We start from the raw sequence: 56,594 nt of genomic DNA on the forward strand, positions 1-56,594 counted from the left end.
GCCGGAGGATCGTGTCGGGCGCGGTTGCCGGGAGTGTCGGTGTCGGCGCGCCCTCGGCGGCGGCATCGTCGTTGGCCTGCGCGAAGGAGCCCGCGAAATCGCCTTTCGCCCGCACGTTCGGCCCGGCAGTCGACCGCGTCAAGGTCGGCAGAAGGGCAGCAAGGGACGCGGTCGGGATCATGCAGGATACTCGTTCGGGGCGTCGGCGCACGGCCGCTCCGCTACCGCTCAGCAAGGATCGTGCCGAACCTTTCGAAAGGCGGGAGATTCTTCCATTGCGCGGATTGCCTTCAGCACCGCGTCGGCATCGGCGCGCGCGAGCAGCTTCTCGACCGCGGTTTGATCGCGCTTGGCGGCGCGGGTCGCTTCGGCGGCGCGACCGACATGATGTTCGGCCGCCTGCATCCGTTCGACCGCGGCATCGGCGGATTTCTGTAGGCGCTCGCGGTAATGTGCCGCGGCACCCAGCGACACCGCGACCTGAGTCTCGTGGACCGGTGCGACCGCCTCGACGAGCAGCGCGATCCTGCCCGACAAGGTCTGCTCGCTGGTGAACTTGTCGTGCGCACGCGCTTCGTCGGCGCGGGTCAGCCCGAGCTGCAGCGTGCGGACGCGGTGGATGCGGGCGAGAGTCTTGCCGCGCTTTTCCATCTCAGCCGCCGAACACGCCGGTCAGTTCGGCCACGGCATCGGCGAGCGAGACGGTCTCGTCGGCGTCCTGGCGGATATATTCCATGACGGCCGGATGGCACGCGATCGCCGCGTCGATCGCCGGGTCGGCACCGTGGCGGTACGCGCCCATCAGCACGAGATCGCGGTTTTCCTCATAGGTGGCGAGGTGGCGGCGGAGCGTCCGCGCGGCCGTTGCGTGCGGGGCGCCGACGATATCGGTCATCACGCGGCTGACCGAGGGGCCGATGTCGATCGCCGGGTACACGCCGCGTTCGGCGAGCTGGCGGTTGAGGACGATGTGGCCGTCGAGGATCGAGCGCGCCGAATCGACCACCGGGTCATTGCCGTCGTCGCCGTCCGCCAGCACCGTGTAGATTGCGGTGATCGAGCCGCCGGTGTGGACGTCGACGCCGGCGCGCTCGATCAGGTTCGGCAGCATCGCGATGGCGGACGGCGGGTAGCCGCGCGCGGAGGCGGGTTCTCCAAGTGCCAGGCCGATCTCGCGACCGGCGTGTGCGACGCGGGTTAGCGAATCCATGATGAGAAGGACCTTCTTGCCCTCGTCACGGAAGGATTCTGCGATCGCATGTGCCCGGAGCGCGCCGCGGATGCGCAGGACCGGCGAATGGTTGGCAGGGACGGCGACGACCACCGAACGCTTCCGAGCGGCGCCGGCGACCTTGGTCTCGAGAAAGTCTGCGACCTCGCGCGAACGCTCGCCGATCAGGCCGATGACGATCACGTCGGCCTGCGCGGCGCGGACGATCATGCCGAGCAGCACCGACTTGCCGACGCCCGAGCCCGCCATGATGCCAACCCGCTGGCCCTGGCCGATCGTGAGCAGCCCGTTGATCGCGCGCACGCCGACATCGAGCGGTTCGCGCACCCGGCCACGATCGAGCGGCGACTGGAGTTTGCCCGCCAGCGGCCAGCGCCCAGCGCCGCGGATCGGACCGAGCCCATCGATCGGCTTGCCGGCACCGTCGACGACGCGGCCGAGCAGCGCCGCACCGACTTCCGCCTCGCCCGGCGCCCCGATCGGCTTGACCGGCGCGCGCGGAAGGAGCGCGGCGGCGCCGCCGAGGTTCATCATCAACGTGCGGCCGTTGCGGAAGCCAATGACCTCGGCCTCGACGCTCGCTGCGCCCTCACCGACCTGGCAGACCGTACCGACGGGCAAGGTCAGCCCGACCGCTTCCATGAGCAGGCCGTCGAACGAGGCGAGACGGCCGGAGACCTTTGGCTTGGCGACGAAATCGGCGTTGGAGAGGGTTTCGAGATAATCGGCGGTGAAGCGGTTCAGCATTTGGGCACCGGCACCTGGTCGATCGCGTGCGCCAACTGGTCGAGCCAGAGTTCGGGGCCGTCCTCGACGATCGTCGAGGCACTTTCGAGCACGAAGCTGCCGCGCGCGATGCCCGGATCGCCTGCCGCGAAGATCGATTTCGGCAGGCGGCCTTCGAGCAGCGCGACGTCGTCGGGATGGACGCGGAGCAACGCGGATTCGGCGGCGTCGGCGAGCAGTTCGGCGGCGCTTTCGACCCGGCCGGCGAGCACGTCGGGCGCGATGCCGACTTCGCCGACCAGCTTCGAGACGAGGAACAGCACGGTCTGTCGGAGCTGTCCGGCGATCCGCTCGCGGTCGACCCGGTCGGCGCCGAGCGCGGTGGCGAGATCGCCGAGCAACGCGGTGTCGCGCTCTGCGGCTTCCCGCGCGGCATTCGCGGCGGCGGCGAGCCCTTCCTCATAGCCCGCGGCATGCGCGGCGGCGAGCGGATCGATGAACGCCGATTCGCTGACCGGATCGAGCGGATCCCAGCCCGCGGTCGGGTTCACGTCCTTGTCGGCAGGGCTGAAATGGCGCGGGGCGTTGGTATCGCCCGAGATGTCGCGCATGGGTTCCGCGGTGAAACCCTGCCCGAAATCATTCGCAGGCCGAATGGTCGCACGCTCGCGGATATCCGCCGCGGCGAAACCCGTCGGCGGCGCGAACGCACTGGCGAGAACGTTGGCGGTGGTCGTGTGGCGCGATGCGAAGCCCGCGGTGAACCCGTTAGACATAATCGTCCTCGCTTCCGCCCATCTGGATCGTGCCGTCCTTGGCGAGGCCGCGCGCGATCGCGATCATCGCCTTTTGCGCTTCGAGCACTTCGGCGAGCTTCATCGGCCCGCGTGCCTCCATCTCGTCGCGGATGCCGTCGGCGGCGCGCGCCGACATGCAGCCGAGGAAGCGGTTGCGGATCGTCTCGTCGACGCCCTTCAACGACTTGGTCAGGATCTCGCTGTCGACGTTGCGGATCAGCGTACCCAGATTCTTGTCGTCGAGGTCGAGGAGGTTGTCGAAGATGAACATCGCCTCTTCGATCGCCTTGGCGACGTCGCGGTCGATCTTGAACAGCTTGGGCATGACGCGCTGCTCAGTCGCTTTGCGCGCGCCGGACAGGATCTTGGCGGCTTCGCGCGTACCGCCGAGCGTGACGCCCGCACCGGCCGAGCTGGTGCTGGTCCGGTTGGCGAGCACGGTCTTCAACGTCTCGACCGCCTCGGGCGTGATCGGCCCGAGCCGGGCGATGCGGTGGAGGATGTCTGGCTGGATGGCGTCGGGCAGCAGTTCGAGGACCTGGCCACCGATCGATGCGTCGAGATTGGCGATCAGCACCGCGGCGATCTGCGGATGCTCCTTCTCGATCATCGCGGCGATCTCGGGCGCGTCGAGCCAGTCGAGCAGTTCGAGTTCGCACACCGCCTCGGCCGGGGTGATCCGCGCGAGCACGCTTTCCGCCTTCTCGCGGCCGAGCGCGCGGTTCATCACCGCCTCGATCTTCGGACGCGGATCGAAACCGATCGCGGTCCGCTCGCGGGCGCGGCCGACGAAATCGTCGAGCACGTCCTCGACCTCCTGCTCGGAAACGTCGGCGACCTTGAACATCGCCGCGCCGAGCTGGCGGACTTCCTCGGGTTCGAGCTTCTGGAGGATGGCGGCGGCCTCCTCCTCGCCGACCAGCATCATCAGGACCGCGGCGCGTTCGACGCCGGTATAGGTGCGCAGGACGGCGTCGGTCACTTCGCGTCCGCCTTGATCATGTCACGCACGGCCAGAGCTGCGCGCGTCGGGTTGTCGCGGGTGAAGCCGCGCACCGCGCCGATCCGGTCGTCATAGCCGCGCGTGTTCTCGAGCTGGTCGAGGCTCACCGGGGCAGCGACTTCCATGCCGTCGGGATTGGTCCCGCCGATCGGCTGGCCCAGCGCAGGCCGCGAGGTCGCTTCGTCGCGCTTCTTCATCAGCGCCTTGGCGATCGGGCGGACGCCGAGCAGCAGCACCAGCAGCGCGATCACGATCGCGGTGCCGTTGCGTGCGAGTACCGGCAGCCAGGCATTGTCGTACCAGGCAGGGCCAGCGGCGGCATCGCTGACGCCAGCGAACTTGCGGCTGATGACGGTGACGTTGTCGTTGCGCGCCGGGTCGAAGCCGACCGCGCTCTTCACGAGATCGCTGATCTGGTTGATCTCCATCGCGGTGCGACGGCCCTTTTCGGGATCGCGCAGGAGAACGGCGACCGAGAGGCGCTTGACCCCACCCGGCGTGGCGCGCGTCACCGACACTTCGCGGCCGAGGTCGTAGGCACGCTGATACTGGTCCGACTGCTTCATCGCGTCGGGCGCGGCGCCACCGGCGACAGGCTGTGCCGGGCTGCCCGATGCACCATTGGCGGCCTGCGGCGTCGACAGCGTGCTGGCGGCGGGCGGGGTGTTGCTCAGCGCACCGGGGATGCCACCTGGAGCACTGCCGGCCCCGTCCTTCTGGTTGCCGGTCCAGTTGCCCGCCTCGGCGCGCAGCACGCCCTGTTTTTCATAGCTCTCGCGGGTCGCCTGGCTTTCGTCGAGATTGACGTCGGCCTGCACCTCGGCGGTGAAATTACCGGCGCCGACCAGCGGCGTGAGCAGCGCGATCAGCTGGGTACGATATTTGTCCTCGATCCGACGCTGGATATCGATCCGCGCGTCGCTCGCTGCGCCGGCACCGTCATTGCCGCCGGCCTTGGTGAGCAAAGCGCCCATCTGGTCGACGATCGTCACGGCTTCGGGCTTCATCCCCGGCACCGACGAGGCGACGAGATTGATGATCGAGCTGACCTGTGCATCGCTCAGCGATCGACCGCCCTGCAACTTCAGGATCACCGAAGCCGATGGCGCCGCGTTGTCGCGGACGAACACCGACGCTTCGGGCATCGCGAGATGCACGCGCGCTTCGGCGACCGCGTCGATCTCCTCGATCGACTTCGCCATTTCGGATTCGCGCGCCTGACGCAAGCGTTCGCCTTCGACCGCCCGCGAAACGCCCATCGGCAGCTGGTCCAGGATCGCATAGCCACCGGGCGCTGCCTTCGGCAGGCCCTGGCCCGCGAGCAGCATCTTCGCGCGGCTGTAGTCGTCCTCGCCGACGGTCAGCGCGCCGGTGCCCTCGTCGATATGGCTCTTGATGTTCGCCGTCGTCAGCGCGGACGTGACCGCGGCCTTGTCCGAATCGGGCAGGCCGCTGAACAGCGTCTTCTGCGTCGGCGTCGACAGGCTCATCCACGCAAGCGCGGCGGCGGCGATAAGACCGACCATCAGCGCCATCGGCAGCGATCGGCGTACCGCCGGCTGCGCCATGACGCTCTTGATCTGTTGAAGGGGGTTGGCGAACCGTTCGGCGCCCGATGAACCGGGGCCGGGCGAAGCGGGGATGAGTGCGGTGCTCATGTCAGACCGGCATGCTCATGATATCCTTGTAGGCGGACAGCAGCTTGTTGCGGACCTGCAACGTCGCCTCGAACCCGACCGACGCCTGCTGGCGGGCAAGCATCACCTTGGCGATGTCGACCGTCTCGCCGCGCTCATAGCTTTCGCTGAGCTTGGCGGCCTGGGTCTGGCCGTCGTTGACGCTCTTCAGCGCGGTTTCCATCGTGTCGGCAAAGCTGGTCGGCTTGGCCGTCTCGGTCGGTGTAACATTCCCCGTAGCGCCAGCGCGCGAGAGCGCCTGATTGCGTTCGAGGATCTGCGAGCGCAGCGCCATGACGCGGTCGACGCTCATCGCGCCGCCGCCGATTCCACTGACGCCGCTCATGCCGAGGCCGCCCAGTTATGGACGCTGCCCCAGTTCTGAGCATTGCCGATGTCGTCACCCTGCTCGCGTGCCTTGGCAAGGCGATAGCGAAGCGTGCGTTCGGAGATGCCGAGGCGTTTCGCGGTCTCGATCCGGCTGCCGTTGCAAGCCTTGAGCGTCTCGCGGATCGCGGCGAACTCGCTCATCTGGACGATGTTGCCCAAGGTCTCGGGGGGCGTTTCCGGCCCGGACGGCGCTGCAGCCGCGATCTGCGTGACGGGTGCGCTACGCTGGAACGTCATCGACACGGGGCGATCGAACACGACGTGGCTCGCCTCGATCGTGTCGCCGCCGCAGAACAGCAGCGCGCGCTGGATCACGTTCTCCAGCTCGCGGACGTTGCCCGGCCAGCCGTGCAGCATGAGCTGTTCGATCGCAGCGTGGCTCGGCCACGGTATGACGTTGCGGTTGCCGGCATGCCGCAGGATCAGCGTCGCGGCGAGCGCGGGAATGTCCTGCGGGCGTTCGGCGAGCGACTTGGTCGCGAGCGGGAACACGGCGAGGCGGTAATAGAGATCGGCGCGGAACCGGCCGGCGGCGACTTCGGCGTGAAGATCGCGGTTGGCACACGCGATCACGCGGACGTCGATCGACTGCGGCACCGAGGCGCCGAGCGGCACGACCTCGCGCTCCTGCAAGACGCGGAGCAGTTTCGCCTGCAACTGGAGCGGCATCTCGGCGATTTCGTCGAGCAAGATCGTGCCGCCGTTTGCTGCGCGGAAGAACCCGTCGCCGCCCGACGACGCGCCGGTGAACGCACCCTTCTGGTGACCGAACAGCAGCGCTTCGAGCATCGATTCGGGGAGGGCCGCGCAATTGATCGCGATGAACGGCTTGTCCTTGCGGGCAGAGCCGTTGTGGATGGCGCGCGCGAGGACTTCCTTGCCGGTGCCGGTCGGTCCGTTGATCAGCACGGTGATGTCGGCGGCGGCGACGCGCTCCGCGAGCGCGAGCAGCGCGAGCGATTCCGGGTCGGCGGCGGTCGGCATCTCCGGGCCACCGATCAGCGCGCGGGCGAAGCCGTTGCCGACCGCGGTATCCTCTGCGGCGAAGCTGATCCGCGCCGGCGCACCGTCACGCGACGGGGTCACTTCGCGACCTTCGCAGCCGATCACGACGGTGCGGGCGGGGGCGGTGATGCCCTCGCCGTCCGCGACCAGGAACAGGTCGTTCGCACCCGGTTGTGCGGTCTCGAACGAGCCTACGCCGAACCCCTGCGCACGAAGCGACGAGACGAGCGCATATTTCCGCGAAGTGACTGCGGCTGACGGAAAAATCGAACGCATGGTGTTCCCCCTGGACGATTCGAGAAGTGCACCCAGGTTGGTAAACTTGTGGTTAAACGCTGCCGTTCGCCGGCAAATTTTGTCCGGGCGCGTCCGCGCGGACACACGCGGTGCGCTTGCCCGTGCACGACCGCGCGTACGCCCCTGTGCGAGCCAGCGTGCGAGCCAGCGTGCGAGCCAGCGTGCGAGCCAGCGTGCGAGCCCGGGCCCGAGGGGCAATTTTTTCTCTTAAGTCGTCGGGAAGGCGGCCGTTACTCATCTCGACGGCACGGGGTTTTCGCCATGGGGGCGGCGCGGATCGTCGGAACATATACGGAGATTTCGCAATGACTGTCATCGGTACCAACATCTCGGCGCTGCGCGCGCAGAACGCATCGACCTCGGCCTCGAACATGCTCGCCACCTCGATGGAGCGCCTGTCGACCGGCAAGAGCATCAACTCGGCCAAGGACAACGCTGCCGGCCTCGCCATCTCCGCATCGATGACGTCGCAGATCAAGGGCATGAACCAGGGCATCCGCAACGCCAACGACGGCATCTCGATGGCGCAGACCGCCGAGGGCGCGCTCGACGAGGTCACCAACAACCTGCAGCGCATGCGTGAACTCGAAGTTCAGAAGGGCAACGGCACCTATTCGGCCAGTGACCAGCTCAACATCAAGGCAGAGCAGGACGCGCTCGCCAAGCAGATCACGAACGTCCTGACGAACACCAAGTTCAATGGCGTGGAACTGTTCAAGGGCAGCGCAGGCACGAACGGCGTCGTGACGATCCAGGCCGGGGCGAACAAGAGCGACGCGATCGATCTTGATCTCGGTGGCGACCTGTCTGCGGTCAGCACCGAAACGGCTGGCGTGCCCGCAGGCGGCCTTGGCAGCATCGTTCTGAGCGACAAGGCAGCCGACGCCAGCGCAACCGGCTACACTGCGGTCAGCGCAAACGGCATCCTTGGCGATTACGACAACGCGATCTCGCTGGTCTCGAACCGTCGTGCCTCGCTCGGCGCGTCGCAGAACCAGCTCCAGTCGGCGGTCAACAACCTGACCTCGAACTCGACCAACCTGTCGGACGCCAAGAGCCGTATCGAAGACACCGATTTCTCGGCCGAGACTACCGCACTCGCCAAGGCCCAGATACTGAGCCAGGCATCGACTGCGATGCTGAGCCAGGCCAACCAGAGCCAGCAGAGCGTCCTCAAGCTGCTCCAGTAATCCGGACCGGCACCGGCACCGCCCCCCCCCAAAGGGTGTCGGTGCCGATCGGATCCGCCTTGCTTCGACGAAGCTGGGGGCGGAGAAAACCTCGGTGGCGAAAGCTACCGGGGTTTTCGCGTGTCTGGCCGGCTGCTCTGTACTTTCTGCCAATATGGTTCGGGTCCGATCATATCGAGGCGACGAGCATATGAATATCCACTTCGCGACCCCGGTAGGGGACGGAGTACTTCCCGCCGCATCTTCAGTTACATCGCTCTAGTGCATGAAAACGGGTCGCCAGGAGCGGCTAAAAGGAGAACGACGTCAAGACAAGTATCCCGGTTTGAAGAGTCTCGCGATACCGGACTTCGATTTCACCGATTGGTAGGGGCTGGTTCTCGATGATACCGTCGCCGAGCACCCGGGTATTGGGATCGAACACGATTCCTATGCCCAAGTTGAAGCTCTGCGCGCTCTGCTCTCGCCGTGCGCCGACCATTATGCCCATGCCGATTGCATCGATGATGTTGTCCGACCCCGGTTGCACGGCGATGAACGGCCCCAGACCCCAGCGAGCCTCTTTGGGATCTGCAACCTGCCATCCGTCTTTGGCTTTGCAGGGATTTTTCAACCCAAGAAAATTCCATGTGCACGGCGTGAAGAAATAGTGCGACTCAAGCATGATCCTTGCGCGGCCATTATCCTGATCGTCGGATCGTACGATTCCGTTCACAGCCGATGCTCGACTGATCCGGTTCAGCTTGCCCAGATCCAAGGTGAAAGAGAGACCTGCCCCCAGGTCCAATCCCCCAAACGTCTGCTTGGGTGGCGCTAATGCCGCCGTCAGCGCTGAGGCGACTACGGGGTCTAGGGCGACCGGAGCTGCGGCTACCTGAACGGAACCGGTAGCGGGTATGGCTTTCCCCCAAGGCAATGCAGCAGGTCCCTCAGTGGTTAAGTCCGTTGCGACAGGGACTGGCAAGACGCGTTTGCCGGATTGGGGCTGAAAAACCTCAGTACCAGTGCTCGTCGCAGTTTGGCTGGAGCCATTAGGCGCTGACACCAAGGCAACCAAAGTGGTCGTGTCTGTCTCGTTCGAAACGGTATCAGATTGAGCCGTTGCAGCGATGCTGTCGGGAGTAGAGTCCCAATCCAGCGCTTTCAGTTCCGAGGAGAGCAAGGCTTCACGCTTGGACAGCTCGGCCCGTGCCTGTTCGCGTTGCTCGAGGAGTTCGGTACGACGGGCGTCGCGCCACTGGTCGGCGAGCTGCTTGGAGGTCCGCATTTGCGCGGTCGCTCGTTCGGGCGATAACGCGGTCATCAGCGTCAGTGCGGTTGCTGCGATGAATTTGATCGTCATCATGGTCGCCCCCCGGATAGCTCGGAGAGCAAGATGTTCCGCGGAGAGTGCCTGGTCTACAGAAGCTGCCTCCGTATTGGAGGCATCACTTCAGTCGCGGACAGGCTTTCGGTCAGATCTGTCGCGCCAGGGCCTTCTTCAACTTGGCATGCGCCGACGCTTTTATCTGGCAGACCCGCGCGGACCCTACGCCGAAGACTTCGCCGATCTCCTCCAGGTTCAATTCCTCGACATAATAAAGCTGGATCACCTGCGCTTCGCGTTCCGGTAGCGCGGTGATCGCGGCGATCAGGGCTTCGCGCATGTCGCTGTCAGCGAGCTGCTCGAACGCGTCGGGCGTGTCGTCGGCGAACCACGGCAGGTCGTCCGCGTACATCTCGTCGATCGAGTCGAAGCGGAGCGCGTCGGCGGTGACGTAGTCGGTGCGGAGTTTTTCGATCGTCACGCCGATATGCTCTGCGATCATGTCTTCCCCTGGGGCTTTCCCCGTGCGGGCGGTGAGCGTCGAGATCGCCTCGGCGTACTGGCGGCGGCGACGCATCGCGCCGCGCGTGCTCGTGGCCTGGCGGCGGAGTTCGTCGATCATGCTGCCGCGCAAACGCGTGATCAGGTAGGTCTTGAACGGAAGCCCGCGTTCGTCGAAATTCGCCGCGGCCTCGACCAGCGCGACCAGGCCGACCTGGATCAGATCCTCGACCTCGACGCTGCTGCTCATGCTGCCATGGACGTGCCACGCGATCCGGCGGACGAGCGGGAGGTGCTGTTTGACGAGCTGGTCCGCGTCGCCGCCGGGGCGTTGATGCGGGCGATAGGTGAGGGGCTGGCCTGTAAAAGGCTGGGCATCGGCGAAGGCGCCGCGCATCGGGAGCGCGCTCATGCCGCGAGCGCCTGTTGCGACGCGCCGATGACCGCGACGACCTCGACGGCCTTCTCCTCGGGCACTTCGAAGAACGAGAGCACCGGCGTGTCGGGCAGGCAGGTCTTCACCAGCTTGCGGATCGCGATGCGGATGGTCGGCTGGACGACCAGCGCGAACGGTTTCGCCTCGGCGATCAGCGGCTCGGCGGCGCGTTGCAGCGCCTCGACGATGCGGCGGCCGAGATCGGGTTCGATGACGTGGCGGCGCGATTGATCGGCGCGCATCGCCTGGCCGAGCAGACCTTCCAATTGACCCTCCAACGTCATGACGCGCAGCGGTTCGCGCACGCCGCACAGTTTCTGGATGATGAGCGCGCCGAGCTCGGGGCGGATCGTCTCGATGATCTCCTCGGCATCCTGCGTGCGCTGCGCCGCGACCGCGATCGCGCCGGCGATGCGACGGAATTCCTTGAGCGGGACGTTCTCCGCGAGCAGGCCTTTCAGGACCTGCGTCAGCGTCGTGATCGGCAGCGGTGCGAGTGCTGCCACCAGCTGTGCGGCGCGCTCCTTCAAGCCGTCGAGCAGCGCCTGCACTTCGTCCTGCCCGAGCAGCTCGGACGCGTTCTGGCCGAGCAGGTGGTTCAGATGCGTCGCCATCACCGTGCCGGGATCGACCACGAGATACCCAGCACCGGTCGCGGCATCCGCGTCGCTCGCATCGACCCAGGTCGCGTCGAGCCCGAAGGTCGGGTCCTTCACCTTCTTGCCGTACAGATCGCCAAACGCCTGGCCGGTGTCGAGCGCGAGCATCTCGTCGGGCGACACCGTGTCCTCGCCGACAACCACGCCGTTGACGAGGATGCGGTAGACGTACGGCGCCAAATTGATGTCGTCGCGGACGCGGACCTGCGGCACGACGAAGCCCAGCTCCTTCGACAACTGACGCCGCACGCCGGTGATGCGGCCCATCAGCGGCGAGCCGCGACGCTCGTCGGCGAGCGGTACCAGGCCGTAGCCGATATCGAGATTGACCTGCATGCCGTCGGTGACCTCGTCCCAGCCGATCCGCGACTGGTCGATCGTCTCGACGGGGACGACCACGGCGGGGGCAGGGCGGCGCTCGATCTGGCGCAGCTTCCACGCGGCGAACCCGGCAATGGCGGCGGCGGGCAGGATCACCATGTGCGGCATGCCGGGCAGGATGCCGAGCAGCGCGAGGATGACCGCGACCGGCGTCCAGGTGCGCGGGGATCCGAACTGGCCGCCGATCTGGCCGGCGAGATCCTTGTCCGAGGTGACGCGCGTGACGATCGAGGCGGCGGCGATCGACAGCATCAGCGATGGCAGCTGCGCGACGAGCGCGTCGCCGATCGCGAGCAGGATGTAATTGTGCGCGGCATCGGCGATCGACATGCCATGGCTGACCGGCCCGAGGATCAGGCCGCCGATGATGTTGGCGGCGAGGATCAGCATGGCGGCGACCGCGTCGCCCTTCACGAACTTCGACGAGCCGTCCATCGAGCCGTAGAAATCGGCCTCGGTCGAGACTTCGACGCGGCGCGCCTTGGCCTCGTCGGGGGTGATGAGCCCCGCGTTGAGATCGGCGTCGATCGCCATCTGCTTGCCGGGGAGCGCATCGAGCGTGAAGCGCGCGCTGACTTCGGAGACGCGCCCAGCACCCTTGGTGACGACGATCATGTTGATGATCATCAGGATCGCGAAGACGAAGATGCCGACGACGTAATCGCCACCGATCAGGAACGTGCCGAACGCCTCGATGACATGGCCCGCGGCGGCCTCGCCCTCGTGGCCGTGGACGAGCACGATGCGCGTCGAGGCAACGTTGAGGCCGAGGCGGAACAGCGTGGCGAACAGCAGCACGGTCGGGAAGGCGGAGAAATCGAGCGGCTTCTGCGCGTTCAGCGCGACCATCAGCACGGCCAAGCTGATCGCGATGTTGGCGACGAAGAAGATGTCCAGCATGAACGCGGGGATCGGCACGACCATGACGAGCACGAGCATCAGGATCGCGAGCGGCAGCACGGACGCGCGAGCGTTGGAGAGCAGGCGGTTCATCGCTTAGCCGCCGAGCCGTGCGAGCATCATGTAGGCGAGCCGCGCGGTATCGGGCGTCGGGCGCAGGACGTTGACCGCCGTCTGCGTCGTCCTGCCGGTGAACTTGTTCATCGCGGTGGTGGCCCAGGCGAGCGCGTCGTCGGCGCTTTCGTTGGCGCCGGTGATGACCGTGCTGCCGTCCATGTCGAGCGCCTGCGCGGCGTAATTGGTGGCGCTCGCGGTCGAACTCGCGCCCGCTGCCGCGCCGCCGAGCTTGTCGGCGAACCGGTCGTAGATCGCCGACAGCGTGCGCGGCTGGTTGTTCGAATCGTAGAAGACATTGTGGTTTGCGCGCGCGGCGGCGGGGAACAGTGCAGCACCACTCGCCTGCGGGTTGGCCTGCATCGTCTTGAGGAACTTGGTCGCGCCGCCCAGGCCCATGAAATGCGCCATGTACAGGTCGGTGCCCGACGCCGGGCGGTTCAGCGTGCTTTCGAGCGAGGCCTTGTTGTCCGAGGCATATTCGGCGGCCATCAGCGAGGCGGCGCCCGGATCGTTGCGCAGCGCGAGGATCGCCGCCTTGGTGCCGGCGTCGCCGACCGAGAGGCGGCCGCTTGACGACTGGCCGATACTGTTCGCGGCCCAGGCCATGCCGTGCTCGGCGCCATGTTTCTTGACGACCGACAGCCAGCTTTGCTCGATGAACTGATAGAGGCCCGACGCGCTCGACGTGCCGGCCTTGGCGTTGGCGTTGAGCCCGCTTTCGAGCTTCGCCTGACCCAGCAGATAGTCGAAATCCACGCCCGTCTTGCTGCTCGCAAGCGCGATCGCGGACTGGATCCGGCCGGTAGTGATGGAATTGACGGTCATGCCCGTGTGCGGTGCCCCTGATTCAGGGGTTGCTCAGCAAGGGTCGTGCCAGTTCTTCCACCAATCGTCATTCCCGCGAAGGCGGGAACCCATACTGGCTGGCCGTGCGATAGGATCGCAGGCGCTGGAGGATATGGATCCCCGCCTGCGCGAGGATGACGAAGTTAGAGGGCCGTGTCCGCAACGCTCAGGCGTAGGCGGCGCGCAGACCCGGCCGATAGCCGGCAACGGCACTGTCGCCGGTCAGCGTTTGCAGGCGGCGGCGAACATTTGCCGCCATCAGGTTGGTGTAGATCCGGCACGTCTCGTTGAGCCGGTTCGCCTCGTCCGCCAGCTCGCGGATCTCGGTGCCGGCGGGGCCGGTGCCGAGCGTGGCGATCTGTTCGATGCCGGCGAGCTTGTCCGCGGTCGCGCGCTCGAGGCTGGCGACGTCGTTCGACTTCAGCGCGGCGATCTCGGCATGCAGCGCGTCGATCACGCGGATCAGGGCATCACGCCTTGTCATTGGAATTCCAGGCCAGGCTGAGCGCCATCAGCCGATCGGCGATGGTCGCGGGAAGAATGGGGAAATTGCCGGCGGCGATCGCCTTCTTGATCTCGGCGACGCGCGTCGCGTTGATCGGTGGCGCAGCGGCCATCGTCTTGGCGAGCGCGAGCGAGTCCGAGCGCACCGAAGCCTGGGGCTGGGCCTGAGGCTGTACCGGCGTCTGCACGACCGTCGTCGGCGTCGCGGCGGCGACGCGCGTGACGGTCCGATCTCCTGCTACTGACGGCGTCGTGCCGATCGAGTCCACCATGTCCGCATCCTTTGGTTTGCGCTGACATCAGGAGAAACGGCCGCACCGGAAAAAGCTTTAGCAAAATTAATCTGTTTGACGGTTTTTGGTCGACCGGGCCTAGTTCGACCAACCGGGCAGCGTCGCGCGGCCAGCCTCGACGGCGATCGCCTGGACCGGCGTGCGGGTGGCGTCGACCTTGACCATGAAGCGTCCGCCGGGGGCGGCATCGCCCATCGCGACGCCTTCGCGGCTGATCGAGAAGCCCTCGGTGCCCGCTTCGATCACGATCGGATCGCCGCGCTTGATGACCGGCGGGGCTTTCACGACAGGCGCGAACGAACCCCCGACCGCGGTGGCGATCGCGGCGGGCGCGTTGGCCGGGCGGATGACGGGCACGAAGATCCGCCACGCCGGGCCGGCGCACGACACGACGACCGCGTCATGCTGCTCGGTACGCCACGACAGCGACACGGTCGGGCAGGTCGCTAGCCGCAGCCGCGCATCGATCGGCGTGCGCGCACCACCCTCCGCGCCAGTCGGGCGGCCGGTGAATGCGGCGACCGAGGCGTCGAGCGTGGCGGTATCCTGGAAGCTCGCGGCGGCGAGAAGAAGCGAGAGAATCATGGCTGGGTCCTCTGGGGTTCGGCCCTTGGGGGTTCGCCGACAAAGGCGACCGAGACGATGGCGGCGCGGCGCCCGGGTTTGGTGGCGGTGACGATCTGAACGCGGGCGGGCGCAACCGCCGAAAGCGCGGCGGCGACGGTGCGCGCGCGATCGGCGGCGAGGATCGCGGCGCTGCTGGTGACGCGGTCGATATCGGCGGGCGTGCCGTCGGTGGAGCCTGTGACGGTGAGCATCACGCGGGGATCGCGTGCCGCTTCGCGCGCCCAGGCGACGAGCGCGCCGGGCGTGGTTGGCAGGATCGCCGATCCGGGCTCGAAATCGAGAATGCCGGCAGCGGCGACGGGCATCGCGGTCGGCTCGGTATCGTTCGCGCCGAAGCCTTCGCGGATGCCCTTCGCCAGGTCTTTGCCACCGATATGCTGCGTGGCTTGCAGGAGCACGAGGAAGCCGACCAGCAACAGCGCGAGATCGGCAAGCGTGATCAGCCAGAGCGGCTTGCCGGTCGGCGCGTCGGGGTATTCACTCGCGTTCACGCGACGGTCGCCAGGCTGGGCGGCGAGACCGGTGCGACGTAGCCGCGCGGTGTCTCGCGCTCGGCGAGGGCGACGAGCGGGGCTTCGATCCGTGCGCGCTCGAACGCCTCGTTGCGGCCCTGCACGCGGAGGCGGTTGGCGATCGGCATGAAGACGAGGTTGGCGAACAGCGCACCGTACAGCGTCGCGAGCAAGGCGACCGCCATCGCGCCGCCGATCGCGCCCGGATCGCTCATAGTCGCGAACATCTGCGCGAGGCCGATCAGCGTGCCGACCATGCCCATCGCGGGGGCGGCTTCGGCGGCGCCCGACCAGACATCGGCGGCGGCGACATGGCGTTCTATCCGCGCGCGGCGGCGGTGCTGGATGAGCGTCGCGACGTTGGTGGCCGACGCGCCGTCGACGATCGCAGCGATTCCGGCAGCGACGTCGGCATCGGTGATGACGGAGCGATCGAGCGCCATCACGCCGTGGCGCTTGGCGATGCGGGCGAGCGCGGTGATCTGCTGGAGCAGGGGATCGGCGTCGAAGCGGCCGCGACCGAGCGTGGTGATGGCGGCGAGCGCTCGGCCGAGATCGCGCAACGGCGTGCGCAGGACGACCGCGAGGGCGGTGCCGCCACCGACGATGGCGAGCGCGGCTGGGTCGAGGAGTTGAGCGAGCGTGATCATGTGCGGGGGACGATGCAAGGGGCGGGCCAGATCGTGTGTGGAGCTGCGGGTGGCGCATGTCCGCCGCAACATGCGCCACCCCGGCGGAGGCCGGGGCCCAATTGGGGACCGTTGGCAACGGAGGACGGCGCGCGTTACTGCGACGTCTCCAATTGGGCTCCGGCCTTCGCCGGGGTGGCGGACACAATCAGCGACAACGCCTCGTCCTTGTTCTCCCGCGAAGGCGGGAGCTCAGGCTGGATCCCCGCCTTCGCGGGGAAACATAGTGAGGGCGGGAGCGAGCAGTTCGGTTTCCCGCCCGGGTCGAGCCAACCCGGCAACGGCATTGCCGGCTACCCCTGCCGGACCGGCAATCCGTTGCCGTTCGTCTTGCCGCACGCCTGCCGCTGTCCGGCAAATCGGTATCCTCCACTCGCGACGCCAAAACTGGCACGGCCATTGCTTATGTACGGTTGCGCAATTGGTGCGCCAGGAGACGGGTCTGTGTCAGGCGACACGCTTTTCGGAGTTCATGGGGCGGCACTCGAGGTGCGCTCGCAGCGCATGGGTGTGCTGGCGTCGAACATCGCCAACGCGTCGACGCCCGGCTTCAAGGCGCGCGACATTGATTTCCAGGCGGCGCTCGCTTCGGTGGAGCATGATGGCGGCCTCGCCGCGGCGACCAAATACCGGATCCCGACGCAGACCTCGATGGATGGCAACACCGTCGAGCTGAGCCAGGAGCAGACCGCGTTCGCCGAGAATGCGGTCCAGTACCAGACGACGCTGTCCTTCCTGAACGGGCGGATCGGCCAGATCACTCGCGCATTGAAGGGCGACTAAGCCATGGCCAACCAGCCCATGACGATCTTCCAGGTCGCCGGCCGCGCGATGTCCGCGCAGCTCGTCCGGATGAACACGACCGCGTCGAACCTCGCCAATGCCGGTGGCACTGCCGGGACTGCCGAGGCCGCCTACAAGACGATGAAGCCGGTGTTCCGCACCAGCTTCGACGCCGCGAGCGGCATGTCGACGGTCGACGTCGAACGCGTCGTCACCGCCGGTGAAGCGCCGACCAAGCGCTACGATCCCGACAATCCGATGGCCGACAAGGATGGCAACATCTTCGAGGCGGCGGTCGATGAAACCCGCGAGATGGTCGACATGATGGAGACCGCGCGCAGCTACCAGAACAACATCGAAGTGATGAACACGGCAAAGTCGCTCATCATCGATACCCTCAAGCTAGGCCGCTGATCATGGCATCCTCGTTCGATACCACGCTCTCCAATATCGGCATCACGCGCGCGTCGACCGCCGCCGCGCCGACGACCACCACGGCTGCCGCCGCGGGAACGCTGAACCAGAACGACTTCCTGAAGCTGATGACCGCGCAGATGCAGAACCAGGACCCGTTCAACCCGGTCGACAACACCCAGATGGTCGCACAGATGGCGCAGTTCTCGAGCCTTGCCGGCATTTCCGAGATGAACACGACGATGAAGGCGATCTCCGACAAGCTCGGCGCGACCAGCGCCAGCGATGCGATGGGGTATGTCGGCAAGACCGTCCTGACCGAGGGCAGCACCGCATACGGGCGTACCGGCGGCGGGATCGCGGGCTCGGTCGAGCTGGCCGGTGCCGCGACCGGCGTCAACGTCACGATCAGCGACATGAACGGCGTCGCGCTCAAGACCATGCCGCTCGGCGCGCAGGCCAAGGGCACCGTCGGCTACGACTGGGACGGCAAGGATTCGACCGGTGCGGACGCCGGCAGCGGCCCGTTCACGGTCAGCGTCAACGCACAGAATGACGGCACCTCGGTCGCCGCGACCGGGCTGGTCTGGGCACCCGTCCAGTCGGTCTCGACCACCACCGGTACCACTATCCTCACCCTTCCCGGGATCGGCGAAGTGCCGGTCAGCGCAGTCCGCCAGATCGGCTGATCGCACCCTCGATTTCAAGGAGTTAAACGCATGTCCTTCTACACTTCGCTTTCCGGTCTCCAGGCATCGCAGACCGAGATGTCGACGATCTCGCACAATCTGGCGAACGTCTCGACCAACGGCTTCAAGAAGAGCCGCACCGATTTCGCCGACGTGATCGCCTCCAGCGTGTCGGTCGCACCTTCGCAGCAGGTCGGCTCGGGCGTCATGGTCAAGGGCAACCGCCAGCAGTTCGCGCAAGGGAATCTGATCCAGTCGGCGAACGCGCTCGACCTCGCCGTGTCGGGCGATGGCTTCTTCGTGGTGAAGCCCGAGACCGGCTCGTCGCAGGTCAGCTTCACGCGCAACGGCGGCTTCCTGGTCGATGCGGACCGCTTCGTCGTCGATTCGAACGGCAGCCATCTCCAGGTATATCCGGTCGACGGATCGGGCAGCGTCGTTGCTACCGGGCTCCAGTCGGCGATCAGCCTGCAGCTGCCCGAGACGAGCGGCACTGCGGCACCGACCAAGGCGGTCACGCTGGGCGTCAACCTCAATGCCAGCTCGAAGGTGCCGACCACGGCCGCCTTCGATCGCTTCGATCCGTCGAGCTACAACCAGTCGGCGCAGACCACGGTCTATGACAGCTCGGGCAACGCGATGACGCTGACCAATTATTTCAAGCGCACCTCGGTATCGACCGACGCGAACACGCCGAGCACGTGGGAAGTCCACAGTTTCGTCGGCGACAAGGAACTGTTGAGCGGCGGGGTCGCGGGTTCGACGATGACGTTCGACGGGACCGGCAAGCTGACCAACCCGACCGCACCGATCGCCTATGACGAGTTCACCACCGCCGGTTCGGCGACCCCGCAGCAAATCGCCTTCAGCTTCGGCGACGCCACCACGCAGAAGCCGAGCGCCTTCACCGTTTCCCAGCGGACGCAGGACGGCAAGGCGGTCGGCCAGATCCAGGGTGTGACGATCGACGAGAAGGGCATCGTCAAGGCGAGCTTCTCGAACGGCGACACGCAGGCGCTAGGCCAGGTGATGCTGGCCAACTTCTCCAACCCGGAGGGCCTGCGCCAGCTCGGCAACAGCTATTGGTCGTCGACCGGCGTGTCGGGCACGGCAAAGCTTGGCGAGGCGGGCTCGAACGGGTTCGGCAATCTGATGTCGGGGACGATCGAGCGGTCGAACGTCGACATCACCGAGGAACTGGTCAGCCTGATCGCGGCGCAGCGCAATTTCCAGGCGAACTCGAAGGCGCTGGATACCGCCAGCCAGATTTCGCAGACCATCTTCAACATCCGCAGCTGATCGACAGCGGGGCGGGGGGAACCTGAATGGACAAGCTGGTCTACACCGCGGCGACGGGCCTGCGTGCGCACATGGCGGCGCAGGCGGCGATCGCCAACAACATGGCGAACGCGTCGACGACGGGGTTCCGCGCCGACCGCGTGGTGTTCGACCGGCTCGAGCTGAAGGGCGACGGCACCACGATCGAGGCGCGCGCGCCGACCTCGGAAGAGGTGACCGACGCCGACCGTGCGCCGGGTGCGATCCAGCTGACCGGACGTCCGCTCGACGTCGCGATCACCGGTGCCACGGCATGGCTGGCGGTGCAGGCGTCGGACGGTTCGGAGGCGTATACCCGCCGTGGCGATCTGGAGGTCGCGCCATCGGGCGTGCTCCAGACCGGCGACGGGCATCCGGTGATCGGCTCGGGGGGGCCGATCACCCTGCCGCCCTACCAGTCGCTGTCGATCTCCGCCGACGGGACGATCTCGATCATCCCGCAGGGCGGCGACGCGCAGAACCCGCAGGTGATCGACAAGCTCAAGCTTGCCGACACCAAGGGGTCGGACACGGTCAAGGGCCTCGACAACCTGCTGCGCGTGCGGGGCGGGGGTGCGCTGCCCGAGGACATGGACGCCAGGGTGCAGGGCGGCGCGATCGAAGGGTCGAACGTCAACATGACCCAGGCGCTGGTCGACATGATCGAGAACCAGCGCGGCTACGAAGTCCAGGCCAACATGTTGAAGTCCGCCAAGGACATGGATGAAAGCGGTGCATCGCTGATGCGCCTGCCGAGCTAGAAGGAACCGACGAATGTCATCCGCAGCCATGCATATCGCGCGTACCGGGCTCGACGCCCAGGATACCCGCATGCGTATCATCTCGAACAACCTCGCCAACGTGAACACCACGGGCTTCAAGAAGGACCGTGCGGCGTTCGAGGCGCTCGCCTATCAGGTCGTCACGACGCCCGGTACGCAAAGCACCGCCGAGACGAAATACGCGACCGGGCTCAACCTCGGCACCGGCGTCCGGCTGCAGGGGACGGCGCGGATCGACACGCAGGGTGCGATGCAGACGACCGGCAACAGCCTCGATCTCGCGCTCGACGGCGACGGCTATTTCCAGGTGCAGATGCCCGGCGGCACGCTCGGCTATACCCGCGCCGGCAATTTCTCGCGCTCGGCGGAAGGCCTGCTGGTCACCAGCGAAGGCTATCAGCTGCAGCCCGGCATCACCGTGCCGGAAGGCACGACCGCGATCACGATCGGTTCGGACGGGACCGTGTCGGCGACCGTCCCCGGCCAGACCGAGGCGACGCAGATCGGCCAGATCCAGGTCGCCAGTTTCCCGAACGGTGCAGGCCTTCAGGCAACCGGCGACAATTACCTGGTCGAGACCGCCGCCAGCGGTGCCGCCAATGTCGGCATCGCCGGGCAGGACGGTCGCGGCAACATCAAGCAGGGCATGCTCGAAGCGTCGAACGTCAACGTCGTCGAAGAGCTCGTCGACATGATCGAGACGCAGCGCGCCTACGAGGTCAATTCGAAGATGATCTCGGCGACCGACGACATGCTCAAATACGTCAACCAGAACATCTGATCGCGGAGCGCAGCATGATCCGCCCATCCTTCATTTCGCTTATCGCCATCGCGGCGATCGCCGGCCCGTCGTCGGCGGATGCCAGCATCTTCGGCAAGAAGGCGCCGCCCGAGGATTTCTCGGTCGCGCGGCCCTTGCCGGTCCAGCCGGTACCGGTCGTCGCGACCGGCTCGATCTTCCAGGCGCAGGATGGCTATGCCGCGCTGTACGAAGGCTGGCGCGCGCGGAAAGTCGGCGATCCGCTGACGATCGTGCTGGTCGAGCGGACGGCGGCGTCGAAGTCGTCGGGATCGAAGCTCGACAGCAATGGCGGAGCGAGCATCACGCCGCCGACTACCGGCGCGCTCAACCTGTTCAGCAAGAGCGATGCGTCGATCAGCGGCGGACGCAATTTCAACGGCACCGGCGCCGCCGACCAGGCGAACTCGCTGTCGGGTGAAGTCAGCGTGACGGTTGCGCAGGTCTATCCCAACGGGACGATGCTCGTGCAGGGCCAGAAGCGCGTGACGCTCAACCGCGGCGACGAGTTCCTGAAGATCAAGGGCCTGGTCCGCACCGCCGATGTCGACCGCGACAACCGCGTGCTGTCGACGCGCGTGGCCGATGCGCAGATCTCGTACACCGGCAAGGGCGACGTCGCCCGCGCCGGCCGCCAAGGGTGGCTCGGCCGCTTCTTCTCCGTCGTCAGCCCGTTTTGAGGATGGCCGACATGCTTTCCATGTTCACCCAGCTCCGTTCGTTTCGAGCGAAGTCGAGAAATCCCGGCGTTGCGCAGGAGGCGCCTTCTCGACTGCGCTCGAAGCGAACGGCAGGGGGGGTGACCGGTGCGTTGGTCGGCCTGCTCGCTATGTTGACGTTCGCCGCGCCGGCCTCGGCCGACCGGATCAAGGATCTGGGCGGGTTCCAGGGTATCCGGTCGAACCAGCTGACTGGCTACGGCATCGTCGTGGGTCTCCCCGGCACGGGTGACGACAATCTCGAATACACCGTGCAGTCGTTGAAGGCCGTCGTCTCGCGCTTCGGCCTGCAGCTGCCGCCGAACGCGAATCCCGGCATGAAGAACGCGGCGGTGGTGATGATCACCGCCGAACTGCCGCCGTTCGCCAAGCCCGGCCAGCGGCTCGACATCACCGTCGCATCGATGGGCAAGGCCAAGTCGCTGCGCGGCGGCAGCCTGATCATGACGCCGCTGCTCGGCGCTGATAACCAGATCTACGCGATGGCGCAGGGCAATCTCGCGGTCGGTGGCTTGGGCGCAGAAGGCGCGGACGGGTCTAAGATCGTCGTCAACGTGCCATCGACCGGCCGCATCCCCGAAGGCGCCACCGTCGAACGTGCGGTCGCGACCGGGTTCGACAGCGCGCCGACACTCACCTTCAACCTCGCACGCGCCGATTTCACCACCGCGCAGAACGTCGCGGGTGCGATCAACTCCAAGCTCGGCTTCGGCAGTGCGCAGGCGATCGACGCGGTTTCGGTCTCGGTGCGCGCGCCGTTCGGCGCCGACGTCCGCGCCACGCTCATGTCGACGATCGAGAACCTCGACGTCGTCTCCGCCGAACCCTCGGCCAAGGTCATCGTCAACGCACGCACCGGCACTGTCGTCATCAACTCGGCGGTCCGGGTCGGCCCGGCGGCGATCACGCACGGCAAGATGACCGTCCGCATCGACGAGAAGCCGCAGGTCAGCCAGCCGGCCCCGTTCAGCGGCGGCCAGACCGTCGTCACGCCGAACAGCGCGGTCGCAGTCGAGGAGGAGCGTCGCCCGATGTTCCTGCTGAACCCCGGCCCCAAGCTCGCCGATATCGTCAAGGCGGTCAACGCGATCGGCGCATCGCCGGCCGATCTTGTCGCGATCCTCGAGGCGCTGAAGGAAGCCGGCGCGCTCAAGGCCGAGTTGATCATCCTGTGAGCCCGCTCAACGCACCCGCCACGTTGACGACCACGCCGACGGCCACGCCGACGACTGGGCCAACCACCGGTATCTCGACCGACACGAGCCGGCTCAAGTCGAAGGACAATCTCGACAAGGCCGGCGAGAAGTTCGAGGCGGTCTTCACCGGCATGATGCTGAAGAGCATGCGGCAGGCAAAACTCGCCGACCCGCTGTTCGATTCGAAGGCGATCGATACCTTCACCGACATGCAGGACGGTCTGGTCGCGAAGTCGATGGCAGAGCACACGCCGCTCGGCATCGGCAAGGCGATGACCGATTTCCTGGCAAAGTCTCAATCCGATCTTAACGAACCCACGGCAGGTTCGCCGCCATGAGCGATCTCCTCTCGATCGGCGCCTCGGGCGTTCGCGCCTACCAGACCGCGCTATCGACGGTGTCGGAGAACATCGCGAACACCGGGACGGTCGGCTATACCCGGCGGACGACGACGCTTGCCGAGGTTTCGTCGGTCAATGGCGGGATCAACGCGCGCAATTCGGCCAACGGCAGCGGCGTGGTCGTCGTCGGCGTCGGCCGCAGCGCCGATGCGTATCGATCGCAGGCGGTCCGGTCCGCGGGCACCGATCTCGGCAAGACCGAGACCAGCGTCGCCTGGATGAGCCGGATCGAATCCTCGCTCGGCGACAACAAGCTCGGCGATCGCCTGACGAGTTTCTTCGGGTCCGCCCAGACCTTGTCGGCCGATCCGACTTCGGTACCGGCGCGCGCGGTAATGCTCGAAGCGGCCAAGACCGCGGCGGAGGCCTTTGCCGCGACCGGCAAGGCGCTCGATACCGCTGCGGCCGAACTCGATTCATCCGCATCGCAGGCGGTCCAGTCGCTCAACTCGCTCGGCACCGCGCTCGCCAAGGTCAATGACGGGCTCGCCCGCACGCAGCCGGGTTCGTCGAGCGCGGCACAGCTGGCCGATCAGCGCGACCAGCTGCTCGACCAGATGAGCACGCTGACCGATGTCAGCACGGCATTCGACGATCTCGGGCGCGCGACGGTGCGGCTCGGCAGTTCGACCGGCACGGTATTCGTGGCGGGTAACGAAAGCGGACAGGCGTCGTTCGCGCGCAACGACGAAGGGGCGGTCCAGTTCGCGATGACGCGCGGCGGCGTCACGTCCGACCTGTCGCCGACGGGTGGTGCGCTTGCCGGGATGGCCGACGGCGCGCAGCGGATCGCCGCGGCCCGCGAATCGCTCAACGGCATCGCCAGCGACTTCACCGCCCAGGTCAACGCGGTCCAGGTTCAGGGACGCGATCTCGATGGCAAGCCGGGTGCCGCGCTGTTCGCGACCGGCACCAGCCCGACCGACATATCCGTCTCGCTGACCGATCCGCGCGGTATCGCCGCAGCCGGCGCGACCGGCGGCGTTCGCGATGCCTCCAATCTGTCGGCGTTGCAGGCGGTCCGCACCAGCGGCGGCTTCGAAACGCGGACTACCACGCTCATCGCCGGCAACGCCGCCGCGCTCGAACAGCGCAAGACGGTCGCCGATGCGCAGGGCGCGATCCGCGATGGCGCGGTCGCCTCGCTCGCGTCCGCCTCGGGGGTCGATCTCGATAGCGAAGCGGTCGATCTGCTGCGCTTTCAGCAGGCCTATCAGGCATCGAGCCGCGTGATCCAGACCGCACGCGACACGTTCCAGACCATACTCGATCTACGGTAAAGCCCATGCAGATCGCCACCAGCCTCTTCTACGATCGTGCCGCGAACACGATGGCCTCGCTCACCGGCAAGGCGGATGCGTTGCAGACCCAGATCGCGACGACCAAGCGCTTTTCCGCGCCGTCGCAGGACAGCGTCGCCTATCAGCGGCTCGCCGGGCTCGCGCGCGATACCGCCAACGACAAGGCTTATGCCGCCAATCTCGGCACCGCCACGTCGGTGTTGAAGCAGGGCGATACGAGCCTCAGTGCGGTCAGCGACCAGCTCCAGACCGCGACCACCCTTGTGACGCAGGCGCGCAACGGCACGCTCAACGCGGCAAACCGCAAGGCGATCGGCGAACAGCTCGCCGGGATCGTCGCGACGCTCACCAGCCTCGCCAATGGCAAGGATGCGCGCGGGCAGGCCCTGTTCGGCGGTGGCGACGGCACGGCGGCGGTTGCCACCGACGGCAGCTATGCGCTCGCCGCCAAGCCGGTGTCGGGTATCCCGATCGGCGACGGCCAGAGCGTGCAGGCGAACGAGACCGCGGCCCGGATCTTCACGGTCGGCGGCACGACCAGGCCCGACGGCAGCATCGAGGGCGGTACCAACACGCTGGTGATGCTCGCGGCGATCGCGACCGCGCTGCAATCGGACGATTTCACGCCGGGTGCGCTCGATACGTCGCTGGCCGACATCAGCGCGGCGTCGGATCAGGTATCGACCGTCCAGGCCTCGCTCGGCGCACGCGCGGCCCGGGTGGATCTCGAGACAATGCGACTGAAGGATACCGGCGTCGACCGCGAAGCGACCCGCTCGGGGCTGGAAGATACCGATATTCCGGCGGCCGTGGTCGAGTTGCAAAAGACGATGACGATCCTGTCGGCGACGCAGGCGAGCTTCTCGAAGCTCTCCTCGCTGTCGTTGTTCGACTATCTTCGCTGACGCTTCAGCCGCGGATATTTTTTAGCCAGAGCATCGCGTCTGGTAACCGGTTGGCTACTAAATCCGGTTAATTCTCTGGCTACGTACTCGCCAATGTCGGCCCAGGGGGAATTTCCAGCACCATGTTTCCGGTCATCGGCATCGTCGTCCTCCTCGTCATGGTGTTCGGAGGATTCGCCTTCACGGGTGGCGCGCTCGGTCCCGTTCTGGAGGCGATCCCGCACGAGATGCTGATCATCGGCGGCGCTGCCGCGGGCGCGCTCATCATCGGTAATTCGGGTAAGGAACTGAAAGGCCTGGGCACCGGTCTCGGCAAGGTCTTCAAGGGACCTAAATACAAGAAGCAGGACTTTCTCGACGTCATATTCCTGGTCAGCAAGCTGATGAAGATGCTCCGCATGGACGGGCCGATCGCGCTCGAGCCGCATGTCGAGGACCCGCAATCCTCGGCGATCTTCGCGGAATACCCAAAGCTCCTAAAAGACCACGCCCTCATCAATCTGATCGCCGATACGCTGCGCTTGGTGGTGGTGTCGTCGGGGACGCTCGATGTGCATGCGGTCGAGGAGGTGATGGACCAGTCGATCAAGACGCATCATCACGAGGAGGAAAGCGCGCACGGCACGCTAACTAGCCTCGCCGATGCCTTGCCGGCGCTGGGTATCGTCGCGGCGGTGCTGGGCGTGGTGAAGACGATGGGCTCGATCGACAAGCCGCCGTCGATCCTTGGCTCGATGATCGGGTCTGCGCTGGTCGGCACGTTCATGGGCGTGCTGCTGGCGTACGGCATGGTCGCGCCACTCGCGAACCGGTTGCGCCAGGTGCTCGACGCCGACGCGGCGATCTACGGCGTCGTCAAACAGATCATCATCGCCTCGCTGCACGGTCATCCGCAGCCGCTGGTGATCGAGGCGGCGCGTTCGGGCATCGCGCACAAGAACCAGCCGGGCTTCGCCGAAGTCTTCGACGGTCTTCGCGGCAAGTAGAAGGCGGCAGACAGCATGGCCCGCGCACCGCACGGTACGAACCAACCGCCCAAGATCATCTACAAGAAGGTCTATATCGAGGGGCATGGCGGCCATCACGGCGGCGCCTGGAAAGTCGCTTATGCCGATTTCGTGACGGCGATGATGGCGTTCTTCCTGTTGTTGTGGATTCTCGGTGCGACCACCGAAAAACAACGCAAGGGCATCGCCGATTATTTCGCGCCGACGCTGATCGACACGCGCTCGCTGGGGATTGGCGGTGGTGCGCTGTTCGGTGGTGAATCGATCCTCGACAAGAACAAGATCGGACCCAAGGCGGGCCAGACGAGCATGCCGCAGATCGCGATTCCCGATGCGGGGCAGGGCGGTCCGTCGACCGGAACCGGCGAGCAGGGATCGATCAAGAACCGCAATGCGCTCGCCAGCGAGGATCGCAAGAATTTCGAGGCGATGCGCAAGCGCGTGCTCAGCCAGATTCAGAAATCGGCCAAGCTTTCGCGGCTGGCCAGTCATGTGCGGTTCGTGCGGACGCAGGACGGCATGCGGATCGACCTGGTCGACGACGCCGATTATTCGATGTTCGCGCTTGGCACGACCGCGCTCGATCCACAGGCCGGCGAGCTGATCGGGATGATCGCCGGCTCGATTTCAGGCATGCAGAACCCGATCATGATCCGCGGGCATACCGACAGCGTGCCGTATGGCGATCCGCGGGCGATGAACAACTGGATGCTGGCATCGGGGCGAGCCGAGGCGACGCGTCGTCGGCTGTTGTCGGGCGGTACGCCGGAAGCGCGGTTCGAACGGATCGAAGGCGTGGCCGACCGAGAACCGCTGATCGTCAAGGATCCGTACGATCCGCGCAACCGTCGCGTCGCGATCACATTGCTGTATCGCCGCGGTTCGTTCGGCAAGTAAGCGACCGACTTCCGCCGCGACACCGACAAAAAAAGACCGACGCCGCGAGGCGCCGGTCTCGTTACCGCAAACGATCCGCCGAGTTTACTCTGCGGCGGTTTCGGCCTTGCGCTTGCGCGTCGTCGCAGCCGGCGCTGGCGCGGACGCCGCTTCGGTCTTGCGCGGGCCGGGCTTGCGACCCAGGCCGATCTTCTTCGCCATCGCGCGACGGCTTTCCGAATAGTTTTCGGCGACCATCGGATAGTCAGGCTTCAGGCCATAGCGTTCGCGATATTCGGCGGGCGTCATGCCGTGCGTCGCAAGATGGCGACGCAGCGTCTTGTACGACTTGCCGTCGATCATCGAGATGATGTGATCCTTCGACGCGAGCGATTTACGCGCCGTCACCGCCGGCGTGTATTCGGTCGGTGCCTCGGCAGCCGGCGCTTCGGTCGAACTGCCGAGCAACGTGGACACGGTCTCGTGCATCTTGCCGAGAAACGCGGGCACGTCTTCCGCGGAGCTGCGGGTATTGGGGTTACCGAGCCAAGCAATCGTCAGCTCGGTTGCGAGTTCGACGGCGTTCAGGTCGGTGGTATCTTCGGCCATATTGCACTCCATGATCTGCGGACGCCGTAACGACGTGCGATATCGAATTCAACCGTGGAAATAGCCTTGCGGACTGATAATTCGGAAAATGCGATATTAAAAGGCTCAATATGACGAGACGCATTCATTCTGATTGCTTTGTATCAATCTCCCGATTCCCGGATCAACCAATGGGAACATGAATACTAGTTCATCACGGTGTAGTCTGGCACCGGTGTCATCGGCGCCGAACTTCGCCGAACTTCGATGCGGTGGCATTCGACTGTCGGTTCCCGGCGCGCCGTCGGCACACGGTGACGCCGATCCGAATTCCGTGCATGGCGACGACGCAGGTCGAACGTTCTGCGTCGATCCTGTTTCGCCTGCGAACACGGGATAGTCGTACGGGCAATACGGTGGTCGGAGATGGCGGTTTGAAGGACGCAGTATTGATGGAAGCTAGTACAAACCCCGGCACGGCGAATTGCGGCCTTCGTGTGATCGAACGTCATATGCCCGCCCTGTCCTTCGCAGGCTGAGCGTTCATGACACCCCTGACCTTCGATCGCCCCGACGAGCAGACTCGCGCCCGACCCGATTGCCACCAAGCGATCAGCATCCTCGACCTGTTCACGATCGGGATCGGACCGTCGAGTTCGCATACCGTCGGGCCGATGCGTGCCGCGTGGCTGTTCGCCGATCTGGTCGCGCACGAGGCGCCGGTCGCGGTGCGCGTCGACCTGTACGGATCGCTGGCGCTGACTGGGCGGGGCCATGCCACCGATACCGCGGTGATGCTGGGCCTCAGCGGTGCGCAGCCCGAGACGATCGATCCCGACCTGATCCCGGTGCGGCTCGCGGCGATCCGCTCGAGCGGGCGGCTGATGCTGGCCGATCGGATCGAGATCGGCTTCGAGGAAAGCCAGCATCTGCTGTTCCATGCGCAGACCTTCCTGCCGGGGCATCCCAATGCGGTGACCTTCACCGCGTCGTTCGGCGACGGGCGGAGCGTCGAGCGGACCTATTTCTCGATCGGCGGCGGTGCGATCGTCGAGGCGGGGTCGGGGCCGGTCAAGGCGAACATCCTCCTGCCACGGCCGTTCTCGTCAGGCGCGGAACTGCTCGCGACGGGCGACGCGACGGGCATGACGATCGCCGAGATCGTCCGCGAGAACGAGATTGCGTGGCGGCCGGACAGCGAGACCGACGCCTTCCTCGACTCGGTGCGGAGTGCCATGTTCGCGTCGATCGATCGCGGCTGTCGGCAGGGCGGCATATTGCCCGGCGGGCTGAAGGTGCCGCGTCGGGCGAAGGCGTTGTTCCAGGGGTTGCAGGCGCGCGATACCGCCGCCGATCCGTCCGCGGTGTTCGAATGGGTGAGCCTGTACGCGCTCGCGGTGAACGAGGAGAATGCGGCGGGTGGCCGCGTCGTGACCGCGCCGACCAACGGCGCGGCGGGTGTGCTGCCCGCGGTGCTGCGCTTCTACGAGACGTTTACGAAGGACCCGACGCCGAAGGGCGCGCACGACTTCCTGCTCACCGCTGCGGCGATCGGCTTTCTCTACAAGAAGCGCGCGTCGATCTCAGCGGCCGAAATGGGGTGTCAGGGCGAGGTCGGCGTCGCGTGTTCGATGGCGGCGGGGGCGCTCGTCGCGGCACTCGGCGGCACCAACGAACAGATCGAGAATGCCGCCGAGATCGGCATGGAGCATAATCTTGGCCTCACCTGCGATCCGATCGGCGGGCTGGTCCAGATCCCCTGTATCGAGCGCAACACGATGGGCGCGATCAAGGCGATCAACGCTGCCTATCTGGCGCTGCGCGGCGACGGTCGCCATATCGTCAGCCTCGATGCGGTGATCGAGACGATGCGCCAGACCGGTGAGGACATGCGCTCGCAATATAAGGAGACGTCGCTTGGCGGCCTGGCCGTCAACGTCGTCGAATGCTGAAGGATTTTTGATGGCTGCCCCGACGAACCCGCTTCTCGATACGCTTTCGCTGCCCCGTTTCGCGGACATCGCCCCCGACCAGATCGCGCCCGCGCTCGATGCGGCGATCGCGCGGCACGAGGCGATGGTCGAGGCACTGACGACTACGCGCCCGACCGATTTCGCCGGCGCATGGCTCCCCTATGAGCGCGCCAATACCGAGATCGGCGCGATCTGGGCGGCGGTGTCGCATCTGCACGGCGTCGCCGACACGCCAGACCTGCGCGCGGCCTATTCGGACGGGCAGAAGCGGCTCGTCGAGAACGACATGAAGGTCGGCCAGAACCGCGACCTGTACGAGGTGTTCGTCGCGCTGAGCGTGTCGCCCGATTTCGCCGATCTGCCGACCGAAGACCGGGTCGCGGTCGAGCAGGCGATCCGCGACTTCACGCTGTCGGGCGTGGCGCTGGAACCCGAGGCGCGCGACCGGTTCAGCGCCATCTCGGTCGAGTTGTCAGGCCTGTCGAACGAGTTCGGCAGCGCAGTGCTCGATGCGACCGACGCGTGGTCGGAACTGGTGACGGACGAAGCTGACCTCGCCGGCATCTCGGACGCGGACAAGGCGATGTTCGCCGATGCCGCCAAGGCGCAGGGGCAGGCGGGCTGGCTGGTCACGCTGCAACAGCCGAGCGTCAACGCGGTACTGACCTTCGCCGAGAACCGCGATCTCCGCGCCCGCATGTACCGCGCCTTCGCGACACGTGCGTCTGATCAGGGGCCCAACGCCGGCGAGTTCGACAACAGCGCGCGGATCGCGCGGATCCTCGAACTGCGGCACGAGGGCGCCAAGCTGCTCGGGTTCACCGACCCGGTCGCGTGGTCGCTGGAGACGAAGATGGCTCCCAACGGCGCCGAGGTGATCGCGTTCCTGCGCGACCTCGCCCATCGCGCAAAGCCCGCCGCCGAGCGCGATCTCGCCGAGCTTAAGGCGTTCGCGGCCGAGCATCTCGGGATCGCCGATTTCGAGCCTTGGGATGCGGGCTTCGTCTCGAACCGGTTGCGGCAGGATCGCTATGCGGTCGATGCGCAGGTGGTGAAGGCCTATTTCCCGGTCGAGCGCGTGATGGAGGGTTGGCAGACGCTGATGGAGCGGCTGTTCGGCATCCGCCTCGTCGAGCGCGACGACGTCTCGCTCTATCACGACGATGCGCGCTTCTTCGACGTGGTCGACGAGAGCGGGACGGTATTCGCCGGGCTGTACCTCGATCTCCACGCGCGCACCGGCAAGCGCGGCGGCGCGTGGATGGCGCAGGCACGGCCACGGCTGCACGACGGCAACACCGTCACGGTGCCAGTCGCATACATGGTCTGCAACTTCGCCCCCGATGGCGGCGAGACGCCGTCGTTGCTGTCGCACAATGACGTGACGACGTTGCTCCACGAGACCGGCCATTGCATCCACCTGCTGTTCACCAAGGTGAACCGGCCGAGCATCGCCGGCACCAACGGCTTCGAATGGGACGCGATCGAGCTGCCGAGCCAGTTGATGGAGGATTTCGCCTGGGATCAGGGCGTCCTCACCGGCATGTCGGGGCATTACAAGACCGGCGAGACGCTGCCCGCTGACCTTTTCGAGCGGATGGTCAAGGCGCGGCATTTCCAGGCCGGGATGTTCATCCTGCGCCAGGTCGAGTTCGCGCTGTTCGACCTGCTCCTCCATCTCGGCACGATGGGCAGCGATCCGATCGAGGTGATCGAGGCGGTCCGCGACGAGGTGGCGGTGATCCGCCCGCCCGCCTGGCACCGCTTTCCGCATGCGTTCAGCCACATTTTCGCGGGCGGCTATGCGTCGGGCTATTACAGCTATCTCTACGCCGAACTGCTCGCCGCGGACGGGTTCGGGGCATTTGCCGAGGCCGGGCTGGTCGATCGCAAGACTGGCGACCGGTTCCGTGAGGAAGTGCTCGCGCGCGGGGCGACGCGACCGGCGGCGGATAGCTTCCGCGCATTCCGGGGTCGCGACCCGGAGCCGACCGCGATGCTGATCCGCCACGGGCTGCAATGACGGCTGCGCGCGTCGACCGGCGCTGGCTGTCGGAGGCGGTGCGGCGGATCGAGGCGGACTATAACCGGTCCGCCGACACCCACCTGATCCGCGTCGACCTGCCGCGCTACCCGGGCATCGTGCTGTACCTGAAGGACGAGAGTTCGCATCCGACGGGCAGCCTCAAGCATCGGCTTGCGCGGTCTCTGTTCCTGTACGCACTGTGCAACGAATGGATAGGGCCGGAGACGACGGTGATCGAATCCTCGTCGGGATCGACCGCGGTGTCGGAGGCGTATTTCGCCAAGATGCTGGGGCTGCGTTTCATCGCGGTGGTGCCGGCGACGACCGCGGCGCCAAAGCTCGACGCGATCCGCTTCCACGGCGGCGAGATCCACATGGTCGACGATCCGCGCTCCGTCTACGCAGTGTCGCACGGCCTCGCGGCGGAGACCGGCGGGCATTATCTCGACCAGTTCACCTATGCCGAGCGCGCGACCGACTGGCGCGGCAACAACAACATCGCCGAGAGCATCTTCGCGCAGATGGCCGAGGAAGAGCATCCGTGCCCGTCCTGGATCGTGTGCGGCGCGGGGACCGGCGGCACCTCGGCGACGATCGGCCGCTTCCTCCGCTATTGCCGGCACGACACGAAATTGTGTGTCGCCGATCCGGTGAACTCGGTCTTCCACCGCCATTTCGAAGATCGTTCGGTCACCGCACTGCCCGAAGGATGCGCGTCGCAAATCGAGGGGATCGGGCGCCCGCGCGTCGAGCCGAGCTTCCTGCCTCCGGTCATCGATCGGATGATCGCGGTCGAGGATGCCGACAGCATCGGCGCGATGCGCGCGCTGTCCGACCGGCTCGGCCGGCGCGTCGGCGGGTCGACCGGCACCAACCTCTGGGCCTGCGCGCAGCTCATCGAGGAAATGGCGGCGGCGGGGCAGACAGGAAGCATCGTCACCCTGTTGTGCGACGGCGGCGAGCGCTATGGCTGCACCTATTATCACGACGCGTGGCTCGACGAGCGCAACGTCGCGTGGACCGACGCGGCGGCGCGGATGACGCAATTTCTGGGCTGATTGACCGATGACCGCATGGCAGTTCTGGATCGACCGTGGCGGCACCTTCACCGATGTCGTCGCGCGGCAACCGGACGGGCGGATCGTCACCGCCAAGCTGCTCTCGGAAGATCCCGAACGCTACGGCGATGCGGCGGTCGAGGCAATACGGCGGCTGACGGGCGACGCGGACGTGGCGCTAGACCTGCGCATCGGCACCACCGTCGCGACCAACGCGCTGCTCGAACGCAAGGGCGAGCCGACGTGCCTCGCAATCACCCGCGGGTTCGGCGACGCGCTGCTGATCGGTCATCAGGAACGCGCCGACATCTTCGCGCGCGACGTGAACCGCCCGCCGCCGCTGTTCGCGCACGTCGTCGAGATCGACGAGCGGGTCGGTGCGGCGGGCGATGTGCTTCGTCCGCTCGATGCGAACGCGGCCCGAGCGGGCCTTCAGACAGCGTATGACAGCGGCCTGCGGGCGCTCGCGATCGTCCTGATGCACGGCTACCGCTTCACCGCGCACGAAGAGGCGCTGGCGGACCTCGCGGCCGGGGTCGGCTTCACGCAAATCTCGGTGAGCCACAAGGTCGCGCCGCTCATCAAGCTGATCGGCCGCGGCGACACCACCGTGGTGGACGCCTATCTGTCGCCGGTCGTCGACCGCTACGTCGCAGGGCTCAGCGACGCGCTGGGGCAGGGTGCGCTGTTCATGCAGTCGTCGGGCGGGCTGGTCGACGGCGCAGGCTTTCGCGGCAAGGACGCGATCCTGTCCGGCCCCGCGGGCGGCATCGTCGGCATGGCCGCGACCGCGCGCGAGGCCGGGTTCGAGCACGTCATCGGCTTCGACATGGGCGGCACCTCGACCGACGTGTCGCACTATGCCGGCACGTACGAGCGCGACACCGAGACGCTGATCGCGGGCGCCCGCATCCGCGCGCCGATGTTGCGGATACACACGGTGGCGGCAGGCGGCGGCTCGATCTGCAGGTTCGACGGGGAGCGGCTGATCGTCGGGCCCGAGAGCGCGGGCGCGGTGCCGGGGCCGGCCTGCTATCGCCGCGGCGGACCGCTGACGGTGACCGACTGCAACGTGATGCTCGGCAAAGTGCGGCCCGAATTCTTCCCCGCGCTGTTCGGACCGACCGGCGACGCCCCGCTCGATGCGGACGCGGTGACCGCCCGGTTCGCGGAACTGCCGCTCGATCCGCAGGTCGCGGCCGAAGGGTTCGTTGCAGTCGCGGTCGCGAACATGGCGAACGCGATCCGGACGATCTCGGTCGCGCGTGGGCATGACGTGACGCGCTACACGCTGGCGTGCTTCGGCGGGGCGGGGGGGCAGCATGCATGCCTGGTCGCCGATGCGCTGGCGATGGACCGCGTGATGATCCACCCGCTGGCCGGGGTGCTGTCGGCATACGGCATGGGGCTCGCCGACCGCCGCGTCCTGCGCGAGGCGACGTCGGGCGCAGCGTTTGCGGACTATGCCGCGATCACTCAGGCGCTGGATGGCTTGGCGGAGGCTGCACGCGAAGCCCTCGTGGCGCAGGGCGTTGCGTCGGACGCCGTGCGGATCGAGCGCCGCGTCCATCTGCGCCGCGGCCAAACCGATCACACGATCGAGCTCGATCTCGATGACCCGGCCGCGATGATCGCCGCCTTCGATTCCGCGCACATCGCGCAGTTCGGGTTCGCCAGCGAAGCGCCGCTGATCGCCGACCGGATCGTCGCGGAAGCCATTGCCGAAAGCGCGCCGATCGACGCGGCGCTGGTCACGTTCCCGGACGCACCGGCGGCCCCTCTGGCGACCGCGCCCGTCTACATGGCCGGCGCATGGCACGACACGCCGGTCCTCGCACGCGAAGGCCTGCTTACAGGCCACGGCATCGACGGCCCGGCGCTGATCCTCGACAGCGTCTCGACCACCACCGTCGAGCCCGGCTGGCGCGCGCGCGTCGATCCGGTCGGCAACCTCATCCTCGATCGCACCGCCCCGCGTATCGGCGCCAGCATCGGCACCGAGTCCGATCCGGTCCGGCTCGCCATCTTCGCCGGGTTGTTCATGAGCATCGCCGAGGAGATGGGCGCCGCGCTCCAGCGCTCCGCCGCATCGGTCAACATCCGCGAGCGGCTCGACTTCAGCTGCGCGCTGTTCGACGCGCACGGCAACCTCGTCGCCAACGCGCCGCACATCCCGGTTCATCTCGGTTCGATGGGCGAGAGCATCCGCACCATCATCGACGCGCGCGGGAACACCGCAGACGGTCGCGGTATCCGACGCGGCGACGCCTATGCGCTCAACGCCCCCTATCGCGGCGGCACGCACCTGCCCGATATCACCGTCATCATGCCGGTCTTCGCCGATGACGCCGAAGCCCCCGCCTTCTTCGTCGCAGCCCGCGGCCATCATGCGGACGTCGGCGGGATCACGCCTGGTTCGATGCCACCCGAAAGCCGCTCGGTCGAGGAGGAGGGCGTGCTGCTCGACGACGTGCTGGTGGTCGACGAAGGACGCTTCCTCGAAGCCGACATGCGTGCGCTGTTCGCGGGCGGTCCGTACCCCGCGCGCAACATCGACCAGAACATCGCCGACCTCTCCGCACAGCTCGCCGCCTGCACCCGCGGCGCCACCGGCCTCACGCGCCTCGCCGAAGAATACGGCGCGGATGTCGTCGCGGCCTATATGGAGCACGTCCAGGCCAATGCCGACGCCGCCGTCCGCCGCCTGATCGCGACGCTCGGCGATGGCGACTTCGCGTACGAGATGGACGATGGCGCCGTCGTCCGCGTGGCGGTCCGTGTCGACCGCGCCACGGCGACGATGGATGTCGACTTCGCCGGCACCAGCGATCAGCGCCCGACAAACTTCAACGCCCCCGTCTCGATCGTCCGCGCGGCGGTTCTCTACGTCGTCCGCGCGCTGATCGACGAGGCGGTCCCGCTCAACGACGGCTGCCTGCGCGGCGTCACGATCCGCGTGCCCGAAGGCTCGATGCTCAACCCGCGCTATCCGGCTGCGGTCGTCGCCGGCAATGTCGAGACGAGCCAGGTCGTCACCGACGCGCTGTTCGGCGCGCTCGGCGCGATGGCCGCCAGCCAGGGGACGATGAACAACTTCACCTTCGGTAACGCCGTACACCAATATTACGAGACGATCGCAGGCGGTGCAGGTGCGGGCCCCGGCTTCGACGGCGCGTCGGTGATCCAGACGCACATGACCAACAGCCGGTTGACCGACCCGGAGATATTCGAGACGCGCTTCCCCGTGCTGCTGGAAGAATTCTCGATCCGCCGCAGCTCGGGCGGGGCAGGCGCATACCGCGGCGGTGACGGCGGCACGCGCCGCGTCCGGTTCCTCGAGGAGATGACCGCCTGCATCCTCGCCAACCGCCGTCGTGTAGTCCCGTTCGGGATGGCCGGCGGCGAAGGCGGCGGGCTCGGTTCGGCGACCGTCGAGCGCGCCGATGGCAGTGTCGAACGGCTCGGCTCGACCGCCAAGGTCGATATACGCGCCGGCGATGTGTTCGTGATCGAAACGCCCGGCGGGGGTGGTTTCGGCGAAACCTGATGCGACGACCTGTTGCGGCAAGGTGACGAACGCGGCACACACGGCGCGCATTCGATCTGCCTGAAAGTGAGCCCATGACCGCATTCCGTTCTCGCGCCCTGTTCGTCCGATTGCTTGCGGGAACGGTTCTCGCGATGGCAGCACCGGTCGCCGCGCAGACCACCAACAACGCGCCGGGCGCGGCGGCGGCCAAGACAGCGGCCCCCAAGTCGCGGCCGTGGATGAACACCAAGCTCAGCGCAGACGCGCGCGTCGACCTGCTCCTCAAGGAGATGACGCTCGACGAGAAGCTGCAGCTCACCTTCGGCTATTTCGCGACCAATGCCGACTGGCTGAAGACGCCGATCAAGAACTGGGTCTATCCGAAGGACGGCCTGCCCGCGTCCGCCGGGATCGTGCCCGGCATCCCGCGGCTCGGCATCCCCAACCAGTGGCAGACCGATGCCGGTGTCGGCGTCGCCAGCCAGCGTGGGCCGACGCCCCGGCTTCGCACCTCGCTGCCGTCGGGAATCGCGACGGCGGCGACCTGGAACCCCGAACTCGCACAGGCGGGCGGCGCGATGATCGGCCGCGAGGCGTTCCTGTCGGGCTTCAACGTGCAGCTCGCGGGCGGCATGAACCTGTTGCGCGAGCCGCGGAACGGGCGGAACTTCGAATATGGCGGCGAGGATCCGTTGCTGTCGGGCGTCATCACCGGCCACGAGATGAAGGGCATCCAGTCGCAGCACGTCGTCTCGACGATGAAGCATTACGCGTTCAACGGGCAGGAGACGAACCGCTTCACGATGGATCACCAGATCGGCGAACAGGCCGCGCGCCAGTCCGATCTGCTCGCGTTCGAGATCGCCAATGAAGTCGGCCAGCCCGGCTCGGTGATGTGCGCGTACAACCGCGTGAACGGCCATTACGCGTGCGAAAACCACTGGCTCTTGAACAAAGTCCTGAAGCGCGACTGGGGCTTCAAGGGCTATGTCATGTCCGATTGGGGCGCGGTGCATTCGACCAGCGAGGCCGCCAATGCCGGGCTTGACCAGCAATCGGGCTGGGCATTCGATCGTGCGCCGTATTTCGCGGACGCGCTGCGCGAGGCGGTCAATAACGGTCACGTGACCGAAGCGCGCGCGACCGACATGGCGCGGCGCATTTTGTGGGGGATGGTCTCGGTCGGCGCGTTCGACACAGTCGTGAACGGCGATCAGGCGACCAAGATCGACTATACCGCGCACGCCGCGGTGACGCGTGCCGATGCCGAGGAGGGCATCGTCCTGCTCAAGAACAGCGCCGGTCTGTTGCCGCTGTCGAAGACCGCCAAGTCGATCCTGCTGATCGGCGCGCATGCCGACCTCGGCGTGCTGTCGGGCGGCGGGTCTTCGCAGGTCTATTCGCACAACGCGCCGACCAACGGTCTGGTCGTGCCCGACGAGTTCCCGAGCGGCTTCCCCGGTCCCAAGACCTATCACGCCTCCTCGCCGATGAAGGCGTTGCAGGCGCGCACCGGCGCGAGCGTGACCTATCTCGACGGCAAGGACGTGAAGGCGGCCGCCGCGGCGGCGCGCAAGGCGGACGTGGTCGTCGTGTTCGGCGAGCAGTGGACCGGCGAATCGTTCGACGTTCCCGATCTCAACCTGCCCGACAATCAGAACGCGCTGATCGACGCGGTCGCGCGGGCGAATGCGAAGACCGTCGTCGTGCTCGAAACCGGTGGTCCGGTGGTGATGCCGTGGCTCGGCAAGGTCGGCGCGGTCATGGAGGCGTGGTATCCGGGCACGGCAGGCGGCGAGGCGATCGCGCGCGTGCTGACCGGCGAGGTCAACCCCTCGGGGCATCTCCCCGCAACCTTCCCAGCATCGCTCGCACAGACCCCGCGCCCCAAGCTGGAGGGCGATCCCAAGCTCGATCGCGACGCGCACCCGATGGGCAATTACGACATTGAAGGCGCAGCTGTCGGCTATAAATGGTTCGACAAGACCGGCGCCAAGCCGCTGTTCCCGTTCGGCTACGGCCTGTCCTACACGAACTTCGCGATGACCGGGCTGACCGCGACGCCCGCCGGCAAGGGGATCAAGGCGGACTTCACCGTCCAGAACACCGGCGCGGTGCAGGGCAAGGCGGTCGCGCAGGTCTATGTCTCGGGCGCGGGCTGGGAAGCCCCCAAGCGGCTCGGCGCGTTCCGCAAGGTCGATCTCGCCCCTGGCAAGAGCCAGACGGTGTCGGTCACGATCGACCCCCGCCTGCTCGCGACCTTCGACGTCGCCAGCGGCGGCTGGAAGATCGCCGGCGGCGACTACAAGGTGATGCTCGCCAGTTCTGCGGCGGATATCGTCCAGACCGCAACGGTCCGCGTGGCCGCGCAGACGCTCGACGTGAAGGGACGCTGAGCGGGTTCGGCGGTTATCCCGTTCGAGTTGGGGGGTGTCGCCATGCGGTTTTAGGCGTCAGATCAACTTTTCTCCTCCGTCATGCCGGGCTCGTTCCGGCATCCACGGTGCCGCACGATCGAGAGATTTTGGTTCATGGAACGGTGGCCCCCGGAACCAGTCCGGGGTGACGGAGCCCCTGCTGGGAGACGCACCCAAAGCTGAACTACGAGACGTCCTGGACATCGCTTTCAATCCGCATCAGCGCAGGCGGCGCGGGTCGACCACCACGTATTTTATGTGCTTGCGGTCATAGGTGTAGGTGATCCGGACCATACCGTCGCGCGTCTGGATCACCGCGGGATAGGCATAGCCGTCGGGGAGCGGCTTGCTCTCCAGCGTCAGCACCGGATGCCAGCGCACGCCGTCGTCCGACACGGCGACATTCAGCGGCCAGCGCGGCCCGTCACCGGGACGGTCGGGCCAGTGACCGCTGTGATTGTAGACGATCAGCTGTCGCCCGTCGCGCAGCGTCACCGCATCGGTGCCGGCATTTGGATTGGGAAGATCGATCGCGGCGAGCGGCGACCAGGTGCGACCGGTGTCCTTCGACCAGCTCATAGCCAGCGCGCCCTGCCGTGTGCGCGCGACGAGTTCGAGCCGACCATCGGGATAGGACAGGACGCTCGGCTGGATCGCCTCGATATGCATCGGCGAGGCGATCGGCGGCTCGACGGTCCAGTGCGCGCCGCGATCGGTGCTGCGTTCCATCCGGATCGACCAGCGGTTCGCGTCCGCCGTCCCCCCCTCACGGCTCGACGGCGCAAGCCAGCTGCCGTCGAGCAGGACGACGGGCTTGTTCTTGATCGGGCCGAGAACGCCGTTTGGCAGGCGCTCCGGCTTGCCCCAGCTCCGGCCGTTGTCGGTCGAGCGGATCATCATGCCCCACCAGTCGCGCGGGTTCGGCCCGACCTTGTAGAACAGGCGCAGGTCGCCGGGGGCTGGCTGGAACAGGACCGGGTTCCAGGTGGGAAAGCGGCGGCCATCGGCGCCGATGCCCGTCGCCACCGGTTCTGGCGCGGTCCAGCCGTCGCCCTTTGCGCCGCCGTTGCGCGATGTCCAGATGCGCACGTCGGCATTGCCTTCGCCCGATCCGGCGAACCACGCCGCCATCAGGCTACCGTCGGCGAGCTCGACGATCGTCGATGCGTGCGCCTGCGGATAGGGCGTGTGCGCGTCGATCAGTTCGGCCGCGACGATGGCGTTTGCCGCTGATGGCCGTGCATTGGTGCCATTAGCGGCCACGCCCGACAGCATCGCCGCCAGCCCGATGAGCGCCGCCTTCATGTCGGTTACGCCCGCCCGCGAATCGCCTCGATCCGCTCGTCGATGCGGCGCTCCAGGATCGTCAGCGGCATCGCGCCTTCGAGCAGGATGTCGTGGAACTGCTTCAGGTCGAACCGGTCGCCGAGCGCCGCCTTTGCCTTCACCCGCGCGCGCGTCCACGCCATGTGACCGACCTTGTAGCTGCACGCCTGTCCCGCCTGCGTGCAGTAGCGCTCCACCTCGCGCAGCGTCCGCGGCCGCGCGAAGCCGGTGGTCGCGACCATATAGTCGGTCGCCTTTTCGCGGCTCCACTGCTTGGCGTGGATGCCGGTGTCGACCACTAGTCGCGTCGCGCGGAACAGGAACGACTGGAGATAGCCCGCGCGCTCAAGCGGCGACGCATAGGCCCCGAGTTCGTCCGCCAGCTGCTCGGCATACAGCGCCCAGCCTTCCGAATAGGCCGAGAAGAAGCCGATTTTCCGGAGCTTCGGGATATCCTTCGATTCCTGCGCGAGGCTGATCTGGAGGTGATGCCCCGGCACGCCTTCGTGGTAGGTCAGCGACGGCAGCGTGTATTTCGGCCAGTCGCCGACGTCCTTCAGATTGACGAAGTAGATCGCGGGACGGCTGCCATCGAGCGAGGCGCGGTTGTAATAGCCGTTGGCGGCGCCGTCCTGGATCTCGACCGGCACGCTGCGGACCTCCAGCGGCTGCGTCGGCACGCGCGAGAAAGCCTGGGGCAGCTTGGTATACATGGCCTTGATGCCGTCGTTCAGCCCGGCGATCAGCTCGGTCCGGCCCGCTGCGGTGTTCGCATACAGCTGCTCGGGCATCACGTTCAGTTTGGCGAGGCGTTCGCCGACCGTGCCGGTGGTATAGCCCTGCGTCTTCAGGATCGTGTCGAGCTGCGCGGTGATCTCGGCGACCTGCGCCAGGCCGATGCGGTGGACCTCGTCGGGGCTCATCGTCGTGGTCGTCGCCTGGTTCAGCGCCATCGCATAGATCGCGTCGCCGTTCGGTACGCGCCAGATCCCGTCGCCGAGTTTGCTGGTCGGCTTCAGGCGTTCCATCAGCGCGATCTGGCGGTCGAGCGCGGGATAGACCTTCTCGTCGACGATCTTCGCGGCGCGCGTCTGCCAGTCGCCGGCGAAACCCTTTGCCGCGGCACGCTTGACCAGCGACTGGACGATGCTCGACGTCGCCGCTGGCTGACCGCGCAGCGTTCGCATCTGGCCGAGCGTCAGGTCGAGCGACCAGCCGGGCGCGAGCAGCCCGCGCGCGGCATCGTCCCGCTGCATCGCGCTTTCCTGATCGAGCACCGTGCCGAACTGGTCGAGGCGCGCCAGATACGCCTCCGCGTCGGGTGCCGCATTGATCGTGTGCGCAGTGTTGAGGAAGTCGGGCACCTGGAAATAGGCGCCGCCCTGCTGGAATATCCGATAGGGGCGGATCGGGCTGTCCATGCCGAATTTATCCGGCGCGGCGATCTGCGTGGTCAGCGAATAGCGCACCACTTCGAGGTTCAGCTTGGCTGCCGGCGACAACCCGGTGCCGTCATAGCGCGCGAGGCTTGCGATCGACGCCTTGGTCTCCGCGACGTCGCGCGCGCGCTTCTCGGGTGTTCGTGGCGAGAGCTGGCTCTTGAGCGCGGCGAGCGGTCCCTTGTCGAGGCCGAGCGAGGTCGCAAGTTCGGGCGACCGCGCGACGCTTTTCTGGAAGATCCGCTCGAACTCCGCATTGAGGGCGGTGTCGCCGGTCGACTGCGCGAACACGCTGGACGGCAATACGGTGGTAGCGAGCGCGGCGACGCTCCCCGATGCGAGGAACTGGCGACGATCCATGACGAACTCTCCCGTAAGCTGTTAGCCCTTCTAGGCCATTGTGCGGCCGTCCGACCAGAGGCGAACGGATCCGATTTTTGGCGACCAAATTTACCGCGAGCGCCGCGGAACCGGTTCAGTGGTCATAGGTTTGATGAGAGAGCCCGGCGCAGTCATCGCCCCCCGCAGACCCGTCGGACTCTCAGGTGTAACCAAGGCTTTTTCGTGCACGACGAGACCCCCAGGCGTGCGTCAGACACGCGATTGCACATCGTCGGTGAAACGCTGCGGTCCTCGTGGCAGACGCCGACCGACACGATGATTACGGACGACATTCCGACGCTGCTCACGCGTCTGTCACAGGTCCCCAAGACCCGAAAAAAACGCTAGCCGGCTAGGCTCGAACGCATGCCGGCGCGCCCGAACCCAGCCGGCTCGGCGGTCAGCTTGCCGCGGCAGCCTTCATCGCCTCGATCAGCTTCTTGACCTCCTGGCTGCGACCACGGGGCATGATCAACACGTCGTTGCCGCTGGCGACCACGATCAGATCCTCGACCCCGACCAGCGAGACGCGGACGCCGTCGCTGCGGACGAAGCAGTTCCTTGTATCGATCGCGAGGACGGCACCGTCGCCTTGGCTGCGATGCGCGTTGCCGTCGCTGTCCGTGTCGCTGATCGCGTGCAGCGCATCCCAGCTACCGACGTCGTTCCAGCCCATGTCGACCGGCACCACGGCGACGCGGTCGGCCTTTTCCATGACCGCGTAATCGATCGAATCGTCGGGTGAGGCGGCAAAGGCGACCGCGTCGGGATAGATCCGCGAGCCCTCCGTCCGCGCCTTGTCCATTGCTTCCTGGGTGGCCGTCAGGATCCCCGGATCGAATTGTGCGAGCGCTTCGAGATAGGCGTCGGCGAGGAACAGGAAGATGCCGCCGTTCCAGGCGTGATCACCGCTCGCCAGCATCGACTGCGCCTTGTCGAGCGGCGGCTTCTCGACGAACCGTGCGACCCGGTTGACGCCGGGCTTGAGTTCGTCGCCGATCTGGATCCAGCCATAGCCGGTCTCGGGCGCGTCGGGTGCGATCCCGAAGGTGACGAGCCAGCCCTGCATGACCAGCGGCATCGCGGCCTCGATCGCCGCATGAAACGCGGCGACGTCGCCGATGACATGGTCCGACGGCATCACCAGCAGTGCATCGCCGCCGCCACCTGCGGCGATCGCGGCCAGTGCGATGGCGGGGGCGGTATTGCGACCGGCCGGTTCGAGAATCAGCGCCTGCGGGGTCGCGCCCGCATCGGCCAGCTGCTGCTCGACCAGATCGGCGTGGCGCGCATTGGCGACGACGATCGGGGCGGCATAGCGGTCGCCTTGCGCACGACCCGCGGTCAGCTGGAGCATCGTCTCGTTCGCCGTCAGGGCCAGCATCTGCTTGGGCATTTCGGGACGGGACATCGGCCAGAGGCGCGTACCGGAACCGCCGGACAGAATAACGGGAACGATCTTACGTGCGGTCATGAATCCTCCAGATGGCGCCGAGCTATAGCGAAGCGGTCACGCGTGCCAATCGTCGAGTGATCCGATTGGATGCGTCATCTTCAGCCTTTTTTGGGGTTTTGCTGCGAGACGTGACGTTCGGGTGTCGGTAACATTTACACCGATGTGTCGGGATAGCGGATCATGATACGCCTTTTCAAACACTATGTGCCGCATACTGTCCTGCTCTTGGGGCTGGTCGACTTGATTCTGCTGATCGGCTCGGCCGAGATCGGCTGGGTCGTTCGGGCGCACCAGATCGGCATGATCGTCGAGCCGATCAACACACGGATCGCGCAGCTGCTGACGTTTGCGATCGCGTTGCAGGTGTCGCTGGTCGCGGTCGGTGCGTATGGCGTGGCCTCGTTCCTGTCGCTTCGCTTTGCCGCCGCGCGTCTGGCGGTGGCGCTGGCGCTCGGCGTGATATTCCTGTCGCTGATCTTCTTCCTGGTGCCGGCGCTGACGTTCTGGCGCTCGAACCTGCTCTATTCGACGGTGATCGCGACGGTGTTGCTGGTCACGGTGCGCGCGCTGCTCGGCAAGACGCTCGGTGGCGAGACGTTCAAGCGCCGCATCATCGTCCTGGGGGCAGGCAAGCGCGCGGCGCAGATCCTCGATCTTTCGCGACGGCCCGGCATCAATTTCATCGTGGCCGGCTTCGTATGGATGGGCGAGGCAAACCCGGTGGTGCCCGATGCCATGCCGCGGGGGGATATCCCGAACCTCGCGGCGCATATCGTCGACCAGAATGCGAGCGAGGTCATCCTCGCGCTCGACGAACGCCGCAACGCGCTGCCGATGAAGGATCTGCTCAGGGTCCGTACGACCGGCGTGCAGGTCAGCGAGATATCGAGCTTTCTCGAACGCGAGACCGGACGTATCGACCTGAAGAGCGTCAATCCGTCCTGGCTGATCTTCTCGGATGGGTTCGCGTCCAGCCGGATGCTGTCGAGCGTCTTCAAGCGCGCGTTCGACATCGTCGCGAGCGGGCTTCTGCTCGCCATCACGCTGCCGATCATCCTGCTCACTGCGATCGCGATCAAGCTCGAATCAAAGGGCCCCGCTTTCTATCGCCAGCGTCGCGTCGGGCTCTACCATGAGGGTTTCGATATCCTGAAGCTGCGCTCGATGCGGCAGGATGCCGAGGTCGCGGGTACCGCGGTCTGGGCGGCGGAGGACGATCCGCGAATCACCCGGATCGGTCGGTTCATCCGCAAGGTGCGGATCGACGAACTGCCACAGACCTGGACCGTGCTAAAGGGCGAGATGAGCTTCGTAGGCCCGCGTCCCGAGCGCCCGCAATTCGTCGAACAGCTCGAGCAACAGCTGCCCTTCTACGCCGAGCGGCACATGGTGAAGCCTGGCATCACCGGCTGGGCGCAGATCAACTACCCCTATGGCGCGTCGATCGAGGATGCCCGGCACAAGCTCGAATACGACCTGTATTACGCGAAGAACTACTCGCCGTTCCTCGACATGCTGATCCTGTTGCAGACCATCCGCGTCGTGTTGTGGCCAGCCGGGGCGCGATGATCGTCGCCATGGTCATGGCATGATCACGACGCTGGTCCTGTGGAGCCACGCGCTCGCGGCGCTGCTGTTCGGCGCGCTCGCGCTCGCGCAATTGCGACGACCCGGCGGGCATTGGCCGCAGGCCGCGTTCGTGGTCGCGCTGGTGGCGACCAGCCTGTGGGCGCTTGCGGTCGCGGGGATAGACCCGGGCGACGTCGCGACGCGGATCGCGGCGAGCGCGCGCGACATCGCATGGCTCGGCTTCATGCTCGCGTTGGTCCGCCGCGATCGGGCGGGCAATTATGCGCTCGGGGCGGTCTATTTCGTCGTCATGGCGCTCGCCGGCACCGCCGCGCTGCTGGCGATCGTCGAGCAGATGGGGCTGAACGCCGACGCGCTTGCGGCCCTCGCATCGGCAAGGACCGTGTTGCGGATGATGGGGGCGGTCAGCGGCCTCGTGCTGGTCCATCACCTCTATCAAGCGGCGCCCGCGTCGCGCGGCGGCATTCGTCTCGTGTTGCTCGCGCTCGCCGCGATGTGGGGCGCCGATCTGATCATCTCGGCGGCGGTCTATTTCGATGCCCGCTGGACCTCGATGACGATCGTCGCGAACGGCGCCGTGATGATCGGCGTGGCAGCGCTGCTGGTGGTGGGCGTGCATCGCAGCGGCGACTGGACGCTGGCCTTGTCGCGGCCGATCGCCGTGCGCGCCCTGTCGGCCGTCTCGCTGATCCTCTACGCCGGCATCACCGCACTCGCGACCCACATCGCTGCCGGCTATGCGGGATCGCACGCGCGCGCCGTGCAGGCCGCGATCGTGTTCGGTGCGACCGCGAGCATATTGGCGCTGCTGTCGACGCCGTGGTTGCGCGCGTGGGCCAAGGTGAAGATCGCCAAGCACCTTTTCCGCCACCGCTACGACTATCGCGCCGAGTGGCAGCGTTTCACCGACACGCTCGGCAAGCCGGGCGTCGGCGCCGACACGCTCGACACACGCGTCGTGAAGTCGATCGCCGATCTGACGGACTCGCCGGGCGGACTGTTGCTGGTCCCCGACGGCACTTCGCTGGGGCTTGGCGCGGCATGGAACTGGCTCGGCGCGGCCGATGGTCCGCACGACGATGCGCTGGCGGCTTACCTCGCGCGCGACGTCCGGATCGTCGAGCTCGACCCGGTACGCGCTGGCACCGCGTCTGCCGACGACATGGCGAGCGTCCCCGTCTGGCTCCGCGAATGTCCCGAAGCCTGGGCGATCGTCCCGCTCGTGCACGGCGGCGCGCTGGTCGGTGCGATCGTGCTGGCCCGGCCGCCGGTCGATCGGGCGCTCGACTGGGAGGATTTCGACCTGCTTCGGGTCGCCGGCCGGCAAGCGGCGAGCTATCTCGCCGAGGATCGCGCGCATGCGGCGCTGGCGGATGCGGCGCGGTTCGACGAGTTCAACCGCCGCTTCGCGTTCATCCTGCACGATATCAAGAATCTCGTCAGCCAGCTGACGCTCGTGGCCCGCAACGCCGAGCGTCACGCCGACAATCCCGATTTCCGCGTCGACATGGTCGCGACCCTGAAGGACTCTTCCGATCGCATGAACGTGCTGCTCGCCCGCCTTTCACAGCACGGCCCCGTCCGCGGCGAGCCGCTCCAGCCGCTCGACGTGACCGCGATCGTCGAGCGCGTTGCGATTGCCCGCCGCGCCCAGCATCCGATCGTCACGCGCGGCGGCTCGGCCAGCGCGCTGGGACATGCCGCGCGACTGGAACAGGTGCTCGGCCAGCTCGTCCAGAACGCGGTCGAGGCAAGCGGCGCGGACGATCCGATCCTGCTGTCGGTAGAGACGGTCGGCGACCGCGTGGCGATCGACGTCATCGATCACGGCTGCGGCATGACGCCGGGCTTCGTCCGCGACCAGCTCTTCCGCCCGTTCGTGTCGTCGAAGCCCGCCGGATTCGGCATCGGCGCGTTCGAGGCGCGTCAGCTGGTGCACGCGATGGGTGGCTCGCTCGAGGTCGTCAGCCGCGAAGGTGAGGGCACGCGCTTTCGTATCCTGCTCCCCGCCGTCGCTGCCCCCGTCGCTCATGCCGTCGCATCACTGGAGGTAGCGGCATGAGCGACAAGGACCGTCCCGTCCTGCTGATCGTCGAGGATGACCTCGGCCTCCAGCGTCAGCTTCGCTGGGCGTATGAAGGCTATGAGATCGTCGTCGCGAGCGACCGGACGCAGGCGCTCGATGCGATCCGCGCGCATGAACCTGCGGTCGTCACGCTCGACCTCGGCCTGCCACCCGACCCGGACGGCGTCACCGAGGGATTTGCCACCCTGCGCGATATCCTTGCGATGAAACCCGATACCAAGGTGATCGTCGCCTCCGGCCATGGCGCGCGCGAAAGCGCGTTGCAGGCGATCGCGGACGGCGCCTGGGACTTCTACGCCAAGCCGATCGATATCGACGCGCTCGGCCTGATCGTCAGCCGCGCGTTTCATGTCCATGCGCTGGAGACGGAGAATCGCCGTCTCGCCGCGCGCATCGAAACGGGCGGGTTCGGCGGGCTCATCAGCGCCTCGCCCGAAATGGCGACTGTCACGCGGACGCTGGAGCGGGTTGCGCCCGCGAACGTCTCGGTGATGCTGCTGGGTGCGAGCGGCACCGGCAAGGAACTGCTCGCGCGTGGGCTGCATGACGCGTCGCCACGGTCGCGCGGCAATTTCGTCGCGATCAATTGCGCCGCGATTCCCGAGACCTTGCTCGAAAGCGAGCTGTTCGGCCACGAAAAGGGTGCGTTCACGGGTGCCGTAAAGACTACCGAGGGCAAGATCGAACAGGCTGCCGGCGGCACGCTGTTCCTCGACGAGATCGGCGACGTGCCGCTCGCGCTCCAGGTGAAACTGTTACGGTTCCTCCAGGAACGCGTGATCGAACGCGTCGGCGGGCGGAAAGCGATCCCGGTCGACACGCGGATCGTCTGCGCGACGCACCAGAATGTCGATGCGATGGTTGCCGACGGACGATTTCGCGAAGACCTGTATTATCGCCTTGCCGAGATCGTCGTGCGGATCCCCGCGCTGGCCGACCGGACCGGCGACGCGGTATTGCTCGCGCGCCACTTCGTCACGCGCTACGCCGCATCGATGAACCCCGTCGTCACCGGCCTTGCTCCCGACGCGCGCGCTGCGATCGATGCCTGGGGCTGGCCGGGCAACGTCCGCGAGTTGGAGAACCGGATCAAGCGCGCGGTGATCATGGCCGACGGCAAGCTCGTCACCGCGACCGATCTCGACCTCGACGGCAAGGCGGACGACGCATCTGCGCTCAACCTGCGCGCCGCGCGCGAACTCGCCGACCGGAAAGCGATCCGCCAGGCGCTGGCGCGGGCGGACGGCAATATCTCCGGCGCCTCGCGACTGCTGGGGATCAGCCGGCCGACGCTGTATGATCTGCTGAAAAGCTATGACCTCCATGCCTGACACGCGCTATCCGATGCTGCGACGGCGCAAGCGGCGACGGCTGCTGCCTCGGAGGCTGACATTGCCCGCGGCGATCTCGGGCGAGCGGGCGCGGCTGCTGGTTATCTGCGTGCTCTGCATGGTCATCGTCGGGATTGGCGTGGCGCTGGCGATGCGCGCGCCGCGGCCGGATGCGCGGCAACTTCTCGCCGTGAGCCTGACGACGCTCGACAACGGCAACTATAGTGCCGCGCGGAGCAATGCGCAGGCCGCGATCAAGGCGGCACCGAAATGGGCGATCGCGCATGCCGTGCTGGCGCGCGCCTATCTCGAGCTGGGCGACGGTCTGGCGGCAGAGGCCGAACTCGCGCGGGCGATCGACGCTGGGTTGCCCGCTGCCCGGCTGCATCAGCTGCAGGCGCATGCTCGCCTGTTGCAGGGCGATCTCGACGGTGCGATCGAAGAGGCCGCAGCGACGCGACCGCGATATGCCGACTATGCCGCCCGTATCCATGCGCGTGCGCTCGTGTCGAAGGGGGACGGCGTCGGTGCGCGCGCGATACTCCAGGCGCTGCTTGGGCGCAGTCCGCGCGATGCGGCGGCATGGACCGATCTGGGGCGTATTCGCCTGACCGCAGGCGATGTCGGCGGCGCGTCGTTTGCGGCGACGCGCGCGGTCGCGCTGGCACCGCGCGAGCCTGCTGCGCTGACGCTGCAAGGCGAGGTGATCCGCAGCTGCTATGGCTTGATCGCGGCGCTCCCCTGGTTCGAGGCGGCGTTGCGGCAGGATGCCTATTATCATCCTGCGCTGATCGAATATGCCGCGACGCTCGGCGACACAGGGCGCAATGCCGAGATGCTGGCAGCTACGCGGAGCGCGTTGCTGGCGCGGCCGGGCAGTGCGCAGGCATTGTATCTGCAGGCTGTGCTCGCCGCGAGGGCCGGGCAGGTCGATCTTGCGCGGTCGTTGCTGCGTCGCACGGGCGGCGCGATCGGCGGCCTGCCTGGTGCGCTGCTGCTCTCGGGAAGCCTCGATTACACGCAGGGCAAGTTCGAACAGGCGGCAACAGCTTGGCGCCAGTTGGTCGCGGTCCAGCCGTTGAACATCGTTGCCCGTCGCTTGCTCGGCGTGGCGTTGCTGCGACTCGGGGATCGTCGTGGCGCGCTCGATACCCTGCGGCCGATCGGGCTGCGATCCGATGCCGACAGCTATTCGCTCACCCTGATCGCACGCGCATTCGAGACCGCGGGGGACCGTTCGATGGCAGCGCGGTTCCTCGACCGTGCGGCGGCGGGGCCGGTCGCACCGGCATCCGTCTTCGCGACCGACGACGCGATCGGCGCACTCATGGCCAGCGCGGACGCCTCGGCCGGCGACCCGACCTATGTGCTCGGGGTCATCCGCGCGCAGGTCGCAAGCGGCGATACCGCCGGCGCGATCGCCCGTGCCCGCGGCTTGGTGCAGGCCGGTCCCGGTGCGCCCGCCGCGCAGCTCGCGCTGGGCGATACGCTGGTTGCGGCGGGGCGCTATCCGGAGGCAGCCACCGCCTATGCCCGTGCCGCGGACCTGTCGTTCGACGAGCCAACGATGCTCCGGCTCGTCGATGCACTGGGACGGAGCGGGCAGACCGAGGACGCAGCGACCGCGCTCGCGCTGTATCTTTCGCAGAACCCGCAGAGTTTGGCAGGCCAGCGCCTACTCGGCCATTGGCAGGTCGAATCGGGCGCGTGGAATGCGGCGATCGAGACGCTCGAAGGCGTGCGCCGTCGCGTCGGCAATCGCGATGGTGGCGTGCTGACGGACCTGGCGTTGGCCTATGCAGGCGGCGACGACGGCATGATCGCGGTACGCTATGGCCGCGCGGCTTACGCGATGTCCCCGATGAACGCCGCCGCCGCCGATGCGTACGGCGTCGCGCTGGCCGCGAACGGCGATGCGGCAGGCGCGCGACAGTTGCTGCTCAAGGCATCACGCCTTGCGCCAGAAGACGCAACGATCGCGAGCCACCTGACTGCGCTGCGTTGACCGCTTGTCTCGACAGGGTGCGCCAGCCAATAGCGGCGTCATGACCGATCCCCTGGAGCGCATCGCCGCTGCCCTCGAGCGCCTTTCGTCGCCACCGCCGCCCGCCGCCGATCCGCGTGCCCATCCGGCGTACGTCTGGCGTAACGGCGCATTGGCCGCGGTCCGCAGCTTCGCACCGCTCCCGCTCGACATGCTGATCGGCGTCGACCGTCAGAAGGCTGCGCTGATGGGCAATATGCGTCGTCTGGCGGTCGGCTACGCCGCGCAGGACGTGCTGCTATGGGGGGCACGCGGAACCGGCAAGTCCGCGCTGGTCAAGAGTGCAGTCGCGTCGATCCAGGCGGACCATCGAGATGCAGCGCCGGGTGGTGGTGATCTTGCGCTGGTCGAGGTGTCGGATCTCGGCGCTCTGCCGACAGTGTTCGCGACGCTGGCGCAGATCGACCGGGCGTTCGTCGTGTTCGTCGACGATCTGGGGTTCGACGTCCCCGCCGACGCGCGGACGTTGCGGTCGATGTTGGAAGGGGGTGCTGAGCCAAGGCCGGCGAATATCCGTCTGGTGGTGACCGCGAACCGCCGCCATCTGGCCCCCCGCGACATCGCCGAACAGGAGAGTGCGATCAATCCGCGCGACTCGGCCGACGATCATTTAGCCCTGGCAGACCGATTCGGTCTCAGCCTCGGCTTCCATGCGCTGGATCAGGAGGGGTATATCGCGATCGTCGCGGCATATGCGAAGGCGAACGATCTGTCGTTCGAGCCTAGCGATGCGATCGGGTGGGCAACACGCCGTGGCAGCCGATCGGGGCGCGTGGCGTGGCAGTTTATCGTCGATCTCGCAGGCCAAGCGGGGAAACCGCTCTAGCCGCGAAACGAATGGGCCGACGCATCACACGTCGGCCCGAAACGCTTAGTTGCTGTCCGAGTCGTCGTCGTTGTTATCGTCCTTGACGATAGCGATGACGCCGATTGCGACCACACCGGCAGCGATCAGGGCAGCGATGACGCCGCCGCTAGCTGCTTCGCTGTTGTTCGACGTCACCGAACCGGCGCGGACGGTCGAAGCAGGAGCAGCCGACGCTGCAACCGAGGTGGTCATCATTGCGACAGCGAGTGCGCTGCCGGTAAGGGCCTTGAGCTTCATAAACATCTCCAGAATAAACGAACCGAACTGCCGCAACGCAGCAATTGCACGGTGGTTCCCGTATTTATTGAAGGCGCAAAAGTCCAGCTAAATCTAGTTTAAGAGGTGCCGTCGACCATTTCTGCAAGCTCGAGCCAGCGCAGTTCCGCCGCCTCCTTCTCGGCGCGGGCCTGCTCGATCGCCGCGGTCAGTTTCGCGAACGTCGCGTGGTCGCGCATGTACAAATCGGGCTTGGCAAGCTTGGCCGCATCCGCCGCCATCTGCGCGTCGAGTTCCTCGATTCGCTTAGGGAGCAATTCGTAGTCGCGCTGGTCCTTGTAGGTCAGCTTCGCACGCGGGGCGGCTGCGGCCGGAGCTGTTGCTGCCACCTTCTTCGACGCACGCTTGCCGGTCGTCGTCGAGGCGCGACGCTTTTCCCAATCCTCATACCCGCCGGCGACCACGTCGACCGTGCCCGAGCCGTCGAGCCCGAGCGTGATCGTCACGGTGCGATCGAGGAAATCGCGGTCATGGCTGACGATCAGGACGGTGCCGTCGTAATCGCCGATCACTTCCTGCAACAGGTCGAGCGTCTCGAGATCGAGATCGTTGGTCGGCTCGTCGAGCACGAGCAGATTCGAAGGCTTGGCGAACTCGCGCGCCAGCAACAGCCGCGACCGTTCTCCACCCGACAGCGAGCCGATCTTCGCGTCGACCATGTTCGGGTCGAACAGGAAGTCTTTCAGATAGCCGTGAATGTGTTTGCGTACGCCGAGCACGTCGATCCATTCGCCGCCGTCGACGACGACTTCGCGCACCGTCTTCTCGGGCGCCATCAGGCTTCGCTGCTGGTCGATCACCACGGCATCCAGCGTCTTGGCCAGCTTGATCGTGCCGCTGTCGGGCTCGATCTCGCCGGTCAGCAGCTTGAGCAAGGTCGACTTGCCAGCGCCGTTACGGCCGACGATGCCGATGCGGTCGCCGCGCGTGACCCGAAGCGTCAGGTCGCCGATGATGGTGCGGTCGCCGTACGCCTTGGTGACGTGTTTCGCGTCGATCACGACCTTCGACTTCGTGTCATCGCTGCTGGTTGTCAGGTTCGCCGAGCCCTGTGGCCCGATCATCGACGCGCGTTCGGCCCGCATCTCGTGCAGCTTGGTGAGACGTCCCTGGTTGCGCTTGCGCCGCCCGGTGACGCCGCGCAGCAGCCAATGCTCCTCCAGCTTGAGGCGCGCATCCAGCTTCTCGGCCTGGCGCTGTTCCTCGGCGTACACCTGTTCGGTCCACGCTTCGAATCCGCCAAAGCCGATCTCCGCGCGTCGGATCGCGCCGCGATCGAGCCACAAAGTCTGCTTGGTCAGACGCGTCAGGAAGGTACGGTCATGGCTGATGACGACGAACGCGCCGCGGAAGCGCTTGAGCCAGTCCTCGATCCATTCGATCGCGCCGATATCGAGATGGTTGGTCGGCTCGTCGAGCAGCAGCACGTCGGGATCTTGCGACAGCGCGCGGACGATGGCCGCACGGCGGCGCTCGCCACCGGAGGCCGAAGCGGCTTCGCGCGACAGGTCGATACCGAGCTGATCCGCGATCGAATCGGCTTCGTAGTTCACCGGTGCATCGTCGCCCGCCATCACGTAATCGCGCAACGTCGCGAAGCCGCGCAGGTCGGGTTCCTGCTCCAGGATCACGACGCGCGTGCCGGGGACAATCGTCCGCCGGCCCTCGTCCGCGATGACGCTGCCGCCGAGCAGTTTGAGCAAGGTCGTCTTGCCGGCGCCGTTGCGGCCGATCAATGCGAGCCGGTCGCGCGGGCCGATATGGATGTCGAGGTTGCGAAAGAGCCATCCTGAGCCCTGGACGAGCCCGAGGCCTTCGAATGCTAAGATTGGTGCTGCCATGTCCGCGCCACGTAGGGGGGGCGAGTGATGCAGGCAAGTTACACCTCGCAGACTTCGTGCTGTCGTGCGGCTGTCGCGCTCATTCACAGGCTGTTCAATGCGCAGGCCCTATGCCACGGCCATGAAGATGTTGCTTTTTCCTGCGACCTTGGTGGTGACCCTGGCCGCGGCGCCGTTCCTGATGGGCGCTGCGCCGATGCTGGCGGGCGACCCTCCACAGCGCCGCAGCGACCAGATGTCGGCGTTGCAGGCGCGGCGGACGGGAGCGCCGTCGTTGCGCGAGATCGAATCGCGCGTGATCCCGACGATGAAGGGCGCACAGTATCTCGGCTCCGACTATGATTCGGGCAGCGCCATTTACACGCTGAAATTCCTGCGCGATGGAACCGTCATCTGGGTCGACGTCGATGGCCGCAACGGCCAGATCGTCGGCCGCACGGGTCGCTGAAAACCCCAATCGAGAGGACTATCATGCGCGTTCTGATCGTCGAGGACGAGCCGAATCTCGGCCAGCAATTGAAGAATACCCTCGAGGGGGCGGGCTATGCGATCGATCTCGCGGTGGACGGCGAGGAAGGGCATTTCCTCGGCTCGACCGAGAATTACGACGCGGTCGTGCTCGATCTCGGCCTGCCCGAGATCGACGGGCTGACCGTGCTCGATCGCTGGCGCAAGGAGGGCAAGACGATGCCCGTGCTCGTGCTCACCGCGCGCGACAGCTGGTCGGACAAGGTCGCCGGGCTCGATGCGGGCGCGGACGATTACGTCGCCAAGCCGTTCCAGAGCGAGGAACTGATAGCGCGTCTTCGTGCGCTGATCCGCCGCGCATCGGGCAACGCTTCGTCCGAGCTGACCGCCGGCGACATCCGCCTCGATACGCGCAGCGGCAAGGTCACGCGCGCCGGCGAGCCGGTGAAGCTGACCGCGCAGGAGTACAAGTTGCTGAGCTACCTGCTCCATCACAAGGGCAAGGTCGTCAGCCGCACCGAGCTGATCGAGCATATCTACGACCAGGACTTCGATCGCGATTCGAACACGATCGAGGTGTTCGTGACGCGCATCCGCAAGAAGCTCGGCCAGGACGTGATCACGACGATTCGCGGCCTGGGCTACAGCCTCGAAGATCCGGACGCCTGATCGGTCCGGTCATGGACACCGCGCCGATACCTGCCCCCCCAACCGCCGAGACGCCGCTCCGCGTACCGGCGGCCGTGAAGGGTTCGCTGTCGCGGCGGATGATCCTGATCGCGACGGTGTGGATCGTTGTGCTGCTCAGCGGCGGCGGGTTCGCGCTCGACCGCGTGCTGAGCCAGGCGGTGACGCGGAACTTCGACGATCAGCTCGAATATGTCCTGCGCTCGCTGTTGAACTCGGCCGAGATCGGCCCCGAAGGCGAAGTGTTCTTCACGCGCGATGCCGTGGCGGACCAGCGTTTTCTGGAGCCATATTCGGGACTGTATTATCAAGTCTCCGCCAAGGGCCAAGACGATCTTCTCTCGCGCTCGCTCTGGGATCGCAAGCTTGCGTTCGGCGGCCCTCACGATGATCGCAGCGCGCATTTCTACGATAGTCTCCAGTTTCCGGACGAGAAACTGAAGATCGTCGAACGCGATGCTGTCATCCCCGGTTCGAAGGTGCATTGGCGGTTCCAGGTTGCGCAGAGCACCGACGGGCTCGATGCGCAGATCACCACCTTGCGTCGCACATTGGTCCGCAGCTTCGCATTGCTGGGCCTCGGACTGATCGTCATGGCCGCGCTCCAGACCTTCTACGGGCTCTGGCCGCTGCGTCGCGTGCGCGAGGAGATCGCCCGGATGCGCGCCGGCCAGTCGAACCGCGTGTCGAGCGCGATGCCGGTCGAGGTTGCGCCGATGGTCGAGGAACTGAACGCGCTGATCGAGCATAACGAGCGCCAGGCGGAGGAGGCGCGCCGTCACGCCGGCAATCTCGCGCATGCGCTGAAGACGCCGCTGACGGTGATCATGAACGCCGCCACCGCGCAGTCCGACGACCTTGCCGACACGGTGATTCGCGAGGCGCGGACGATGCGGCGGCAGGTCGACCACCACCTCGCGCGGGCGCGCGCGGTCGGCCGGCGTGGGTCGGCGCATAGCCGCGCGGACGTTTGGCCAAGCCTCGAATCGGTCGAGCGTGCGGTAGGGCGGCTGTACCGCCATGTCCGGATCGACGTGACCGGTCCGCGCGGGCTGCAGGTCCATGTCGAGCGGCAGGATCTCGACGAGATGCTCGGCAATCTGATCGAGAACGCCGCAAAATACGGTGGCGGCAGTGTGTTCGTCACGGTCGGCGCGCAGTCGGGCTTCGTCGAGTTCCTGGTCGAGGACGACGGCGTTGGTATCCCGCAGGAGGAGCGCGTCCGCATCTTCGATCGCGGCGTGCGGCTGGATACGGGAAAGCCCGGGACCGGACTTGGCCTCGCGATCGTCCGCGACGTGGCGGAGATTTACGAGGGCACTGTGGCGCTGGAGGAGAGCGAGGATCTGGGCGGCCTGCTGGTCCGGCTGCGGTTGCCGGCGGCGAACTGACGCCGCTTCGATCCTCCCCCGCCAGGGGGAGGTGGCTGGCCCTTGCCAGACGAAGGGGGAGGTAAGAGCCACGCTCGTCCCGTGTCCTCCCCCTCCGTCGCCTACGGCGCCACCTCCCCCTGGCGGGGGAGGATCAGGATCGCATCATCCCCGCGAGCGGGCCTGCCGATACGTCCCCAGCACGCGCAACCACTTCGAATGAAACCCCAGTTCCTCCAGCGCATGGTCGAGGTTCACGTCACCCGGCTTTCCCACCACGTCCGCATAGAATTCCGTCGCGGAGAAGCTGCCGTTGCGCTGATAGCTTTCCAGCTTGGTGATGTTCACCCCATTGGTCGCGAACCCGCCCATCGCTTTGTACAGCGCGGCAGGGACGTTCTTCACCTCGAAGATCAGTGTCGTCATCCATTCAGCCCCGACCGGCTCCTGCGCCGCGGGCGGCTTGCCGCCGCGCGCCAGCACCACGAATCGCGTCGTATTGTGGTCCGCATCGGCGATGTCGGTCGCCAGCAACTCCAGCCCGTAAAGACCGGCAGCCGCTGGC

General features: G+C 66.7%; 52 protein-coding genes (2 of these 52 running past the window's edge). 28 read left to right on the forward strand and 24 right to left on the reverse strand.

Annotated elements, in window-relative coordinates; translation table 11 throughout:
- The 8 genes in view from EQZ23_RS07680 to EQZ23_RS07715 are tightly spaced (at most 47 nt apart) and all read right to left on the reverse strand, a layout consistent with a single transcriptional unit that may run on beyond the window.
- Positions 1–181 carry the 5' end (the start) of a flagellar hook-length control protein FliK gene (locus EQZ23_RS07680; RefSeq protein WP_128453881.1) on the reverse strand. Its footprint begins 1,538 nt before the window's first position, so 181 of the gene's 1,719 nt are visible here — the first part of the coding sequence; the start codon lies at positions 179–181; its stop codon lies off the left edge, out of view.
- Between the two features lie 47 nt (positions 182–228).
- Positions 229–651 carry a hypothetical protein gene (locus EQZ23_RS07685; protein WP_128453882.1) on the reverse strand — a complete coding sequence of 141 codons (423 nt, stop codon included), beginning with the start codon at positions 649–651 and terminating at the stop codon, positions 229–231.
- Position 652: 1 nt separating this feature from the next.
- Positions 653–1,978, reverse strand: coding sequence for a FliI/YscN family ATPase (locus tag EQZ23_RS07690; RefSeq protein WP_128453883.1), 1,326 nt, complete (start codon positions 1,976–1,978; stop codon positions 653–655).
- Positions 1,972–2,733 carry a FliH/SctL family protein gene (locus EQZ23_RS07695; protein WP_128453884.1) on the reverse strand — a complete coding sequence of 254 codons (762 nt, stop codon included), beginning with the start codon at positions 2,731–2,733 and terminating at the stop codon, positions 1,972–1,974. Before EQZ23_RS07695 ends, EQZ23_RS07690 begins: the two co-directional genes overlap by 7 nt.
- Positions 2,726–3,736 (reverse strand): flagellar motor switch protein FliG, encoded by a 1,011-nt coding sequence (gene fliG / locus EQZ23_RS07700; protein WP_128453885.1) that lies wholly within the window; start codon positions 3,734–3,736, stop codon positions 2,726–2,728. Before fliG ends, EQZ23_RS07695 begins: the two co-directional genes overlap by 8 nt.
- Complete coding sequence (fliF, locus tag EQZ23_RS07705; RefSeq protein ID WP_128453886.1) at positions 3,733–5,415, reverse strand: flagellar basal-body MS-ring/collar protein FliF; 1,683 nt, start codon at positions 5,413–5,415, stop codon at positions 3,733–3,735. Before fliF ends, fliG begins: the two co-directional genes overlap by 4 nt.
- Position 5,416: 1 nt before the next feature.
- On the reverse strand, positions 5,417–5,779 hold the full coding sequence (gene fliE, locus EQZ23_RS07710; protein WP_128453887.1) for a flagellar hook-basal body complex protein FliE: 363 nt from the start codon (positions 5,777–5,779) through the stop codon (positions 5,417–5,419).
- Positions 5,776–7,104, reverse strand: coding sequence for a sigma 54-interacting transcriptional regulator (locus EQZ23_RS07715; RefSeq protein WP_128453888.1), 1,329 nt, complete (start codon positions 7,102–7,104; stop codon positions 5,776–5,778). Before EQZ23_RS07715 ends, fliE begins: the two co-directional genes overlap by 4 nt.
- Before the next feature lie 326 nt (positions 7,105–7,430).
- On the opposite strand from EQZ23_RS07715, the gene EQZ23_RS07720 reads away from it, so the two are divergent.
- On the forward strand, positions 7,431–8,315 hold the full coding sequence (locus EQZ23_RS07720) for a flagellin (protein WP_128453889.1): 885 nt from the start codon (positions 7,431–7,433) through the stop codon (positions 8,313–8,315).
- A gap of 289 nt (positions 8,316–8,604) precedes the next feature.
- Here EQZ23_RS07720 and EQZ23_RS07725 read toward each other — a convergent pair whose 3' ends face one another.
- The 9 genes from EQZ23_RS07725 to EQZ23_RS07765 form a co-directional block, all read right to left on the reverse strand.
- Positions 8,605–9,660 carry a hypothetical protein gene (locus tag EQZ23_RS07725; RefSeq protein WP_128453890.1) on the reverse strand — a complete coding sequence of 352 codons (1,056 nt, stop codon included), beginning with the start codon at positions 9,658–9,660 and terminating at the stop codon, positions 8,605–8,607.
- 109 nt (positions 9,661–9,769) lie between these two features.
- Positions 9,770–10,534, reverse strand: coding sequence for a FliA/WhiG family RNA polymerase sigma factor (locus tag EQZ23_RS07730; RefSeq protein ID WP_128453891.1), 765 nt, complete (start codon positions 10,532–10,534; stop codon positions 9,770–9,772).
- Positions 10,531–12,591, reverse strand: a complete 2,061-nt coding sequence (gene flhA / locus EQZ23_RS07735) for a flagellar biosynthesis protein FlhA (protein WP_128453892.1) — start codon at positions 12,589–12,591, stop codon at positions 10,531–10,533. The genes EQZ23_RS07730 and flhA overlap by 4 nt, the downstream gene beginning before the upstream one ends.
- Positions 12,592–12,594: 3 nt before the next feature.
- The gene (locus tag EQZ23_RS07740; protein WP_128453893.1) at positions 12,595–13,440 is read right to left on the reverse strand and encodes a lytic transglycosylase domain-containing protein; all 846 of its coding nucleotides are present in this window, start codon (positions 13,438–13,440) and stop codon (positions 12,595–12,597) included.
- 187 nt (positions 13,441–13,627) lie between these two features.
- On the reverse strand, positions 13,628–13,945 hold the full coding sequence (locus tag EQZ23_RS07745) for a flagellar protein FlgN (RefSeq protein WP_128453894.1): 318 nt from the start codon (positions 13,943–13,945) through the stop codon (positions 13,628–13,630).
- Positions 13,932–14,237, reverse strand: coding sequence for a flagellar biosynthesis anti-sigma factor FlgM (gene flgM / locus EQZ23_RS07750; RefSeq protein ID WP_128453895.1), 306 nt, complete (start codon positions 14,235–14,237; stop codon positions 13,932–13,934). The genes EQZ23_RS07745 and flgM overlap by 14 nt, the downstream gene beginning before the upstream one ends.
- 99 nt (positions 14,238–14,336) lie before the next feature.
- On the reverse strand, positions 14,337–14,843 hold the full coding sequence (locus tag EQZ23_RS07755) for a flagella basal body P-ring formation protein FlgA (protein WP_128453896.1): 507 nt from the start codon (positions 14,841–14,843) through the stop codon (positions 14,337–14,339).
- The gene (locus EQZ23_RS07760; protein ID WP_128453897.1) at positions 14,840–15,376 is read right to left on the reverse strand and encodes a hypothetical protein; all 537 of its coding nucleotides are present in this window, start codon (positions 15,374–15,376) and stop codon (positions 14,840–14,842) included. The genes EQZ23_RS07755 and EQZ23_RS07760 overlap by 4 nt, the downstream gene beginning before the upstream one ends.
- Positions 15,373–16,047, reverse strand: a complete 675-nt coding sequence (locus EQZ23_RS07765) for a MotA/TolQ/ExbB proton channel family protein (RefSeq protein WP_128453898.1) — start codon at positions 16,045–16,047, stop codon at positions 15,373–15,375. Before EQZ23_RS07765 ends, EQZ23_RS07760 begins: the two co-directional genes overlap by 4 nt.
- A gap of 483 nt (positions 16,048–16,530) precedes the next feature.
- Between EQZ23_RS07765 and EQZ23_RS07770 the strand changes: the two genes are divergently transcribed.
- The 13 genes from EQZ23_RS07770 (at position 16,531) to EQZ23_RS07830 (ending at position 27,296) form a co-directional block, all read left to right on the forward strand.
- Positions 16,531–16,869 (forward strand): flagellar basal body protein, encoded by a 339-nt coding sequence (locus tag EQZ23_RS07770; RefSeq protein WP_276318461.1) that lies wholly within the window; start codon positions 16,531–16,533, stop codon positions 16,867–16,869.
- 3 nt (positions 16,870–16,872) lie between these two features.
- Positions 16,873–17,283, forward strand: coding sequence for a flagellar basal body rod protein FlgC (gene flgC / locus EQZ23_RS07775; protein WP_128453900.1), 411 nt, complete (start codon positions 16,873–16,875; stop codon positions 17,281–17,283).
- A gap of 2 nt (positions 17,284–17,285) precedes the next feature.
- A complete protein-coding gene (locus EQZ23_RS07780; RefSeq protein ID WP_128453901.1) occupies positions 17,286–17,972 on the forward strand; it encodes a flagellar hook capping FlgD N-terminal domain-containing protein in 687 nt (228 codons plus the stop codon).
- 30 nt (positions 17,973–18,002) lie between these two features.
- The gene (locus EQZ23_RS07785) at positions 18,003–19,271 is read left to right on the forward strand and encodes a flagellar hook protein FlgE (RefSeq protein ID WP_128453902.1); all 1,269 of its coding nucleotides are present in this window, start codon (positions 18,003–18,005) and stop codon (positions 19,269–19,271) included.
- A gap of 26 nt (positions 19,272–19,297) precedes the next feature.
- Positions 19,298–20,050, forward strand: a complete 753-nt coding sequence (gene flgF / locus EQZ23_RS07790; RefSeq protein WP_128453903.1) for a flagellar basal-body rod protein FlgF — start codon at positions 19,298–19,300, stop codon at positions 20,048–20,050.
- A gap of 13 nt (positions 20,051–20,063) precedes the next feature.
- Complete coding sequence (flgG, locus tag EQZ23_RS07795) at positions 20,064–20,852, forward strand: flagellar basal-body rod protein FlgG (RefSeq protein ID WP_128453904.1); 789 nt, start codon at positions 20,064–20,066, stop codon at positions 20,850–20,852.
- Between the two features lie 14 nt (positions 20,853–20,866).
- Positions 20,867–21,550 carry a flagellar basal body L-ring protein FlgH gene (locus EQZ23_RS07800; RefSeq protein ID WP_128453905.1) on the forward strand — a complete coding sequence of 228 codons (684 nt, stop codon included), beginning with the start codon at positions 20,867–20,869 and terminating at the stop codon, positions 21,548–21,550.
- Positions 21,551–21,699: 149 nt separating this feature from the next.
- Positions 21,700–22,764, forward strand: a complete 1,065-nt coding sequence (locus tag EQZ23_RS07805; protein ID WP_128454677.1) for a flagellar basal body P-ring protein FlgI — start codon at positions 21,700–21,702, stop codon at positions 22,762–22,764.
- Positions 22,765–22,787: 23 nt separating this feature from the next.
- On the forward strand, positions 22,788–23,123 hold the full coding sequence (locus EQZ23_RS07810) for a rod-binding protein (RefSeq protein ID WP_128454678.1): 336 nt from the start codon (positions 22,788–22,790) through the stop codon (positions 23,121–23,123).
- Positions 23,120–24,466, forward strand: coding sequence for a flagellar hook-associated protein FlgK (gene flgK, locus EQZ23_RS07815; protein WP_128453906.1), 1,347 nt, complete (start codon positions 23,120–23,122; stop codon positions 24,464–24,466). Before EQZ23_RS07810 ends, flgK begins: the two co-directional genes overlap by 4 nt.
- Before the next feature lie 5 nt (positions 24,467–24,471).
- The gene (locus EQZ23_RS07820; protein WP_128453907.1) at positions 24,472–25,392 is read left to right on the forward strand and encodes a flagellin; all 921 of its coding nucleotides are present in this window, start codon (positions 24,472–24,474) and stop codon (positions 25,390–25,392) included.
- 122 nt (positions 25,393–25,514) lie between these two features.
- Positions 25,515–26,378 carry a flagellar motor stator protein MotA gene (gene motA / locus EQZ23_RS07825; protein WP_128453908.1) on the forward strand — a complete coding sequence of 288 codons (864 nt, stop codon included), beginning with the start codon at positions 25,515–25,517 and terminating at the stop codon, positions 26,376–26,378.
- Positions 26,379–26,393: 15 nt separating this feature from the next.
- Complete coding sequence (locus tag EQZ23_RS07830) at positions 26,394–27,296, forward strand: flagellar motor protein MotB (RefSeq protein ID WP_128453909.1); 903 nt, start codon at positions 26,394–26,396, stop codon at positions 27,294–27,296.
- A gap of 84 nt (positions 27,297–27,380) precedes the next feature.
- Here EQZ23_RS07830 and EQZ23_RS07835 read toward each other — a convergent pair whose 3' ends face one another.
- Positions 27,381–27,884 carry a MucR family transcriptional regulator gene (locus EQZ23_RS07835; protein WP_128453910.1) on the reverse strand — a complete coding sequence of 168 codons (504 nt, stop codon included), beginning with the start codon at positions 27,882–27,884 and terminating at the stop codon, positions 27,381–27,383.
- Between the two features lie 317 nt (positions 27,885–28,201).
- Between EQZ23_RS07835 and EQZ23_RS07840 the strand changes: the two genes are divergently transcribed.
- The 6 genes from EQZ23_RS07840 (at position 28,202) to EQZ23_RS07865 (ending at position 38,845) form a co-directional block, all read left to right on the forward strand.
- The gene (locus EQZ23_RS07840; RefSeq protein ID WP_128453911.1) at positions 28,202–28,402 is read left to right on the forward strand and encodes a hypothetical protein; all 201 of its coding nucleotides are present in this window, start codon (positions 28,202–28,204) and stop codon (positions 28,400–28,402) included.
- A 6-nt stretch (positions 28,403–28,408) separates the two neighbouring features.
- A complete protein-coding gene (locus EQZ23_RS07845) occupies positions 28,409–29,815 on the forward strand; it encodes an L-serine ammonia-lyase (RefSeq protein ID WP_128453912.1) in 1,407 nt (468 codons plus the stop codon).
- A 10-nt stretch (positions 29,816–29,825) separates the two neighbouring features.
- The gene (locus EQZ23_RS07850; protein WP_240663410.1) at positions 29,826–31,859 is read left to right on the forward strand and encodes a M3 family metallopeptidase; all 2,034 of its coding nucleotides are present in this window, start codon (positions 29,826–29,828) and stop codon (positions 31,857–31,859) included.
- Positions 31,856–32,920, forward strand: a complete 1,065-nt coding sequence (locus EQZ23_RS07855; RefSeq protein ID WP_128453914.1) for a PLP-dependent cysteine synthase family protein — start codon at positions 31,856–31,858, stop codon at positions 32,918–32,920. The genes EQZ23_RS07850 and EQZ23_RS07855 overlap by 4 nt, the downstream gene beginning before the upstream one ends.
- A gap of 7 nt (positions 32,921–32,927) precedes the next feature.
- A complete protein-coding gene (locus tag EQZ23_RS07860) occupies positions 32,928–36,467 on the forward strand; it encodes a hydantoinase B/oxoprolinase family protein (RefSeq protein ID WP_128453915.1) in 3,540 nt (1,179 codons plus the stop codon).
- 74 nt (positions 36,468–36,541) lie between these two features.
- Positions 36,542–38,845, forward strand: coding sequence for a glycoside hydrolase family 3 C-terminal domain-containing protein (locus tag EQZ23_RS07865; protein ID WP_128453916.1), 2,304 nt, complete (start codon positions 36,542–36,544; stop codon positions 38,843–38,845).
- Positions 38,846–39,085: 240 nt separating this feature from the next.
- Here the strand turns inward: EQZ23_RS07865 and EQZ23_RS07870 are convergent, their stop codons facing one another.
- The 3 genes from EQZ23_RS07870 to EQZ23_RS07880 all read right to left on the reverse strand — a co-directional run bounded on the left by EQZ23_RS07870 (position 39,086) and on the right by EQZ23_RS07880 (position 43,486).
- Positions 39,086–40,171, reverse strand: a complete 1,086-nt coding sequence (locus EQZ23_RS07870) for a sialidase family protein (RefSeq protein WP_240663412.1) — start codon at positions 40,169–40,171, stop codon at positions 39,086–39,088.
- A 5-nt stretch (positions 40,172–40,176) separates the two neighbouring features.
- On the reverse strand, positions 40,177–41,991 hold the full coding sequence (locus EQZ23_RS07875) for a DUF885 family protein (protein WP_128453917.1): 1,815 nt from the start codon (positions 41,989–41,991) through the stop codon (positions 40,177–40,179).
- Between the two features lie 421 nt (positions 41,992–42,412).
- The gene (locus EQZ23_RS07880; RefSeq protein ID WP_128453918.1) at positions 42,413–43,486 is read right to left on the reverse strand and encodes a mannose-1-phosphate guanylyltransferase/mannose-6-phosphate isomerase; all 1,074 of its coding nucleotides are present in this window, start codon (positions 43,484–43,486) and stop codon (positions 42,413–42,415) included.
- A gap of 162 nt (positions 43,487–43,648) precedes the next feature.
- Between EQZ23_RS07880 and EQZ23_RS07885 the strand changes: the two genes are divergently transcribed.
- The 5 genes from EQZ23_RS07885 to EQZ23_RS07905 are packed head-to-tail and all read left to right on the forward strand — an operon-like array spanning position 43,649 to position 51,345.
- Positions 43,649–45,037 (forward strand): TIGR03013 family XrtA/PEP-CTERM system glycosyltransferase, encoded by a 1,389-nt coding sequence (locus EQZ23_RS07885; RefSeq protein ID WP_128453919.1) that lies wholly within the window; start codon positions 43,649–43,651, stop codon positions 45,035–45,037.
- Positions 45,038–45,056: 19 nt separating this feature from the next.
- A complete protein-coding gene (gene prsK / locus EQZ23_RS07890; RefSeq protein WP_128453920.1) occupies positions 45,057–47,120 on the forward strand; it encodes an XrtA/PEP-CTERM system histidine kinase PrsK in 2,064 nt (687 codons plus the stop codon).
- Positions 47,117–48,475 carry a PEP-CTERM-box response regulator transcription factor gene (gene prsR / locus EQZ23_RS07895; protein ID WP_128453921.1) on the forward strand — a complete coding sequence of 453 codons (1,359 nt, stop codon included), beginning with the start codon at positions 47,117–47,119 and terminating at the stop codon, positions 48,473–48,475. Before prsK ends, prsR begins: the two co-directional genes overlap by 4 nt.
- On the forward strand, positions 48,459–50,480 hold the full coding sequence (locus EQZ23_RS07900; RefSeq protein WP_240663414.1) for a tetratricopeptide repeat protein: 2,022 nt from the start codon (positions 48,459–48,461) through the stop codon (positions 50,478–50,480). Before prsR ends, EQZ23_RS07900 begins: the two co-directional genes overlap by 17 nt.
- 40 nt (positions 50,481–50,520) lie before the next feature.
- Entirely contained in the window at positions 50,521–51,345 is an 825-nt protein-coding gene (locus EQZ23_RS07905; protein WP_128453922.1) for a DUF815 domain-containing protein, read from the forward strand.
- A 45-nt stretch (positions 51,346–51,390) separates the two neighbouring features.
- On the opposite strand, the gene EQZ23_RS07910 is transcribed toward EQZ23_RS07905, so the two are convergent.
- Both EQZ23_RS07910 and EQZ23_RS07915 read right to left on the reverse strand, forming a co-directional pair.
- Entirely contained in the window at positions 51,391–51,624 is a 234-nt protein-coding gene (locus EQZ23_RS07910; protein WP_240663416.1) for a hypothetical protein, read from the reverse strand.
- 98 nt (positions 51,625–51,722) lie between these two features.
- On the reverse strand, positions 51,723–53,504 hold the full coding sequence (locus EQZ23_RS07915) for an ATP-binding cassette domain-containing protein (protein ID WP_128453923.1): 1,782 nt from the start codon (positions 53,502–53,504) through the stop codon (positions 51,723–51,725).
- A gap of 121 nt (positions 53,505–53,625) precedes the next feature.
- Here EQZ23_RS07915 and EQZ23_RS07920 point away from each other — a divergent pair, with 121 nt between their 5' ends.
- The 3 genes from EQZ23_RS07920 (at position 53,626) to EQZ23_RS07930 (ending at position 56,050) form a co-directional block, all read left to right on the forward strand.
- On the forward strand, positions 53,626–53,952 hold the full coding sequence (locus EQZ23_RS07920) for a hypothetical protein (protein ID WP_128453924.1): 327 nt from the start codon (positions 53,626–53,628) through the stop codon (positions 53,950–53,952).
- 23 nt (positions 53,953–53,975) lie between these two features.
- On the forward strand, positions 53,976–54,641 hold the full coding sequence (locus EQZ23_RS07925) for a response regulator transcription factor (protein WP_056061146.1): 666 nt from the start codon (positions 53,976–53,978) through the stop codon (positions 54,639–54,641).
- A gap of 98 nt (positions 54,642–54,739) precedes the next feature.
- Positions 54,740–56,050 (forward strand): HAMP domain-containing sensor histidine kinase, encoded by a 1,311-nt coding sequence (locus EQZ23_RS07930; protein WP_240663535.1) that lies wholly within the window; start codon positions 54,740–54,742, stop codon positions 56,048–56,050.
- Positions 56,051–56,194: 144 nt separating this feature from the next.
- Here the strand turns inward: EQZ23_RS07930 and EQZ23_RS07935 are convergent, their stop codons facing one another.
- On the reverse strand, positions 56,195–56,594 hold the end of the coding sequence (locus EQZ23_RS07935; RefSeq protein ID WP_128453926.1) for a prephenate dehydratase. Its footprint extends 503 nt past the window's final position; 400 of the gene's 903 nt are visible here — the last part of the coding sequence; its start codon lies beyond the right edge, outside the window; it ends in the stop codon at positions 56,195–56,197.

Origin of the sequence: Sphingomonas sp. UV9 (assembly GCF_004101245.1) — a bacterium.
Taxonomy (GTDB): Bacteria; Pseudomonadota; Alphaproteobacteria; order Sphingomonadales; family Sphingomonadaceae; genus Sphingomonas.

What these genes read in the sequence shown, in the direction of transcription:
- EQZ23_RS07685 (WP_128453882.1), bottom strand. Translation starts at nt 651, where the DNA reads ATGGAAAAGCGCGGCAAGACTCTCGCCCGCATCCACCGCGTCCGCACG.
- EQZ23_RS07690 (WP_128453883.1), bottom strand. Translation starts at nt 1,978, where the DNA reads ATGCTGAACCGCTTCACCGCCGATTATCTCGAAACCCTCTCCAACGCC.
- EQZ23_RS07695 (WP_128453884.1), bottom strand. Translation starts at nt 2,733, where the DNA reads ATGTCTAACGGGTTCACCGCGGGCTTCGCATCGCGCCACACGACCACC.
- fliF (WP_128453886.1), bottom strand. Translation starts at nt 5,415, where the DNA reads ATGAGCACCGCACTCATCCCCGCTTCGCCCGGCCCCGGTTCATCGGGC.
- fliE (WP_128453887.1), bottom strand. Translation starts at nt 5,779, where the DNA reads ATGAGCGGCGTCAGTGGAATCGGCGGCGGCGCGATGAGCGTCGACCGC.
- EQZ23_RS07715 (WP_128453888.1), bottom strand. Translation starts at nt 7,104, where the DNA reads ATGCGTTCGATTTTTCCGTCAGCCGCAGTCACTTCGCGGAAATATGCG.
- EQZ23_RS07720 (WP_128453889.1), top strand. Translation starts at nt 7,431, where the DNA reads ATGACTGTCATCGGTACCAACATCTCGGCGCTGCGCGCGCAGAACGCA.
- EQZ23_RS07725 (WP_128453890.1), bottom strand. Translation starts at nt 9,660, where the DNA reads ATGATGACGATCAAATTCATCGCAGCAACCGCACTGACGCTGATGACC.
- EQZ23_RS07730 (WP_128453891.1), bottom strand. Translation starts at nt 10,534, where the DNA reads ATGAGCGCGCTCCCGATGCGCGGCGCCTTCGCCGATGCCCAGCCTTTT.
- flhA (WP_128453892.1), bottom strand. Translation starts at nt 12,591, where the DNA reads ATGAACCGCCTGCTCTCCAACGCTCGCGCGTCCGTGCTGCCGCTCGCG.
- EQZ23_RS07740 (WP_128453893.1), bottom strand. Translation starts at nt 13,440, where the DNA reads ATGACCGTCAATTCCATCACTACCGGCCGGATCCAGTCCGCGATCGCG.
- EQZ23_RS07745 (WP_128453894.1), bottom strand. Translation starts at nt 13,945, where the DNA reads ATGACAAGGCGTGATGCCCTGATCCGCGTGATCGACGCGCTGCATGCC.
- flgM (WP_128453895.1), bottom strand. Translation starts at nt 14,237, where the DNA reads ATGGTGGACTCGATCGGCACGACGCCGTCAGTAGCAGGAGATCGGACC.
- EQZ23_RS07755 (WP_128453896.1), bottom strand. Translation starts at nt 14,843, where the DNA reads ATGATTCTCTCGCTTCTTCTCGCCGCCGCGAGCTTCCAGGATACCGCC.
- EQZ23_RS07765 (WP_128453898.1), bottom strand. Translation starts at nt 16,047, where the DNA reads ATGATCACGCTCGCTCAACTCCTCGACCCAGCCGCGCTCGCCATCGTC.
- flgC (WP_128453900.1), top strand. Translation starts at nt 16,873, where the DNA reads ATGGCCAACCAGCCCATGACGATCTTCCAGGTCGCCGGCCGCGCGATG.
- EQZ23_RS07780 (WP_128453901.1), top strand. Translation starts at nt 17,286, where the DNA reads ATGGCATCCTCGTTCGATACCACGCTCTCCAATATCGGCATCACGCGC.
- EQZ23_RS07785 (WP_128453902.1), top strand. Translation starts at nt 18,003, where the DNA reads ATGTCCTTCTACACTTCGCTTTCCGGTCTCCAGGCATCGCAGACCGAG.
- flgF (WP_128453903.1), top strand. Translation starts at nt 19,298, where the DNA reads ATGGACAAGCTGGTCTACACCGCGGCGACGGGCCTGCGTGCGCACATG.
- flgG (WP_128453904.1), top strand. Translation starts at nt 20,064, where the DNA reads ATGTCATCCGCAGCCATGCATATCGCGCGTACCGGGCTCGACGCCCAG.
- EQZ23_RS07800 (WP_128453905.1), top strand. Translation starts at nt 20,867, where the DNA reads ATGATCCGCCCATCCTTCATTTCGCTTATCGCCATCGCGGCGATCGCC.
- EQZ23_RS07805 (WP_128454677.1), top strand. Translation starts at nt 21,700, where the DNA reads ATGTTGACGTTCGCCGCGCCGGCCTCGGCCGACCGGATCAAGGATCTG.
- flgK (WP_128453906.1), top strand. Translation starts at nt 23,120, where the DNA reads ATGAGCGATCTCCTCTCGATCGGCGCCTCGGGCGTTCGCGCCTACCAG.
- EQZ23_RS07820 (WP_128453907.1), top strand. Translation starts at nt 24,472, where the DNA reads ATGCAGATCGCCACCAGCCTCTTCTACGATCGTGCCGCGAACACGATG.
- motA (WP_128453908.1), top strand. Translation starts at nt 25,515, where the DNA reads ATGTTTCCGGTCATCGGCATCGTCGTCCTCCTCGTCATGGTGTTCGGA.
- EQZ23_RS07830 (WP_128453909.1), top strand. Translation starts at nt 26,394, where the DNA reads ATGGCCCGCGCACCGCACGGTACGAACCAACCGCCCAAGATCATCTAC.
- EQZ23_RS07835 (WP_128453910.1), bottom strand. Translation starts at nt 27,884, where the DNA reads ATGGCCGAAGATACCACCGACCTGAACGCCGTCGAACTCGCAACCGAG.
- EQZ23_RS07840 (WP_128453911.1), top strand. Translation starts at nt 28,202, where the DNA reads ATGGCGACGACGCAGGTCGAACGTTCTGCGTCGATCCTGTTTCGCCTG.
- EQZ23_RS07845 (WP_128453912.1), top strand. Translation starts at nt 28,409, where the DNA reads ATGACACCCCTGACCTTCGATCGCCCCGACGAGCAGACTCGCGCCCGA.
- EQZ23_RS07850 (WP_240663410.1), top strand. Translation starts at nt 29,826, where the DNA reads ATGGCTGCCCCGACGAACCCGCTTCTCGATACGCTTTCGCTGCCCCGT.
- EQZ23_RS07855 (WP_128453914.1), top strand. Translation starts at nt 31,856, where the DNA reads ATGACGGCTGCGCGCGTCGACCGGCGCTGGCTGTCGGAGGCGGTGCGG.
- EQZ23_RS07860 (WP_128453915.1), top strand. Translation starts at nt 32,928, where the DNA reads ATGACCGCATGGCAGTTCTGGATCGACCGTGGCGGCACCTTCACCGAT.
- EQZ23_RS07865 (WP_128453916.1), top strand. Translation starts at nt 36,542, where the DNA reads ATGACCGCATTCCGTTCTCGCGCCCTGTTCGTCCGATTGCTTGCGGGA.
- EQZ23_RS07870 (WP_240663412.1), bottom strand. Translation starts at nt 40,171, where the DNA reads ATGAAGGCGGCGCTCATCGGGCTGGCGGCGATGCTGTCGGGCGTGGCC.
- EQZ23_RS07875 (WP_128453917.1), bottom strand. Translation starts at nt 41,991, where the DNA reads ATGGATCGTCGCCAGTTCCTCGCATCGGGGAGCGTCGCCGCGCTCGCT.
- EQZ23_RS07880 (WP_128453918.1), bottom strand. Translation starts at nt 43,486, where the DNA reads ATGACCGCACGTAAGATCGTTCCCGTTATTCTGTCCGGCGGTTCCGGT.
- EQZ23_RS07885 (WP_128453919.1), top strand. Translation starts at nt 43,649, where the DNA reads ATGATACGCCTTTTCAAACACTATGTGCCGCATACTGTCCTGCTCTTG.
- prsK (WP_128453920.1), top strand. Translation starts at nt 45,057, where the DNA reads ATGATCACGACGCTGGTCCTGTGGAGCCACGCGCTCGCGGCGCTGCTG.
- prsR (WP_128453921.1), top strand. Translation starts at nt 47,117, where the DNA reads ATGAGCGACAAGGACCGTCCCGTCCTGCTGATCGTCGAGGATGACCTC.
- EQZ23_RS07900 (WP_240663414.1), top strand. Translation starts at nt 48,459, where the DNA reads ATGACCTCCATGCCTGACACGCGCTATCCGATGCTGCGACGGCGCAAG.
- EQZ23_RS07905 (WP_128453922.1), top strand. Translation starts at nt 50,521, where the DNA reads ATGACCGATCCCCTGGAGCGCATCGCCGCTGCCCTCGAGCGCCTTTCG.
- EQZ23_RS07910 (WP_240663416.1), bottom strand. Translation starts at nt 51,624, where the DNA reads ATGAAGCTCAAGGCCCTTACCGGCAGCGCACTCGCTGTCGCAATGATG.
- EQZ23_RS07915 (WP_128453923.1), bottom strand. Translation starts at nt 53,504, where the DNA reads ATGGCAGCACCAATCTTAGCATTCGAAGGCCTCGGGCTCGTCCAGGGC.
- EQZ23_RS07920 (WP_128453924.1), top strand. Translation starts at nt 53,626, where the DNA reads ATGAAGATGTTGCTTTTTCCTGCGACCTTGGTGGTGACCCTGGCCGCG.
- EQZ23_RS07925 (WP_056061146.1), top strand. Translation starts at nt 53,976, where the DNA reads ATGCGCGTTCTGATCGTCGAGGACGAGCCGAATCTCGGCCAGCAATTG.
- EQZ23_RS07930 (WP_240663535.1), top strand. Translation starts at nt 54,740, where the DNA reads ATGATCCTGATCGCGACGGTGTGGATCGTTGTGCTGCTCAGCGGCGGC.